Annotated in this window: 45 protein-coding genes; 16 read left to right on the forward strand and 29 right to left on the reverse strand. The window is 41.2% G+C overall.

Annotation, left to right across the window (positions count from 1 at the left end; genetic code table 11):
* Positions 1-588 precede the first annotated feature (588 nt).
* Positions 589-1,122 carry a gamma carbonic anhydrase family protein gene (locus PHAL_RS0120895; protein ID WP_016710385.1) on the forward strand — a complete coding sequence of 178 codons (534 nt, stop codon included), beginning with the start codon at positions 589-591 and terminating at the stop codon, positions 1,120-1,122.
* Here the strand turns inward: PHAL_RS0120895 and PHAL_RS0120900 are convergent.
* Together PHAL_RS0120900 and aroE are read right to left on the reverse strand one after the other, a co-directional pair.
* On the reverse strand, positions 1,119-1,373 hold the full coding sequence (locus tag PHAL_RS0120900; protein ID WP_016710386.1) for a DUF1488 family protein: 255 nt from the start codon (positions 1,371-1,373) through the stop codon (positions 1,119-1,121). The genes PHAL_RS0120895 and PHAL_RS0120900 overlap by 4 nt on opposite strands.
* Positions 1,370-2,194 (reverse strand): shikimate dehydrogenase, encoded by an 825-nt coding sequence (gene aroE, locus PHAL_RS0120905; protein WP_016710387.1) that lies wholly within the window; start codon positions 2,192-2,194, stop codon positions 1,370-1,372. The genes PHAL_RS0120900 and aroE overlap by 4 nt, the downstream gene beginning before the upstream one ends.
* 53 nt (positions 2,195-2,247) lie before the next feature.
* On the opposite strand from aroE, the gene PHAL_RS0120910 reads away from it, so the two are divergent.
* Positions 2,248-2,685 (forward strand): group II truncated hemoglobin, encoded by a 438-nt coding sequence (locus tag PHAL_RS0120910; protein WP_016710388.1) that lies wholly within the window; start codon positions 2,248-2,250, stop codon positions 2,683-2,685.
* Between the two features lie 51 nt (positions 2,686-2,736).
* On the opposite strand, the gene hemF is transcribed toward PHAL_RS0120910, so the two are convergent.
* From hemF to PHAL_RS0120940, 6 genes are all read right to left on the reverse strand, one after another.
* Positions 2,737-3,687, reverse strand: coding sequence for an oxygen-dependent coproporphyrinogen oxidase (gene hemF / locus PHAL_RS0120915; RefSeq protein WP_016710389.1), 951 nt, complete (start codon positions 3,685-3,687; stop codon positions 2,737-2,739).
* A 2-nt stretch (positions 3,688-3,689) separates the two neighbouring features.
* Positions 3,690-4,256: an L-threonylcarbamoyladenylate synthase gene (locus tag PHAL_RS0120920; protein ID WP_016710390.1), complete on the reverse strand. Its 567-nt coding sequence runs from the start codon at positions 4,254-4,256 to the stop codon at positions 3,690-3,692.
* 35 nt (positions 4,257-4,291) lie between these two features.
* Complete coding sequence (locus tag PHAL_RS0120925) at positions 4,292-4,864, reverse strand: DNA topoisomerase family protein (RefSeq protein WP_016710391.1); 573 nt, start codon at positions 4,862-4,864, stop codon at positions 4,292-4,294.
* Between the two features lie 61 nt (positions 4,865-4,925).
* Positions 4,926-5,399 carry a DUF494 family protein gene (locus PHAL_RS0120930; RefSeq protein WP_016710392.1) on the reverse strand — a complete coding sequence of 158 codons (474 nt, stop codon included), beginning with the start codon at positions 5,397-5,399 and terminating at the stop codon, positions 4,926-4,928.
* 36 nt (positions 5,400-5,435) lie between these two features.
* Positions 5,436-6,518 carry a DNA-processing protein DprA gene (gene dprA, locus PHAL_RS0120935; protein WP_016710393.1) on the reverse strand — a complete coding sequence of 361 codons (1,083 nt, stop codon included), beginning with the start codon at positions 6,516-6,518 and terminating at the stop codon, positions 5,436-5,438.
* A gap of 29 nt (positions 6,519-6,547) precedes the next feature.
* A complete protein-coding gene (locus PHAL_RS0120940) occupies positions 6,548-7,669 on the reverse strand; it encodes a LysM peptidoglycan-binding domain-containing protein (protein ID WP_016710394.1) in 1,122 nt (373 codons plus the stop codon).
* Positions 7,670-7,787: 118 nt separating this feature from the next.
* Here PHAL_RS0120940 and def point away from each other — a divergent pair, with 118 nt between their 5' ends.
* From def to PHAL_RS0120965, 5 genes are all read left to right on the forward strand, one after another.
* Positions 7,788-8,294, forward strand: coding sequence for a peptide deformylase (gene def / locus PHAL_RS0120945; protein WP_016710395.1), 507 nt, complete (start codon positions 7,788-7,790; stop codon positions 8,292-8,294).
* Positions 8,295-8,315: 21 nt separating this feature from the next.
* Entirely contained in the window at positions 8,316-9,269 is a 954-nt protein-coding gene (fmt, locus tag PHAL_RS0120950; RefSeq protein ID WP_016710396.1) for a methionyl-tRNA formyltransferase, read from the forward strand.
* On the forward strand, positions 9,262-10,551 hold the full coding sequence (gene rsmB / locus PHAL_RS0120955) for a 16S rRNA (cytosine(967)-C(5))-methyltransferase RsmB (protein ID WP_016710397.1): 1,290 nt from the start codon (positions 9,262-9,264) through the stop codon (positions 10,549-10,551). Before fmt ends, rsmB begins: the two co-directional genes overlap by 8 nt.
* A 17-nt stretch (positions 10,552-10,568) precedes the next feature.
* A complete protein-coding gene (gene trkA / locus PHAL_RS0120960) occupies positions 10,569-11,945 on the forward strand; it encodes a Trk system potassium transporter TrkA (protein WP_016710398.1) in 1,377 nt (458 codons plus the stop codon).
* A gap of 193 nt (positions 11,946-12,138) precedes the next feature.
* Positions 12,139-14,289 (forward strand): TonB-dependent siderophore receptor, encoded by a 2,151-nt coding sequence (locus PHAL_RS0120965; protein WP_016710399.1) that lies wholly within the window; start codon positions 12,139-12,141, stop codon positions 14,287-14,289.
* A gap of 77 nt (positions 14,290-14,366) precedes the next feature.
* On the opposite strand, the gene PHAL_RS0120970 is transcribed toward PHAL_RS0120965, so the two are convergent.
* From PHAL_RS0120970 to PHAL_RS0121035, 14 genes are all read right to left on the reverse strand, one after another.
* The gene (locus tag PHAL_RS0120970) at positions 14,367-14,582 is read right to left on the reverse strand and encodes an EF-hand domain-containing protein (protein WP_016710400.1); all 216 of its coding nucleotides are present in this window, start codon (positions 14,580-14,582) and stop codon (positions 14,367-14,369) included.
* A 68-nt stretch (positions 14,583-14,650) separates the two neighbouring features.
* Positions 14,651-14,863, reverse strand: coding sequence for a calmodulin (locus PHAL_RS0120975; protein ID WP_016710401.1), 213 nt, complete (start codon positions 14,861-14,863; stop codon positions 14,651-14,653).
* 152 nt (positions 14,864-15,015) lie between these two features.
* Complete coding sequence (locus PHAL_RS0120980; RefSeq protein ID WP_016710402.1) at positions 15,016-15,228, reverse strand: calmodulin; 213 nt, start codon at positions 15,226-15,228, stop codon at positions 15,016-15,018.
* A 485-nt stretch (positions 15,229-15,713) separates the two neighbouring features.
* Positions 15,714-16,193: an OsmC family protein gene (locus PHAL_RS0120985; protein WP_016710403.1), complete on the reverse strand. Its 480-nt coding sequence runs from the start codon at positions 16,191-16,193 to the stop codon at positions 15,714-15,716.
* A 14-nt stretch (positions 16,194-16,207) separates the two neighbouring features.
* Positions 16,208-16,627, reverse strand: a complete 420-nt coding sequence (locus tag PHAL_RS0120990; protein WP_029216279.1) for a GNAT family N-acetyltransferase — start codon at positions 16,625-16,627, stop codon at positions 16,208-16,210.
* Positions 16,628-16,679: 52 nt separating this feature from the next.
* Positions 16,680-17,273 carry a DUF998 domain-containing protein gene (locus tag PHAL_RS0120995; protein ID WP_016710405.1) on the reverse strand — a complete coding sequence of 198 codons (594 nt, stop codon included), beginning with the start codon at positions 17,271-17,273 and terminating at the stop codon, positions 16,680-16,682.
* Positions 17,274-17,452: 179 nt separating this feature from the next.
* Positions 17,453-17,665, reverse strand: a complete 213-nt coding sequence (locus PHAL_RS0121000) for an EF-hand domain-containing protein (RefSeq protein WP_016710406.1) — start codon at positions 17,663-17,665, stop codon at positions 17,453-17,455.
* Between the two features lie 146 nt (positions 17,666-17,811).
* Entirely contained in the window at positions 17,812-18,024 is a 213-nt protein-coding gene (locus PHAL_RS0121005; protein WP_016710407.1) for a calmodulin, read from the reverse strand.
* Between the two features lie 74 nt (positions 18,025-18,098).
* A complete protein-coding gene (locus PHAL_RS0121010) occupies positions 18,099-18,311 on the reverse strand; it encodes a calmodulin (protein ID WP_016710408.1) in 213 nt (70 codons plus the stop codon).
* Between the two features lie 442 nt (positions 18,312-18,753).
* A complete protein-coding gene (locus PHAL_RS0121015) occupies positions 18,754-19,434 on the reverse strand; it encodes a flagellar brake domain-containing protein (RefSeq protein ID WP_016710409.1) in 681 nt (226 codons plus the stop codon).
* Between the two features lie 77 nt (positions 19,435-19,511).
* The gene (locus tag PHAL_RS0121020) at positions 19,512-20,963 is read right to left on the reverse strand and encodes a TrkH family potassium uptake protein (protein WP_016710410.1); all 1,452 of its coding nucleotides are present in this window, start codon (positions 20,961-20,963) and stop codon (positions 19,512-19,514) included.
* 51 nt (positions 20,964-21,014) lie between these two features.
* Positions 21,015-21,629 (reverse strand): YigZ family protein, encoded by a 615-nt coding sequence (locus PHAL_RS0121025; RefSeq protein WP_016710411.1) that lies wholly within the window; start codon positions 21,627-21,629, stop codon positions 21,015-21,017.
* 58 nt (positions 21,630-21,687) lie between these two features.
* On the reverse strand, positions 21,688-23,010 hold the full coding sequence (gene pepQ / locus PHAL_RS0121030) for a Xaa-Pro dipeptidase (protein WP_016710412.1): 1,323 nt from the start codon (positions 23,008-23,010) through the stop codon (positions 21,688-21,690).
* Positions 23,011-23,115: 105 nt separating this feature from the next.
* A complete protein-coding gene (locus PHAL_RS0121035; protein ID WP_016710413.1) occupies positions 23,116-25,002 on the reverse strand; it encodes a transglycosylase SLT domain-containing protein in 1,887 nt (628 codons plus the stop codon).
* A gap of 193 nt (positions 25,003-25,195) precedes the next feature.
* Between PHAL_RS0121035 and fadB the strand changes: the two genes are divergently transcribed.
* The 3 genes from fadB (at position 25,196) to tusA (ending at position 28,971) form a co-directional block, all read left to right on the forward strand.
* A complete protein-coding gene (gene fadB / locus PHAL_RS0121040) occupies positions 25,196-27,355 on the forward strand; it encodes a fatty acid oxidation complex subunit alpha FadB (protein ID WP_016710414.1) in 2,160 nt (719 codons plus the stop codon).
* Between the two features lie 4 nt (positions 27,356-27,359).
* Entirely contained in the window at positions 27,360-28,529 is a 1,170-nt protein-coding gene (fadA, locus tag PHAL_RS0121045) for an acetyl-CoA C-acyltransferase FadA (RefSeq protein WP_016710415.1), read from the forward strand.
* A 202-nt stretch (positions 28,530-28,731) separates the two neighbouring features.
* The gene (gene tusA, locus PHAL_RS0121050) at positions 28,732-28,971 is read left to right on the forward strand and encodes a sulfurtransferase TusA (RefSeq protein ID WP_016710416.1); all 240 of its coding nucleotides are present in this window, start codon (positions 28,732-28,734) and stop codon (positions 28,969-28,971) included.
* Positions 28,972-29,252: 281 nt separating this feature from the next.
* Here tusA and PHAL_RS0121055 read toward each other — a convergent pair whose 3' ends face one another.
* From PHAL_RS0121055 to dnaA, 7 genes are all read right to left on the reverse strand, one after another.
* Positions 29,253-29,702: a hypothetical protein gene (locus PHAL_RS0121055; RefSeq protein WP_016710417.1), complete on the reverse strand. Its 450-nt coding sequence runs from the start codon at positions 29,700-29,702 to the stop codon at positions 29,253-29,255.
* A gap of 60 nt (positions 29,703-29,762) precedes the next feature.
* Positions 29,763-31,832: a glycine--tRNA ligase subunit beta gene (glyS, locus tag PHAL_RS0121060; RefSeq protein WP_016710418.1), complete on the reverse strand. Its 2,070-nt coding sequence runs from the start codon at positions 31,830-31,832 to the stop codon at positions 29,763-29,765.
* A 2-nt stretch (positions 31,833-31,834) separates the two neighbouring features.
* The gene (gene glyQ, locus PHAL_RS0121065; protein ID WP_016710419.1) at positions 31,835-32,734 is read right to left on the reverse strand and encodes a glycine--tRNA ligase subunit alpha; all 900 of its coding nucleotides are present in this window, start codon (positions 32,732-32,734) and stop codon (positions 31,835-31,837) included.
* A gap of 142 nt (positions 32,735-32,876) precedes the next feature.
* Complete coding sequence (gyrB, locus tag PHAL_RS0121070) at positions 32,877-35,303, reverse strand: DNA topoisomerase (ATP-hydrolyzing) subunit B (protein WP_016710420.1); 2,427 nt, start codon at positions 35,301-35,303, stop codon at positions 32,877-32,879.
* A gap of 12 nt (positions 35,304-35,315) precedes the next feature.
* Complete coding sequence (recF, locus tag PHAL_RS0121075; RefSeq protein ID WP_016710421.1) at positions 35,316-36,410, reverse strand: DNA replication/repair protein RecF; 1,095 nt, start codon at positions 36,408-36,410, stop codon at positions 35,316-35,318.
* A gap of 6 nt (positions 36,411-36,416) precedes the next feature.
* Positions 36,417-37,520, reverse strand: a complete 1,104-nt coding sequence (gene dnaN, locus PHAL_RS0121080) for a DNA polymerase III subunit beta (RefSeq protein ID WP_016710422.1) — start codon at positions 37,518-37,520, stop codon at positions 36,417-36,419.
* Positions 37,521-37,533: 13 nt separating this feature from the next.
* On the reverse strand, positions 37,534-38,928 hold the full coding sequence (gene dnaA, locus PHAL_RS0121085; protein ID WP_029216280.1) for a chromosomal replication initiator protein DnaA: 1,395 nt from the start codon (positions 38,926-38,928) through the stop codon (positions 37,534-37,536).
* 507 nt (positions 38,929-39,435) lie between these two features.
* Here dnaA and rpmH point away from each other — a divergent pair.
* The 6 genes from rpmH to PHAL_RS0121115 form a co-directional block, all read left to right on the forward strand.
* On the forward strand, positions 39,436-39,570 hold the full coding sequence (gene rpmH / locus PHAL_RS0121090) for a 50S ribosomal protein L34 (protein ID WP_004335215.1): 135 nt from the start codon (positions 39,436-39,438) through the stop codon (positions 39,568-39,570).
* Between the two features lie 7 nt (positions 39,571-39,577).
* Entirely contained in the window at positions 39,578-40,003 is a 426-nt protein-coding gene (gene rnpA / locus PHAL_RS0121095) for a ribonuclease P protein component (RefSeq protein ID WP_016710423.1), read from the forward strand.
* Positions 40,004-40,128: 125 nt separating this feature from the next.
* A complete protein-coding gene (gene yidD / locus PHAL_RS0121100; protein ID WP_016710424.1) occupies positions 40,129-40,404 on the forward strand; it encodes a membrane protein insertion efficiency factor YidD in 276 nt (91 codons plus the stop codon).
* Between the two features lie 8 nt (positions 40,405-40,412).
* Positions 40,413-42,047 (forward strand): membrane protein insertase YidC, encoded by a 1,635-nt coding sequence (gene yidC / locus PHAL_RS0121105; protein ID WP_016710425.1) that lies wholly within the window; start codon positions 40,413-40,415, stop codon positions 42,045-42,047.
* 137 nt (positions 42,048-42,184) lie between these two features.
* Positions 42,185-43,549, forward strand: coding sequence for a tRNA uridine-5-carboxymethylaminomethyl(34) synthesis GTPase MnmE (gene mnmE / locus PHAL_RS0121110; RefSeq protein WP_016710426.1), 1,365 nt, complete (start codon positions 42,185-42,187; stop codon positions 43,547-43,549).
* A 361-nt stretch (positions 43,550-43,910) separates the two neighbouring features.
* Positions 43,911-47,983: beta strand repeat-containing protein (locus PHAL_RS0121115; protein WP_016710427.1), on the forward strand; the 4,073-nt coding region annotated here is incomplete at its 3' end.

Consider the following 47,983-nt stretch of genomic DNA (forward strand, 5'->3'; position numbering starts at 1 on the left):
TAAAGAGAGCCGACACGCTCAATGAATTCTGAATTTATTTAATATCTTTCGATATTGAATTGACTGTGCTGAATAATTACCGAAGTAACTATTCTGTTGGTCACTCAGTTCAATTGAGACTCTAAATTTGTTTGCGTCATCTAGCGAACTAGAATCTGCTGTTAGAACTCAATCTGTACGAGTGCCCACACAGATGATTGCTTTATATTGTTAAAGAACGTTGCGATTAAAGCGCTTTGCTTTATCTCGCTAGGGCTGCGCATGTTACGCTTTCCTATTTTTTTGTCAACACTTAATTTTAAACTTTCTAAAAAATCTAAACTCAAGTTTTACTCGACTTACTGATTAGCTGCTGCCTCGCTAAGCGTTGCCTGCTCTGCCGTCTCAGTGGGGTCGCATTATAGGGAGAACAGATTTTAACGCAAGCGTTTTTTAAAGAAAACTTCAAATAAAGTGCTGTTCGTCTGTTTTACGAGCTAAACACACCAAAAACGATACTTTTCTAAGCAACCTAACTACCCACTGGCCATTTTATAGGCTCTGCTGATACACTCTACTTTACTTACTTCAATATTTTTAGGTACTCAAATGACTATCCGTTCTTATAAAGGAGTTACTCCAAATTTTGATCAATCTGTGTATATAGATGAATCTGCTGTTTTGGTTGGTGATATTACTTTAGGCGCAAACAGTAGTGTTTGGCCTCTAGTCGCAGCGCGTGGAGATGTTAACTATATACGTATTGGTGAGCGTACCAATATACAAGATGGCAGCGTATTACATTTAACACGTTCTAGTAAAAGTAATCCTGATGGCTACCCACTAATTATTGGTGATGATGTAACCGTAGGGCATAAGGTAATGCTGCACGGGTGCCGTTTAGGAAACCGTATATTAGTAGGCATGGGTGCCATTGTAATGGATAACGCTATTGTCGAGGATAATGTGATTATTGGCGGTGGCTCATTAGTGCCACCAAATAAACGTTTAGAGTCAGGCTACCTTTATGTTGGTAGCCCTGTAAAGCAAGCTCGTCTGTTAACTGAGCAAGAACTGAGTTTTTTAAAGATCTCTGCGAATAACTATGTAGAGCTAAAAGACGAGTACTTAGAAGAAGGCTAATTGAGTGCTTTAATTTCAATTTGCCCTGCTGAGTTATACTCTTCATCTTCGATTAGTTGCTCAGCAAGCTCTTCATAATCAAAACGCAGTGATTCAAAATACAGTTTTGCGGCTGCATTATCCGAAATGGCTAGGCTGTGCGTATCAATAATACATTCAACCATCAATCCGCTAACCTGCGCGAAAAAAGTTAATAGCTGAGTTTGCTCATTAAACTCAATTCTATCTATAAATTGGATGGCTTGATTCATTTGAGCTCCCCTGCTTTTAACGCTCTTACGACAGGTAATATCTCTGGCATTTTATTGCGCCATACATAGAATGCTTGTGCAGCTTGGCCAACCAACATCCCACTACCATCAAGTACGTTAATATCAGCTTTATGATCCTGAGCCCACTGCATAAACAAGGTGCTTTTTAGTGAATAAAACATATCATAAACGCAGTCACAGCCGCTTAGGTGTTTTTTGTTTAGTGCAGGTAACTCACCCAACATGCTGCTAGATGTAGAGTTTACAATTAGCGAGTAATCACCAACTGGCAAATCATCAAAACCGTAGCCTGTTACTTTTCCATATTGTGCAAATAATTCAGCAAGCGCTTTAGCTTTTGCCGCAGTACGGTTTACGATAACAATTTCACTAGGCTGCTGAGCTAATAGCGGTAGCACGACACCTCGAGCAGCACCACCAGCACCAATTAATAAAATACGTTTACCTTTAAGCTCAACGTTATTTGCCAATAAGTCATTAACAAAGCCAACACCATCGGTGTTATCACCTAGTAAACGACCATCATCTAGTAGCTTTATTGTGTTTACAGCACCAACAATGGTCGCTAACTCTGTTCGCTCGTCAACCAATTCATAAGCTTGCTCTTTAAATGGCATCGTCACATTTGCTCCAAGGCCTCCCTGCACAAAAAAGTCTGAGACTGATTTTTTAAAACCGTCAATCGGTGCTAATATTGCGCGGTAGTCGATTTGTTCACCTAAAGAGGCTGCAAATTGCGTATGTATTGCGGGTGATTTTGAGTGTTCGATTGGGTTTCCAAAAACCGCATATTTGTCCATGTTCAAGCAACCTCTTTGTACAGTAAACACTGTTAATTAACGATGATAAAATTATGATTAGACGACTTTTCTCAAAATCGAAACCAGCTGAACCACAACAAGCGCCAACGCCAGAAAATACCCCCTATCAAATAATGGGTGGTGAACAAGGTGCGCGTGCCCTAGCCAATAGATTCTACGATATTATGGCAAGCGATGAATACGCCAAACCGTTATATGATATGCATCCTCAACCATTAGATCGTATACGCCAAGTATTTTTTGAATTTTTATCCGGTTGGTTAGGTGGCCCAGACTTATTTGTTGAGAAATATGGCCACCCAATGTTGCGTAAACGCCATATGCCATTTCCGATCGATCAAGATTTACGCGATCAATGGATGTACTGTATGAATAAAGCGCTTGATATTGAAATTGATAACCCATTACTGCGCGAAGGGCTACGAAAATCACTTGAACAGCTTGCTAGCCATATGATTAACCAACATTAAACAGCAAAGTTCAGGTTAAGCAAAAAGGCGCATTCTCAGCGCCTTTGCAATTTATAACTGCCACTCTCTGGCGATTAAGTTACTTGGCTCTGCACTTAGCCAATCTTGGGGGCGTAAGTAATATTGGTATAATTGTGCTTCAGCGCTATCAGCAGCAGGAACATAATTATATTCCCAACGAGCAAGTGGTGGCATCGACATTAAAATTGATTCTGTGCGCCCTCCTGTTTGTAAGCCAAACAAGGTACCACGGTCCCACACTAGATTAAACTCAACATAACGGCCACGACGATACAATTGAAAGTCCCGCTGTTGCTGTGTAATTGGGGTGTCTTTACGGCATTCAATAATTGGTAAATATGCATCTAAAAAACCATTACCTACTGCTTGCATAAAGGCAAAACTCTTTTCAAACCCTTGCTCATTTAAATCATCAAAGAACAAGCCACCTACTCCACGGGTTTCATCACGATGTTTAATATAAAAATACTCGTCGCACCATTTTTTATATTTCGGGTATACGTCATCACCAAACGGCGCACAAAGATCATGAGCAACTTGGTGCCAGTGTTTAACATCGTCAAACACGGGATAAAATGGTGTTAAGTCAAAACCGCCACCAAACCACCAAATTGGCTGTTCACCTTCTTTTTCAGCAATAAAGAAGCGTACATTGGCGTGACTTGTTGGAATGTGCGGATTTTTTGGATGAATAACCAAAGATACGCCACAAGCATGAAAACTACGCCCTGCGAGCTCTGGCCTATGCGCTGTCGCTGATGCTGGCATTGATGCACCAAACACGTGAGAATAATTAACACCGCCTTGCTCGATAACATTGCCATCACGAATCACGCGAGTGCGACCACCGCCCCCTTCAGCACGTTGCCAGCTATCTTCGACAAATTGGGCTTGCCCGTCAGCCTGCTCTAAACCTTGGCAAATTGTATCTTGCAAAGCCATTAGGTAGCTTTTTACTTGTTCGAGTAAATTACTGTGCATGTTTATCCTCTAAATACTTTGCCAGTCATAGCATCTTTTATAGTGCTTGGTTGGGTGTTACCGCCAAGCGCTTCGTCAACATAAAACGCCACTTGTTGGTCAAATTCTGTTTTCGCCATTGCAATGCTGGTCACGGTATCTTGGCCTGATAGATTCGCACTGGTAGAAACTAGCGGCTTGCCAAACTGTTGGCATAACTGCTTGACTGTTGGATGGTTTGTAACACGAACAGCAATGGTATCAAACTGGCCGGTTAGCCATTTGGGTGTGTTTTTAGCTGCAGGCATCACCCAAGTTATCGCACCCGGCCACTGCGAAAAAATATCAGCACGCTTATCCATAGGAATTTTTGCATCATCAACGTACTTTAATAATTGCCCGTAGTTATCTGCAATTAAAATGAGGCCTTTTTCTACTGGACGCTGTTTTATTGCCAATAAGCGTTCTACCGCTTGTTGGTTATCTGGATCGCAACCTAAACCATAAACGGCTTCGGTTGGATAAACAATAACGCCACCTTGCTCTAGTGCAGCAACGGCAGTTAAAGGAACTGAAGTTGAATCAGTCACAAAAAATCTCCAATACTAAAAATATAAGCGGGTAATTATTGCTCGACAGTGAATTTATGCGAACAACTTTTCTGTGGGCATTGTAACACAACACTGTTAGTCATTTGCTTTTGCATCATCACTGGCCACTGACATGCAGGGCAAGTGTGGGCAACAGGTTTAAAATTCAATGTATATTTGCAACTTGGATAGCTGTTGCATGAATAAAAGGTTTTACCAAATTTATTGCTACGTGCGACCAACTGGCCTTTTTCACATTTCGGGCAAGTTGGCAAGGCCTCTTGATTAGGCTCGGGTTCATCATGAGCAATATAATGACAATTGGGATAATCCGTGCAGCCGATAAACATGCCATAGCGGCCATTTTTAACAACTAATGGATTGCCGCATACTGGGCATGGGCTGTCCTCAAGCACTTTAATTTGGTGATTATCATGCTGAGCGAGCGAGCGAATAAAATCACACTTAGGGTAACTAGCACAACCAAGAAAAGGGCCCGACTTACTATTGCGAATTACAAGTTCTGACCCACATTTAGGGCACACTTCGTATTCTTTTTCTAAGGCATGTTGGTTTGCAGAGAAAAGAGATTGATCAATTTTACTCATGTGTTTCCTAAGCAGCTGGCTAATTTTCGCCTAATATACCCAAACTAATTAAAGATACAAGTTAATGTAATACTTCTGCTGGCTCATCAAAAATGAGCTCTTCCATTTGTGCATAAGCTTGCTCTGAACCTGGCACATTGAACAACACCATAAGTACAACCCATTTAAGATCATCGAGAGAGATGAAAGGCTTGTCTAACGCAAATAAACGATCCATCACCATTTCACGGGTGGCGCTATTGATCACCCCAACTTGCTCAACAAACATTAGAAAGCCGCGACATTCAGTACTGAGCATCTGGCATTCGCTGTCGGTAAAAATACGTACGGCATGATGTGGGTGAGCATTTAGATAAGGGAATTCATCACTGTGCTGTAAATCAGCAAGCTGTTCTAGCCAATCAAGTGCTTTGTATATTTCGGGCTTATTAAAACCGGCCCGCAGCAACTCATCGGTGAGTTCGTTGTGCTCAACAAAGACTTCTGCTTCACTGTGAATATAGTTTTCAAACAAATACATGAGGATATCGAACATGTTACTTCCTCCAAGCTTGCACTCTAAAACTAAAGCTTATCGAATTCTAATATAGCCATCTAATACACGTTCTACTTTATCTGCTAACTCAAGATCAAGCAAACGAGCTTGTACTTTATCTATTGACCATTGGCTACGTTGGGCTATTAAGTCTACCGCTGTCACTTCATAACCAACACTGCTTAGCACTCGACAGGCAGCTTCATCATCTTTCAACTCCTCTATATTATATAGACTGCTTTCACAAAAAAAGCTTACTTCATCAAGAATATCACTGACATTTTCAACTAACTTTGCTCCTTGCTTAATTAAAAAGTGACTGGCTTCAGAGAGTGGGTTTTTAATTGAACCCGGCACCGCAAACACTTCTTTATTTTGTTCCAGCGCATAACGCACCGTAATCAACGAACCACTTTTAATTTGCGCCTCAACAATTAACACCCCAAGTGATAAACCAGATATTATACGGTTACGCCGAGGGAAGTTATTGGCATTAGCAGCCGTACCGGGTAAAAACTCACTGACTAACAACCCATGCTCACAAACTTGCTCCGTCAGTAGTTTATGCCGTTTCGGATAATGAACATCCACACCAGTACCTAACACAGCTATCGTATTGCCGCTCCCTGCCAGCGCACCTTTATGAGCTGCACCATCAATGCCAAGCGCCATCCCAGAAGTAACCGTGAGTCCAGCTAATGTCAGTTGATGGGCAAATTCAGCTGCAATTTCCAGCCCGGTGGGCGTCGCATTACGACTTCCAACAATCGCGATCTGCGGGCTACTCAATAACGCTAAGTTACCACGACAAAACAATAATAAAGGCGCGCTGGCGATTTCTTTTAATAAAGGAGGATAGAGAGGATCAAAGTAATTAATTGCGGTTATCTGTGCTTGCTTAATTAATGTGTGGTAATGCTCTACTTGGCGCCAATCAGTTGCTAATAAACTGCTGGCAACCTGAGGGCTTAGGCCGCATTCTGTGAGCTGCTTGTGTGTCAGCTTGAATAGACTTTCAAGCGGCTGCGTTTGCGATAATGCGAGTAGGGTTTTGACCCCCAAACCTTTGCATAAATAAAAGGCAAGCCAATCTGTTAACTTGCCTGATGAATCTTTCATGCTCTCTCCTTAGAGCACACAAACCTGCATTAATTTATTACTGCAAAATCACCGACTCGGATTGGGTGCTGGTTTTTTACGATTAAAGCGTAGCTAACATTGTTATAAACTTTAAATACCATTAGCTCACCGACTTTTTCTTTTGGCATATGCCACACTTTAGTGTCTTCATCCGGTTCAGCGCCAAAAAATTCGTTGGTTTTAGTCACTAATTTCTCAAGACTATTCGAATCTTCTTTATAGCGAGGACCATTTCGACCATCAAAAACCGTTGGTGATTGACGCTCAATATCTAAAATGTGACCTTCTTTAATTGCCTGCTCTGACCCTAAGTTTAGCACTACAATGTCCATTGTGCTGAATTCTCGCAAACCACTAACTGATGATATGATTGTTCCGTCTACTGGTTGCTCAGGACGGTGAATATTAAAATAGGCTGGTAATAACTGACCATCCATTGCCGGCATTAAAAAATCAGCCGGTTTTATTTCTTGCTTTACCTGTTCAAGTTTAACTGAAGCAGGTACACCGTTAGCAACATCCCCCTTTCTAAATACCCGACCTACAGCCACCAATTGCGTATTATTGGCGAGTACTTCATTGGTGTTGGGATCAATAAACTCTTGGCCTTTACGGTAAATAGCGTACGATTCGTAAAGCTCTAGATCACCTTTAACGTAAACAATGTGCCCTTCGGTGTTCATTTTAGTATTCACATTCGCGCCAAGAATATACGGTTTTTCTGCAATTTCTTTTGCATCAATTGCTTGCTCGTAGGTTAGGTAAGGTCGTAATAATTCCAGTGGGAGCGTAGGAACCGCATTTTTACCTTTTGGCGTAATACGCCCATGTGGAGAAAGCTTTTTATAGCCCGAATTTACCACCAAACGCGGATTACCATGCTCATCATAGATCAAAGACAAAGCATCGCCTGGATAAATCAGGTGTGGATTATTAATTTGCGGGTTCATTTGCCAAAGCTCAGGCCATTGCCACGGCTGCTCCAAATAAATGCCTGAAATATCCCATAACGTATCGCCTTTTTTTACAACGTATTGTTTAGGCGCATCTTTTTTTATTGTTAATACATCAGCTAATGATGGAAAAGTAGCACTAAATGCCAACATTGCCGCAAATAATGGGTATTTCATTGAGCTTCCTTGTAGTGTTTTTTCATTATTATCGACCAAAACCTGTTAAAGGTGAACGCGAATGGCTAAAATAAGAGCATACAATACCCTAAATTAAGCACAAGTGAAAAAGGTTACTATGGCTAGGTTAGAAGTTTTAAGATTTCCAGATGAGCGTTTACGTACTATAGCAAAAGAAGTCACTGCAGTTGACGATCAAGTTCGCGAAATTGTTAAAGACATGCTGGAGACTATGTATGATGAAAACGGCATTGGGTTAGCTGCCACACAAGTCGATATTCATCAACGTATAGTGGTCATTGATGTCTCTGAAGAGCGTAATGAGCCGTTAGTGCTGATCAATCCAACTATCATTAAACAAGATGGTAAAACTGTGAGTGAAGAAGGTTGTTTATCAGTACCGCACTCTTATGCAAAAGTTGACCGCGCAGAAACCGTTACAGTGACCGCGCTAAACGAGCAAGGCGAAGAATTCAGCTTAGATGCCGATGAGCTGCTAGCGATTTGTATTCAACATGAATTAGATCACTTAAAAGGCAAATTATTTATCGATTATTTATCGCCGCTAAAGCGCCAACGTATTCGTAAAAAGCTTGAAAAAGAAGCTAAATTTGCAGCACAGTAATAAGCACCTTAGGAAAACTCAGTGACACAACCATTACGCATTATTTTTGCCGGTACGCCCGATTTTGCTGCGCGCCATTTACAAGCTCTAATTGATTCTGAACATCAAATAGTGGGCGTTTACAGCCAACCAGATCGCCCCGCTGGCCGCGGTAAAAAACTAAAAGCCAGTGAGGTCAAAGAACTGGCTTTACAGCACGACTTACCTGTTTTTCAACCTGCGTCATTAAAAAGCGACGACGCTCTCAGTGAATTAAGCAGCTTAAATGCCGACATTATGATTGTAGTCGCTTATGGTCTATTACTACCAAAAGCAATTTTAGAAGCGCCGCGTCTTGGTTGCTTAAATGTGCATGGCTCAATTTTACCGCGCTGGCGTGGAGCTGCGCCAATTCAACGCGCAATTTGGGCGGGTGATGAAGAAACAGGCGTTACAATAATGCAAATGGATGAAGGCTTAGATACTGGCGACATGCTACATATCAGCCGCTGCCCTATTGAAGCAACTGAAACAAGTGCAAGTTTGTACAGCAAACTTGCCGAACTAGGCCCAAAGTCACTAATCGACACCATCACTAAATTGGTCAATGGCGAAATTACCCCGCAAGTACAAGATGATGAACAGGCTAATTACGCTAAAAAGCTATCTAAAGAAGAAGCAAATATCGACTGGGCTATGGATGCGCTACAAATAGAGCGTAATATTCGCGCATTCACTCCTTGGCCAGTATGTTTTACCCAAATGGGCGGCAACACGGTTAAAATCTACCAAGCAAATGTGGTTGAACAACAAGGTACTCCCGGCACTGTATTACAAAGTGATAAACACGGTATTGTGGTTGCCTGCGGGACTCACGCGCTAAATATCACCCAACTACAACCACAAGGCAAAAAGCCAATGGCCATTACAGACTTTTTAAACGGTCGAGCAGACTGGGTAACCCCTGGCACACTAATAGGCGAACATAATGAGTAATGTCAGGGCGCTGGCCGCCGAAATCTTATATAACGTGGTTGATAAGGGCGCGTCACTCAATCAAGAATTACCATTTGCAAGCCAAGGTTTACCGCCTAAAGATAAAGCCCTTTTGCAACAAATTTGCTATGGTGTGTTACGTTATTTACCAAGCTTAGATAATTACTGCCAACACTTAGTTGAGCAACCTCTCAAAGGGAAGCGCCGTATTTTTCAGTTTTTGTTGTATGTGGGCATTTACCAACTTCAACATATGCGCGTCCCACCGCACGCAGCTATTAGTGAAACCGTTAATGCCTTAGCACAGCTGCGAGCATTAGGATTAAAAGGATTGATCAACGCAATCTTACGTAGCTTTCAGCGTCAACAAGCAGAGCTAGAAGAACAAGCCAAGCAAATTCCTGTGTGTTTATACAATCACCCTAATTGGTTTATCAAACAAGTCACTGAGGCTTATCCTGATGATTGGCAGGCACTGCTAGAGGCCAATCAGCAACAAGCTCCAATGTGGTTGCGCGTTAACCAAGCGCAATATAGCACTGCTGAATATAGCGAAATGCTCACAGCTAATGATATTGCACACATGCTCAATCCTGACTTTCCTGACGGTATTAAACTTGATAAACCACGTGATGTATTCTCATTGCCTGAATTCGACACCGGTGCTTGCTCAGTACAAGATGCTGCAGCACAACTTGCAGCACGCTTTTTAGATCCAAAAGCAGACGAACATATTCTAGATGCCTGTGCAGCGCCTGGTGGTAAAACGTGTCATATATTAGAGTTAGCTGATGCCGATGTCCTCGCTCTCGATAGCGATGCCACTCGACTTGAACGTGTTAAGCAAAACTTGGTACGTATAGGTTTAGGTGCCGACTTACAATGTGCCGATGCGTCACAACCTCATAAATGGTGGGATGAACGTCATTTTGACCGTATCTTGCTGGATGTGCCCTGCTCTGCAACGGGCGTCATTCGTCGCCATCCAGATATAAAGTGGCTACGTCGCGCGTCTGATATTAATGATCTGGCAACATTACAAGGCGATATTTTAAATAGTATTTGGCCTTTATTAAAACCAGGCGGCACATTAGTGTATGCAACCTGCTCTGTATTACCACAGGAAAACCAGCAGCAAGTCGCTAAGTTTTTAGCAAATAATAGCGATGCCGAACATATTCCGCTGCATGATAACGATACCCCAAACAACCCAGGGCTGCAGTTACTGCCTGGTGAGAGTGACGGATTTTATTATGCCAAGCTTGTAAAAACACACTCATAAGAAGCGTTTAGTAAACCATGAAAATAATCATACTCGGTGCAGGACAAGTAGGCGGTACACTCGCAGAAAACCTGGTAGGTGAACAAAACGAAATCACGGTTGTAGATATTGATGGTAACCGGTTACGTGAGTTACAAGATAAATACGATCTACAGGGTGTTACTGGTCACAGTGCGCACCCTGATGTATTACGCCGCGCTGGTGCGGAAGACGCCGATATGATCATTGCAGTGACCAGTTCAGATGAAGTAAACATGGTCGCTTGCCAAGTCGCGTATAGTATTTTTAATACACCGACTAAAATTGCGCGAATTCGCTCGGAGCAATACTTAAAGTATCGCGAAAAGCTCTTTCAAAACGACGACTTACCAGTTGATCACTATATTGCGCCTGAGCAATTGGTGACCAAGTATATTCGACGTTTAATTGATTATCCGGGAGCATTACAAGTATTAGAGTTCGGCGATGGCATGCTTTCGCTTGTGGCCGTAAAAGCCTACTACGGGGGCTTGTTGGTAGGTTATGCACTGTCAGCATTAAAAGAGCATATACCCAATGTTGAAACCCGTGTTGCTGCGATTTACCGCCAAGGTAAAGCCATCAAGCCATTGGGCACAACGGTCATCGAAGCAGATGATGAAGTGTTCTTCCTTGCGGCGACGAAACATATTCGTGCTGTAATGAACGAACTACAAAAGCTAGAGCGTTCATACAAAAAGATTATGATTGCAGGTGGTGGTAACATCGGTGCGGGGCTTGCACACTCTTTGGAAAAAAATCACAGTGTAAAGTTGCTTGAGCGTAATAAAGAGCGTGCCGAGCAACTTTCAGAAATGCTTGATAATACGGTGGTATTTTGTGGTGATGCCTCTGATCAAGAGTTGTTATCTGAAGAGCATATCGAGCAGGTTGATGTGTTCATCGCGGTAACCAATGATGATGAAGCTAATATCATGTCAGCCATGCTCGCTAAACGTATGGGCGCGCAAAAAACCATGGTGTTAATACAGCGTGGCGCTTACGTTGATTTAGTACAGGGTGGCGAAATTGATATTGCCATTTCACCACAACAAGCCACAATTTCAGCCTTACTTACCCATGTTCGTCGCGGTGATATTGTTAATGTGTATTCATTACGTAAAGGCGCAGCAGAAGCCATTGAAGCGGTGGCTCATGGCGATGAACACACCTCAAAAGTAGTAGGTCGCGCAATTGCTGATATTAAGTTGCCAGCAGGTACTACGATTGGCGCGATTGTTCGTAACGATGATGTGTTAATTGCGCATGATGACACGGTGATCCACTCTGGCGATCACGTTATTATGTTTTTGATCGATAAAAAACATATCAATGTCGTTGAAAAACTATTCCAAGTTAGCGCTATTTTCCTCTAAAACTTACCTTTCGAAACAAAGCGACTGTATCGAAAGGTGAATTTTCACAACAAACCAACGTAAATAGAAATCAATCTCAAAAGCATTTACTTTAGTACCTAAATCCATTACCCTCCTCGCTGTTTGATAATCAAGCACCAACTTCTGTGAAAAGTTAATTTCACCTTCTTTAACATTAAATGGATTTCCTAAGATGATGTACCCAGCTTTAAACACGTCTCTTCGCGTTACATACTGCAGCGTTATTAGTATTCTTTTGTGTGGACTAGCCACTAACGCAAATGCTGAAGCTAAAAAAGATATTGAAAAGCTCACCATTGTTGGCGAGCAAGATAATGGTTATAAAGTTAGTTCAATGAACTCAGCTACCGGTCTCGATCTCAGTCACTTGCAAACACCGCAATCAGCGATTGCAATCACCAGTGAATTTATGGCTGATCAACAACTCACTAGCGCTATAGAAGCTATCACCAGTGTAACAGGCATCAACGCCAGAGAAGCCGACAATGGAAAGTTTTCAATTTCAGCTCGTGGTATTAGTGTCACAAGTATTTTATATGATGGTATCGCAACAACTTACGATACCCGTTTCAATTACGGCGATAACCTAACAGATACAGCGATATATGAACGTATTGAAGTTGTTCGCGGCGCAACAGGGTTAATGCTTGGTGCGGGTAACCCATCTGCTGCAATTAATTTAATACGCAAACGCCCTACAGTCCATAATCAAGTAAAACTCAGTGCATCCGTGGGATCTTGGCAAAACTATCGTGGCGTAGTTGACATCTCTGGTAGCTTAAATGACAGCGAAAGTGTCCGTGGACGAGCTGTTGCAGCCTACCAAGATCAGCAATCGTACCAAGATCGATTCTCGCAAAGTCGTAGTACTTTATATGGCATTGTTGAAGCAGATGTCACCGATAATACCTTGCTGACCTTTGCCCTAGATACGCAAACAACTACTCCAAAAGGCACTATGTCCGGCGGTTTACCTATTTTTTATAGCGATGGCAGCCGTACCAACTATGCCAGAGAAACATCGACCGCCCCAAGCTGGTCATCATCTAAAACAAAAGCATTAAATAGCTTTATCAAAGTTGAGCATTATTTCAATAGTAATTGGCAGTTAAGCGCAAGCTATATCTATGGAAATAACGACTTAGAGTATGATGTGTTTTGGGCAACCGGACACCCAGATCCACAAACTAATATAGGTATGGTTCCAGGCTCGTTAAATTATATTGATGCAAACCGCATTCAACGTACCTATGAAATAGAGTTATCGGGTCGATTTAATTGGTTTGGGCAAAACCATCAAATACTTGTTGGCTATAATGACCAAGAGCAAGATTTCTCAACGCCGTACTTTCCTGCTCAAGAAAATGCCACTATTATCGGCGACTTTAGCGCACCAGATTACGACTACCCAAAGCCAACCTGGCAAGCGGCGCCTGCTTATGGCTCATACGGCACCACACAACAGAGTGCGCTTTATTTTGCCACTCAACTTAACTTAACCAATGATTTATCGGTAATTTTAGGTAGCCGCTTAAACCAATGGCAAACGTCGCAAGATAACTTTGGTAGCGTTCATGATTATAAGTTAGATAATGAACTAACTAATTACCTAGGCACTACCTACGCTATAAATCAAAATTGGGCGCTATATGCAAATTACACAGATATATTTACACCGCAAAGCCGAGTTGACGAAAATGGTAATTACTTAGCGCCAATTCAAGGTAAAAATTACGAAGTGGGAATTAAGGCTTCATTATTAAATGAGCGTTTAGATATCTCATTGTCTGGTTTTGAAATTCATCAAGACAATTGGGGGGAATATACGGGTGAAACCATTCCAGATACTTTACAAGCAATTTATCAACCTATTGATGGCACAGTCACAGATGGCTTTGAGTTCGAGCTCAATGGGGCAATTAGTGATGTATGGAATGCATACTTTGGATATACCCGCAGTGAAGGTGAAAACCCCGATGGTACACCTTTAAATACCACCAACCCAAAAGATCAGTTTAAATTATTCACTAGTTATCAACTAAGTGATAGCTTACAAGGAGTGAAAATTGGCGGAGGTTATCGCTGGCAAAGTCGCAGCTATGATGAGGTAAGCAACCCTGTACTGGGCACAGTTGAAGTTGAACAACAAGCCTATGGAGTGGCCAGTTTAATGGCTAGCTACCAAATCAATCAGCAAATGGCCGTGAGCTTAAATGTTGATAACTTATTTGATAAAACGTACTACAACCAAATCGGTTTTTACAACCAATATCGTTACGGCAGTCCGCGGAAATTCTCTTTGCAGTTTGACTACAGTTTGTAACCAGACGCGTTCAAAATTAAATAAAAAAAGCAGCTTAATGAAGCTGCTTTTTTGTGTAGGAGTATATTTCTATCTGTTTATTGTACTTTGGCAAACTCTTCTTTTGATAATTCACCGTTGCTATCAGTGTCTAAATCAGAAAAGATTTCAACTAGCTGTGCATTAACCGACGCTTCTTTTTGGCTTATCACACCATCACCATCGGTATCAAAAGTATCAAAGCTAACTGCCGCAAACGCAGTAGATGAAGCCGCTAGGGCAATAATTGCAAGTGTTGTATTAATATGTTTCATAGTGTTATTCCTAATAATTTAAAGTGAGAGAAATCCTTTTCAGAGATCCCTGTTTGTGGAAACTGAAATTACGCTTTTGAAAATTCTTCTTTCGATAACTCACCGTCTTGGTCAGTATCTAATTCAGCAAATTGGCTCATCAGCTTGGCATCAACAGCCGCTTCGCTTTGACTAATTGTGCCGCTACCATCAACATCTAAAGTATCAAAGTCAGTGCCAGCAAAAGCTGCGGAAGAAGATGCTAATGCAATAAGTGCTAATGTTTTATTTAATGTATTCATAATCTGTTCCTTCAATGTACTATCAAAAAAATTACTCATGTTTTCGCTACTCACACTGTCCTTGTTATTCTTTTTAATAGGCTCCTTGCCTATTTAGGTGTCTTGGGCACTCAGAACTGAGCAGCATTTTATGCAAGCTAGGTTCAGCACCATTAAGCTTTTGAAAATTCTTCTTTTGATAACTCACCGTTTTGGTCAGTATCAAGTTCAGTAAATTTAGCCGAAAGAGCTGCATCAACAGATGCTTCTTGCTGACTAATTGCGCCATTGCCATCAACGTCTAACGTATCGAAATCTGTACCAGCAAAAGCTGCAGAAGAAGACGCTAATGCGATAAGTGCTAATGTTTTATTTAATGTGTTCATAATAAATATTCCTTCAAAGTTTATGGTTGTGAACGTAAGCGGTAATCAGCTTTTCGTTCAGTACAACTAGACTATTACAACTTCGGTGCCAACAATTTTTAGTTCTTTAATATCATTAGCTTGCAGGTTAAAAGTGAGGATTTTAAAGATCTAACGATTGATTTTTGTGGCTAATTTGCAACAGGGAATTTGAAAGGAAAAATAAGTCATTTAAAATCATAGGTTTAAATTTATTTAAAATGACGCAATTTTAGATTACCTAAGTAGTTATATACGATATTAGAGCGCAAGCAGCCATACAGTAGCTAAACCATAATAATTTTTTAAATTTAATTTAAAAATAGACACTCACAACACTTTGATTTTAAATGATTTAAAAATAAATTTTAAAGAAAAACAAAATAAAAATATCATTTTTTGAGTAAAAGTAGGTTTTGTTGCCATTGTGCGAAAGTTCAATGGCGAAGTAATTCAATTCACTATAATTAAGTCTCACCAAGATAGTCAATTTCAGTCACTATGTTTGTTTTTACTGAATTGGCGATAAAGCACAATTCATGAGCTTGATGATGAAATGACTCTAACTGCGCCAAGCTTAATTTATGCCCTGCTGCTGGTTTAACTGCGGGCTTTAATGTCACTTGGGTCATTGCCATTCGTCCTTGGTTGTCTTTTTCCATCACACCGACGGCATTATCAATATAACTATCAATTTTAATTTGATGCTTGGCCACAATCGATAGAAAAAACAACATGTGACAGCTCGACAAAGATGCAATAAATGCTTCTTCTGGATCGATATTTTCGACCACCGAATAAGGCAGCGGCACGATATGTGGAGAAGACGATGCCGCCACACTTAACCCGCCATCAAATTCCCAGCGGTGAGCACGGCTATACTTATTATCTACAAACTCTTCATCTGCTTGGCGCGACCAAGCAACACTTGCTACATACTCAGACATTGAAATTTCCCACCCTAATTAAATTTACACATCCCACAGCCGAGCTCTTCATTTGGCCGACTCAAGTAACCGTAACGAGCATAAAAAGCCTCTTTACCTTTAACTGAGAGCAGCCCAATTGTCGCACCGTTTTTAGCCGCTTCGGACAAGTACTGCTCTATATTACCCATTATTAACGTACCAATACCTTGCCTTTGAAAATTGGGGTCAACAGCAACATCCTGAATATAAAAAAATAAGCCACTATCCCCGATCACACGACCCATACCAACAAGTAAGCCTTCCAGCCTGATCACGACATGAAATAGCGAGCTGTTTAAGCTCGCCTTTGCCAGCTCTGGGGCGACTTTCCCCCAGCCAACTTTTTCTCTTAATAAACAATACTCTTCCAAAGTTGGGCTACTCAACTCCACTGTATACCTTACACTTTGCATTACCTCTGCCTCTTTGCAGCTCTAAAAACAACTGCCGTTGTTAAACCTAATATTAAATCACTAACGAAAATGCGCTTAACCACAGCAATTGCACACCATAAGCAAGCCGTTGATACAATCCGGCATCACCCTGCTGCTTAAATGCTCTTGCCAACAAAATTACAAAATAACCCGTAAAGGCCACGGCCAGTATTGAAAAAAACCTAAAGCCGATACTGACATAATCACTCATGGCGACAAAAATAGCGGCAAAAAACAAAGATAACAACATAATAAGCCCTGCCCAAGAGTGTATTTGGCAACTCAAGGTTGGCGTTTTTGTTTGAGGATCCGCATCCATCGGGAAGTACCCTGCAAGCCAAGTCGCTACACCATGACTGATGGTTAACCAACCAACTAATGTAATGAGTGTGGGAGTATCTTTCAGCTGCAACACATGCCAGCCAAATAAACAGAATAATAAACCAAGTGGGTAATTATTAATGATAGGAGAAAGTTTTTCGGTAGGACTGCCAGCGGCACCGAGCTCACTGCAAAACTGTTTTTTATGGCTATAACCAGGGTAATATTTACCAGCAATATACACCCCAACAATAATCCAAGTACTAGCAATTAAAGCGGAATATAAGCCAAAAAAACTTAACATAATCAACGTCCATGCTTAAATTAGGAACTTGATAATAAGCTGATTTAGTTAAGCTGTAAACTAGATACCGTGTTATGAGAAAAAGACCAAGTATAAAAAAAGCAGCCCGGGGTATTGGCTGCTTTTGAACGTAATAAATGAAAAATCCTTTTCAAGAATCCTTGTCCGCGAAGGGTTAATTACGCGTTTTCGAACTCTTCTTTAGATAACTCACCGTTACCATCAGTATCAAGCTCTGTAAACATACTCATCAGCTTGGCATCAACTGACGCTTCGCTTTGGCTGATTGCGCCATTGCCATCAACATCTAACGTGTCAAAGTCTGTTGCTGCGAATGCTGCTGATGAAGATGCTAGAGCAATAAGTGCTAGTGTTTTATTTAATGTGTTCATAATTAATATTCCTTCAATGTACTATCAAAAAATTTGTTCAATACCGATTTAAAATGCAGTGAAAGTCTTCCTTGTTATCCTTTATCATGGGGTCCTTTCCCACTTAGGTTGTCTTTGGCAACTCAGGATAATCTCAGCATTTGTTTTTAAGCTTTAGAAAACTCTTCTTTTGATAACTCACCGTTTTGGTCAGTATCAAGCTCTGCAAATTGGCTCATAAGGTCTGCATCAACTGACGCTTCGCTTTGGCTGATTGCGCCATTACCATCAACATCTAACGTGTCAAAGTCTGTTGCTGCGAATGCTGCTGATGAAGATGCTAAAGCAATAAGTGCTAGTGTTTTATTTAATGTGTTCATAATAATATTCCTTAAAAATCAATTAAGAATGGAAGTCCTTTTCAGAGATCCCTGCTTTAAAACTGCGACCTAACTTACGCTTTAGAAAACTCTTCTTTTGAAAGTTCGCCATTGCCATCAGTATCAAGTTCTGCAAATTGGCTCATAAGTTCTGCATCAACTGACGCTTCGCTTTGGCTGATTGCGCCATTGCCATCAACATCTAACGTGTCAAAGTCTGTTGCCGCGAATGCTGCTGATGATGATGCTAGAGCAATAAGTGCTAATGTTTTATTTAATGTGTTCATAATAATATTCCTTCAATGTTTATGGTTTCGAACGTTGCTGATAAATCATCATTTCGTTCAGTACAACTAGACTATTACAACTTCAGTGCCAAAGTTTAAAAACACATAAAAATCAATGAATTAAAATTAAAAATAGGTTTTTACAGAAAATTACCGCTGTTTTTTGTTGCCATTTAGCAACATGCAAGAAGAGATTTTTGCCTTTTATTTTAAAATCAATGAGTTAAAAAAGATGAAAATGACGCAGATTAAGTGAGATTCACTTTATAGCAGGTAAGTAAAGTAATAGGCTGTAGAATTAACGCACTAAAAAGTAATAGACAAAATAAATTTAAAAGATTAAAACATTGATATTTAACAATAATAAAAATAAATTTGCGGTTATTTGATTGCACTCTTTGATATTCGCTATTTTGTTGCAAAATAGCGAATACCTTCAGAATTAGACTAGCGGCTCGAGTACCGAAAGATCAATAAAGTGCTCTTTCATAAAGGTTTTCATTTCATCCTCACTGGCACTTAATTGAATTCCGAACTGTGCCCCCATAGCCCGACTTTTAATACTGCATATTTGCCCACTAAACTCAGTGGTGCCCTTGTTGCTTTTATCAAGCACAATATTGCACTGGGTATTTTTTAATTCACTAAGATCATCTTGACCTTTAACATCAAATAAAACCCCCGTGACGGAAATATCTTTAATTACCCCGTGCAACTCGCGTTCGTCACACAGTTTTATTTTTGCTGGTAATAATGTAGGAATACGAGTTTGCGAACGTAAACTAAACAATTGTACTTGGCTTGGAAAGTTGAGATAAATAAGCCGTGCGGGGTGTGAGGATACCGACATGATTTGCTCTCGAAATGCGATGACTTGCCCACCACCACTTTCAAGTACAGCTCGGACTATGACCACCACACCATCTTTTAAATACTCTCCTGCGTTATTTAAACGCTTTACAGGTGGGTAGTTTAAAATTACAAAGCGATCATGCAATAGCCCAACAAACTCAGTTTTAAGGCGTTTGCTGGTTGTTGGCGTTAATATTTCTACATCAACAATACTACCAGCACTAATATGGGCTAGGTTTTCTAAATTTAATTGCCGTCTTGTTTTTGGCATATCCTTTCCAACTGCAAAAGTAATTTAAGATAAATAATAACCGATATAAAATTTAAAGCGATAAGCTTAAGTACTGATCAGCCACGCCAGAATGTTGGTGTAAATAACACTAACAAAGTAAATATCTCTAACCGGCCAAATACCATAGCAATAGTTAATAACCATTTAGCCCCATCACTTATTGCACCATAGTGTGCTGCAACATCACCAAGGCCTGGACCTAAGTTATTTAAACAAGCTGCGGTGGCTGAGAATGCCGTAATGTTGTCCATTCCGGTGCCCATTAATGCCAGCATGATGATCACAAATACCAACGCATAGGCGGAGAAAAACCCCCAAACGGCCTCAACAACTTTATCTGGTAAGGCCTTACGCCCCAGTTTTATTGAATAGATAGCACGAGGATGGACAAGACGGTTAAGCTCACGCACCCCTTGAAGATAAAGTAAAAACACTCGCACTACTTTCATACCACCACCGGTAGAGCCTGCGCAACCACCTATAAAGCTAGAAAATATCAGCAGGATTGGTAAGAACAACGGCCAAGCTGAAAAAGTATCTGTTGCAAAGCCTGCTGTTGTGCTGATAGACACAGCTTGAAATAGTGCTTGGTCCAGTGTTTCGTCACCATCGGCATAGATGTTATTCGATGATAAAACAGTAAAGCACACGACAACCAATGCTAATTGAATAAACAAGAACACCTTAAATTCAGGGTCACGTAAATATACGCGCAGATTGCGACTTGATACTGCTGCATAGTGCAAAGAAAAGTTAACCGCCGCAATAATCAAAAAAACCACACAAATAAAGTTAATTAACGGGCTGTCAAAATGCCCTATTGATGCATCATAGGTAGAGAACCCACCAATCGCGACTGTCGAAAATGAATGGCAAATTGCGTCAAACCAGTCCATTCCTGCCGCCCAATATGCCAGTGTACATGCAATGGTTAACGACACGTAGATATACCAAAGGTGTTTAGCTGTGTCGGCTATGCGTGGGGTCATTTTAGAATCTTTAACTGGGCCCGGTATTTCGGCGCGATATAACTGCATACCACCAACACCAAGCATAGGCAAAATAGCAACGGCTAGCACGATTATCCCCATACCGCCAAACCATTGCAGTTGCTGACGATAAAACAAGACTGATTTGGGAAGGTACTCAATCCCTGTAAGCACTGTCGCACCGGTTGTGGTTAAACCAGAAAAAGCCTCAAATACAGCATCGGCTAAGGATAAATTAGGTTCTTGTAAAAAAATTAGTGGTAAGGAGGCGAATGCACCAAGTACTAACCAAAATAACACTACGATTAAAAAGCCTTCCCGCGCTTTTAAATCACCATGTTCTTGTCGATTAGGATAATAAGCAGCTAAGCCAATAATAACGCTGAAAATAAACGCCAATACAAAAGGCACACCGCCACCATCTTTATAAACTAGCGAGACAACTGCCGGTGGCACCATAGTAATACTAAATAAGACAACTAGTTGGCCAAGAATTTTAATGATGGTACGAAATTGCATGTAGCTATCGCTTTTATTATTAGTTAATCGTTCTGATGTATGGTTATTGTCTTACTGTTTAATACTTAACTCAACTGCGCCATGGCTCAAATCATAAATATCTTTAATAGCTTGCGCAGCTTGACGACTATCAATGGTGATCATCCATTCAATATTAGCAGTAAATTGCTTTTCTATATTAAGAACTTGGAATTGTGTTTTTAATAATTGTTCAATTGCTCCTTGAATACTGTAATCACTATAACCAATCAACTCAACACTCGGTACTTTTACCGTTGTTGTTAACTGTGTCAGTGCATTATTCAATGAGCCACCGTATGCTCTTACTAGACCTCCAGTGCCCAGTTTTATACCACCAAAATAACGCGTTACAACGGCGGTTACTTCCCCAAGCCCAGAACCAATTAATACGTTAAGCATAGGTTTGCCTGCCGTACCATTAGGCTCACCATCATCAGAAAAGCCATAAACATGGCTACCGCCAGGATTACCAGCAACATGTGCCCAACAATTATGACGAGCATCACTGTATTTATTTTCAATTTCACGAATAAACGCTTTGGCTGACGCTAAATCAGGCGTGTGCGCAATATGCACAATAAACGTGCTTTTTTTTATCTCTTCTTGATAAAAAACTGGGGCTGCGGGGTAGTTATATTCAGACATTTTATATACTTATACAAAAATGGGGCCGGCAGGCCCCAATTCTAACTCTGACTTATGATCAATCTAATGCCAGATCACGCGTCATATTTTCAAGGCTATCTTCGTGAACGATGATGTTATCTTCGATTCGAATACCGCCAAATGGTTTGAACGCTTCGACTTTTTCCCAATTAATGAACTGCTTGTTGTCGGTTTGCGCTAAGTCACCCAATAATGAATCGATAAAGTATAATCCTGGCTCAATCGTAAACACTTGGTTTTTCTCAATTAAACGAGTGCAACGCAAGAAAGGGTGTCCTTCTGGTGGCGCTTGATGAGTGCCTTTCTCGTCAGCCATAAAGCCACCCATATCATGCACTTGCAGCCCTAAATGGTGGCCAAGTCCATGCGGGAAGAAAGTAGAAGTAATACCGCGTTCCACAATTTCTGCCGCTGGTAACTTAACAATATTAAAATCACTCAGAACTTGTGCAACACGCTGATGGCAATCTAAATGTAACTCGCCGTAAAGCAATCCTGGTTTTAACGCTTTACCTAAAGCAATTTGATGTTGCGTCATAGCTGCAATTAATTCAGCAAACTCGCCAGACTTTTTAAAATCATAAGTACGCGTAATATCAGCAGCGTAGCCATTAAAATTAGCACCAGCGTCAATTAAAAATGAATGATGCGTTTGTGGTACTTTCGGCTCAAAGTGGGTGTAATGTAAAATCGCGCAATTTTCATTAAGTGCGACAATATTGCCATACGGCATTTCATTTTCACTTTGGCGTGTTGCGATTAAATAGGCTTGCTGAATATCAAACTCAGATCCCCCATTAAAGAATGTATCGCGAGCGGCTTTATGACCATCTACGGCAATACGGTTAGCTTGTCGCAAACATTCAAGCTCGTATTGCGTTTTATACGCACGGTGGTAATTAAAGTAATTAAGAACCGGCTCTGGATTCATAACACTAAAGCCCAGTGCTTGAGCAACTTCTAAATACTCACCAATATAGGCGAATTTCTCTTTATCGTAAGGTAATAACTTTTCTACCTGATCAGGCTTGAGCAACAATTCAATATCAAAATAGTCAGCCCAAAACTCGCGAGGCTCATCAGGTACTTTGTGCCAAAAATCAACCGGACGATAAAATATAAGTTTTGGTTTATCACTACCATTCACTACAACCCAACAATGCGGGTTATCTATTACAGGTAACCAAGCTTTAAAATGCGGGTTAACTTTGAACGGATAATACATGTCGTCTAAAAACTGGCGCTTAGCTTGCCCTGAGTGGATCACTAAACCCTCTAAACCTTCACGATCAATAATAGTGCGAGTACGCTGTTGCAGTGTTGCAATATGTTCGGCGTATGAAACGGCTAATTTATCCATAGTATACCCATCTGTTAAAATTTAACTTATACGAGAGTCTATCATAGACTCATATATACCTAAACGCAGATACGTTAAAGCACCTGCCAGTGCTGATGTATATTCCTAACCACCCATTTTCATATCCAATATTGGCGCCAAAATATTCCCCTCACGACCCATTCGAGTATGGTAAACCTGCCGATAAGCATAGACATTTTTTACGTACTCACGCGTTTCACGATACGGTATTAATTCTATCCATAATTCAGCGGGCATAGCCTCATCAGGTAACCATTTTTTAATTCTATGATAACCTGCATTATAGGAAGCCGTTGCTAGGATCTCATTCCCCTGATTCTTCTTTTTCAAGTATTCTAAATACTCAGTACCTAAGCGAATATTTGTTTGCGGTTGATTCAGCCGCTTACTCGAGACCGTGCCTTTATTTACATACTTTGCTGTACTTGGCAGTAATTGCATTAGACCACGAGCATTCGCGTGAGAGCGCGCATCAGGTGCAAAAGAGCTTTCACGGCGCGAAATAGCAATACTCCAAGTTACATCAATATGATTGCGCTTGCTGTAACGCTCAAACAAATCTTGAAAAGCGAACGGAAAGCGTAACTCTACATAGTCCCATGCTTTAATTTGCGCCAAGGTATAAATAGTGCTGTCGTACCAATCTAATTCTGCAGCGAGCTTAGATGCTGCAAGTTTTTCTTCTTCGCTTGAGGTGCGAGTTAAATAGTTCCATTCTCTGCGCGCGGAAGTAAAACGTTCAAGTTCATACATAGCTTTTGCTCGCTTAAAACCGGGTGCCTGTGCAACTTCGTCAACTAACTTATCACTGACAAGTAATGGCTGGTTATTAAGCTCGACAGGTAATCCCAATCGCGCAGCGGCCAAAAAGCCATAATAGTCACGCTCTTTTGCTACTGTTTGCCAAATCACTTTAGCGCGTTCACTATCACCACGTTGCTCTAAACTGTATGCCAACCAATATTGTTGGCCAAGACTCAAGTTCTCTTTGCCGGTAAAAAACGCCACAATGCCAGACCAATCTTGGGTTTTCAGCATATTACCCAATTGCCACTGCATCAATTTACGGTCTTGGCGATCTTTGGGGACTTTATTGAGCCAAAAGCGCGCCTCTGCATGACCGCTCGATGCCAAGGCCAACGCAAATGTATAATACACATCGGCTTTTTGCTCATCAGAATAAGCAAACATCTTATCTAGCTTTTCCCAGGCTTTGAGCGCTAACGTTTTATCTCGCCAAATTAACCGCTTAATGCCGTAATGGGCAATTTCGCCTTCTTTCACTGTTTTATTTTTATAACGGTACATACCCGCAGCAGCGCTCGGATCACTGCGTACTTTGCGATAAAAATCAGCTAAGTATTGCTCATTCTTGGGCAATAGTGTTTTTAAATACGGTAGTAAACTTTGTGATCCCCCTTGTGCCGATAAGGTAATACGTTGCCAAATCAACTCTTGACTCATATGGCCTTTTTTACGCCAAATACTAAATAAAGGGTCACATTCTTCTGGTTGCGACTTACCTACAGTCCAGAGCTCTGTCACTTGATTCATAATCGCTTTTTCAGGGGCGCCTAAATCAAGCTGGTATTGTAAAAACGTACAGGTCAATTCACTGTTGGAGGTTTCACGGTAATTATTAATAAAAGCCGCTTTACGTTTTTTCTTTTGCAGGTTCTGCAACCATGCTTTACGCACAGGCCACTCTAATGGTGTATTTTGATAAATAGTTAAATAGCGTTCAATCTCTGATTGATGCTCAATATCTGGATGGCGTTGCCAGTAAACTTTTTCAACATAAGGCTTTAGTGGGTGATCCAGTTTTTCAACAGCGTCCTTAAACTCTTGATAACTTCCATATCTAGCTGTTTTCTCCGCATCTAAAAATGCGTCATGCTCTGTATTAGCGTCGGCAGAAAATAAAGGAAATAATAATGCAGCTGCCGCAAAGCTTAAAAATTGTTTTTTCATGATGACCTTAATATTCAAAGGTAAATAAAAGACAAACACTTCTCCTACACCTTAGCACCAAACAAGCTATATTTTAACCAGTAGAAAGCTTGGTGAGTAAATTTTTCGTTGCAATTTTAATTTAAAGCAAGCACACTGATTGAAATGCAAACTCATCGTACCAGTCTTAGTTCACTAACTAGGGAGAATAATAATGTTATATAAAAGCGATTCCTTTGAAGTTGCTTTCATCAAGGATAATATCGCCGAGTTCAAGTTTTGTGTTGCCGGCTCTGTCAACACTTTGTCTCAGCAAACCTTGAAAGATTGCGCCTCTGCATTAAAAGAATTAGCAGCAAATACTGATATCAAAGGCATGATTTTTACCAGTGATAAAGAGCACTTTATTATTGGCGCCGATATTTTCGAATTTTTACCAACGTTTACTAAACCAGAAACTGAATTAGTAACCTGGATCAAAGATGCCACAGATGTATTTGACGCATTAGAAGATTTACCATTCCCAACTTTAAGCGCAATAAATGGCTTAGCACTTGGTGGCGGATGTGAGTGGGTACTTGCTACCGATTATCGCGTTGCAAGCTCTACAGCTAAAATTGGCCTTCCAGAAGTAAAACTAGGCATTATGCCTGGTTTTGGTGGCACAGTTCGCTTACCACGCATCGTTGGTGCCGATAATGCCATGCTTTGGATCACCTCTGGTGCAGAAAACCGCGCTGCTGATGCTCTTAAAGTAGGTGCTGTTGATGCGGTAGTTAGTGCTGACAAACTTTTAGACTCAGGTATTTCAACACTTGAATTAGCAATTGCTGGCAAGCTAGATTGGCAAGCCAAACGTAATGTTAAGCTGCAGCCACTTAAATTAAACCGCGTTGAGCAAGGTATGAGCTTTGCAATGGCTGAAGGTATGGTAATGGGTAAAACCAAAGGCCACTATCCTGCTCCGATCATGGCGGTTCGCACTATTAAAGCAGCAGCTAACTGTGGACGCGCGGAAGCAATGGCAATCGAAAATGCTAATTTTGCTAAACTTGCTCGTACTCCAGAAGCTGCCGCACAAACAGGTATCTTCCTTGCTGATCAATACATCAAGGGTAAAGCACGTAAGTCTGCTAAAACCAGTGATTTAGAAATAAAACAAGCCGCTGTTCTTGGCGCAGGTATTATGGGCGGCGGTATCGCTTACCAATCTGCCTATAAAGGCACACCAATCATAATGAAAGACATCCAACAAGATGCACTTGATTTAGGTATGGGTGAAGCATCTAAGCTATTAGGCCAAAAAGTACAGCGCGGTCATATGGCAATGGAGAAAATGGTTGCCACGTTAGGAAAAATTAAACCAACCCTTAATGATAGCGACTTACAAAGTGCAGATATCATTGTAGAAGCCGTGGTTGAAAACCCTAAAGTGAAGCAAGCAGTTTTAGCCGGTCTTGAAAAAGATATGCCAGCGGGCACTATTTTAACTTCTAACACGTCAACGATTCGTATTGACGAGCTAGCAACAGCCCTTGAAAAACCTGAAAACTTCTGTGGTATGCACTTCTTTAACCCAGTGCCTAAAATGCCACTAGTTGAAATTATCCGTGGCGAGAAAACTTCAGAGCAAACAATTAATGCCGTAGTTGATTACGCCTTAAAACTAGGTAAGTCGCCAATTGTTGTAAACGACTGCCCAGGCTTCTTTGTAAACCGCGTTTTATTCCCTTACTTTGCAGGCTTTAGTAAATTAGTTGTTGAAGGCGCTGATTTTGCCAAAGTAGATAAAGTCATGGAAAACGTATTTGGCTGGCCAATGGGCCCTGCCTACTTACTTGATGTTGTAGGTATTGATACGGCTTACCATTGTACTGGCGTTATGGCTGATGGTTTCCCTGAGCGTATGTCTCGTCAAGAAAAAGACCCTGTGACTGTATTCGCCAACGAAAAACGCTTTGGTCAGAAGAACAAAGCAGGTTTCTATCAATATGCACCAGACAGACGTGGCCGCTTGAAAAAAGCCCAAGATCCACAAGCTGTTGAACTACTTAGTTCTATCACTGATGCGCCAAAAGAGTTCGATAAACAAGAAATTATCGACCGCTGTATGGTACCAATGATCAACGAAGTACTGCTTTGTTTACAAGAGAACATTATTGCCTCACCACAAGAAGCTGATATGGCGCTTATTTACGGTATTGGTTTCCCTCCATTTAGAGGCGGTGCGTTCCGTTACTTAGATCAAACTGGACTAGCTAATTTTGTTGCAACAGCAGACAAATATGCTCACCTAGGTGCGATTTACCAAGTATCTGAGCAAACTCGTAAATGGGCTGAAGAAGGCCGTGTTTTCTATAAGGTGGAAGGATAAGACCATGAATACTCCTGTAATTGTAGATTGTATCCGCACGCCAATGGGCCGCTCTAAAGGCGGTGTATTTAAAAATAAGCGTGCTGAAGATTTAAGTGCCCACTTAATGAAGGGCCTCCTTGATCGTAACCCAGCCGTTGATCCAGCATCGATTGACGATATTTATTGGGGTTGCGTGCAACAAACGTTAGAGCAAGGTTTTAACGTTGCTCGTAATGCCGCACTGCTTGCAGGCATTCCGCATACCGTGCCTGCGGTAACAGTAAATCGCTTATGTGGTTCATCAATGCAAGCCTTGCATGATGCTGCTCGCGCAATTATGACCGGCGCTGGCGATACTTACCTTATTGGCGGTGTTGAGCACATGGGTCACGTACCTATGACGCACGGTAACGACTTTCACCCAGGCCTTGCTACTTCAATTGCACAAGCATCCGGTTCTATGGGGTTAACTGCAGAATACCTTGCAACAATTCATGGTATTAGCCGTGAGCAGCAAGACCAATTTGCCTATCGTTCGCACCAACGCGCCCATGCAGCCACGGTTGAAGGCCGCTTCCGCCGCGAAATCCTCGCAATGGAAGGTCATGACGCAGACGGCTCACTGATTTTAGTTGAAGATGACGAAGTCATTCGCCCAGAAACAACCGTAGAAGGCTTGTCACAGCTTCGCCCTGTGTTTAACCCAGCATCCGGGTCTGTAACTGCGGGTACTTCTTCTGCACTTTCTGATGGCGCTTCGGCGATGTTAGTAATGAGCGAAGAAAAAGCCAAAGCAATAGGCTTACCAATTCGTGCCCGCGTTAAGGCAATGGCGGTAGCTGGTTGCGATCCATCAATCATGGGTTACGGCCCAGTACCTGCAAGTAAAAAAGCCTTGGCACAAGCAGGTATCACCATTGATGACATCGACGTAGCTGAGCTTAATGAAGCGTTTGCAGCACAATCACTACCGGTATTAAAAGACTTAGGTCTTGCTGATGTGGTTGATGAAAAAGTGAACCTGAACGGCGGCGCAATCGCCCTTGGTCACCCACTGGGTTGTTCAGGCTCGCGTATCAGCACGTCACTTATTCACTTAATGGAAGACAAAAACGCAAAATATGGTTTAGCGACTATGTGTATTGGTTTAGGCCAAGGCATCGCAACCGTATTTGAGCGTGTTCAAGACTGATTAACTTTAGAAACGTAACCAACTCTTGGTGATAAAAAGCCACGTTGATTTATAAATCAACGTGGCTTTTTTATATGTTTTTGCAAATATATTTTTATGGCTGGAGTAGCATTGGTGATGTGACTTTATTTATTGCGGTTAGGCCGTTAAACTAGCAGCCTTAAATTAATCGCTTAGCGCCATTTTAATAAAGGTCACCGCCATGAGTTTTGATAACCCCGATCACCAATTAGACGCCATCGGCCTACGCTGCCCAGAGCCTGTCATGATGATCCGCGGCGCAGTACGTAAAATGGCAGAAGGCGAAACCTTACTCATCATCGCCGACGACCCATCCACCACCCGCGACATCCCCAGCTTCTGCCGCTTTATGGATCACACATTAATAGCCAAAGAAGTAGATGCAGCGCCGTATCGGTATTTGGTGAAAAAAGGGTTGTAATAGCTATCAGCTATCAGCTATCAGCTATCAGCTATCAGATATCAGATATCAGATATCAGAAAATTTATTAGTTAAGCTTATTAAACTCAAGTAGTAATCGAAGGTCACTAGGTTTATTCCAAATAAAGTCATATATGCTTGTAATAATTGAGGGCCGCTAATATCACCACGACCATCGTAATCACTTCTTCATTCCATTGCTTAATACTCATTCTAACGTCCTTGTCACAAATCTATAAGTTCTCTCGGGCAACTGAAAGCTGACGGCTTATCGCTTACAGCTATTTTTTAGTTATCGTCACTTTCGGTTTATCGTAATTCTGATAATCGATGCTGACGATGTAGCTGCCTTTGATCGCTGGGGTGAAGCTGAAGTAATTATAGATGGTATTACAGTCGGCGATGGCGGCTTGGCCAAGTACTAATGACTGCCCTGCAGGGTCGACTTCACTGAAGCCACAGTTATAGCCTTCACTAAAATCGGCATCGGCAATTTTAAATTCGTATACTTTACCTGGCGTTGAGAACTTTACATTGGCTTGGTAAATTGCTGGTGCAACTTGCTCAAACTGATATTGTGGCTCTGCATCCCATAAGGTGAAATCGCCGCGTAAGTACATGGTTTTATCAAGCTCTTTGCTAGGCAATACATCGTCAATACTTGGGAGTTGAATTTGACTCGAACATGCAGTTAATAAGCTAACTACCGCAAGCGTTAAAATACGTTTCATAGGTTAACCTCTAATACAAAAAAGCCAGCATAGTTGCTGGCTTTTTAAGCTAAGCTGAACTTACTTCTGTAATACAGAAATATCAGCAATATCTAAAAATAAGCCACTTAATTGACTGAGCAACGCCAAGCGGTTTTGCTTAACAGCTTCATTGTCAGCCATTACCATTACATTATCAAAGAAGTTATCGACACTTTCGCGGATACCCGCTAATTGTGCAAGCGCTTCTTGATAATCGCCGGCGGCATACAGTGGTGCAAGTTCGGTGGCAAATTTAGCAACTTGCGACGCTAATACTTTTTCAGCATCATCGCTCAATAAGCTCTGCTCTACAGTACCTTGGCTGGTAATGTCATTCTTAGCAAGAATATTACTTACACGCTTATTAGCTGCTGCAAGTGCTTCTGCGGCGTCTAATGTACGGAAGTGGCTCACTGCTTTAACACGACGGTCAAAATCTACAGGCTTGGTTGGGCGTCGCGCAAGTACAGCTTGAATTACGTCAACCTCAATGCCTTCATCTTGATACCAAGCACGGAAGCGACCTAACATAAACTCAAATACATCTGTTGATACATTTAAGTTAGTAAGCTTATCGCCAAACAGGCTTTGTGACTTAGCAACCAGATCGAGGATATCTAATGGTAGCTCTTTCTCTACCATGATACGTAACGCACCAATTGCAGCACGACGAAGTGCAAACGGATCTTTATCACCTTTTGGTGCTTGGCCAATGCCAAAAATACCCACCAAGGTGTCAAACTTATCGGCGATTGCAACCGCACAGCTGATCAAGTTTGTTGGTAAGCTGTCGCCTGCAAAGCGTGGCATGTATTGTTCATTTTGCGCAATGGCTACGTCTTCTGCTTCACCATCATGGCGCGCGTAGTGCATGCCCATCACACCCTGAACATCGGTAAATTCCATGACCATTTCGGTCATCAAGTCTGTTTTGCTAAGTAAGCCCGCTCGCTCGGCAAGCGCTTTATCGGCACCTAGTTGCTCAGCAATGTAACCCGCAAGTGCAGCAATACGCTCAGACTTATCTTTTAGCGTACCAAGCTGCTGCTGGAACAATACGCTATCAAGCGATTCTAAACGGCTTTCTAAGGTTTTCTTTTTATCAGTTTCAAAGAAGAACTGCGCATCGGCTAAACGTGGACGTACAACTTTTTCGTTACCCGCGATAACTACACTTGGGTTTTTGCTTTCGATATTTGAAACAAACAAAAACTTGTTAAGTAGCTTGCCGTCTTGGTCAAGTAACGGGAAGTATTTTTGGTCATCTTTCATGGTGTAGATCAGCGCTTCAGCTGGTACATCTAAAAAGGCTTCTTCAAATGTCGCCGTCAGTGTCACTGGCCACTCCACTAAAGACGTTACTTCTTCAAGTAAATCTTCATCCATTGCAACCACTGCATCAACAGCTTTGGCTGCGGCTTCAATTTGGCTGCGAATTTGTGCTTTACGAGTCGAGTAATCTGCAATAACGTAGGCCGATTTAAGCACTGAAAATACATCATCAGCATGGTTAATAGTCACTTTTTCTGGGTGATGAAAACGATGACCTTGCAGTTGATTACTAATAGTTTTACCTAGCACCTCGCCTTCGATTAGCTTATCGCCAAACAAAATTGTTGCGGTATGAACTGGGCGAATAAATTGTGTTTTATTCGCGCCCCAACGCATTGGTTTAGGAATAGGTAATTTAGCAAGAGCTTTATTGACGACATCATTCAGTAGCGCTGTTGTTTCTTGCCCTGCTACTTTTGCAATATGTAATAGCCATGCACCTTTATCTGTTTCCAGGGTTTGCGCTTCACTCACCTCGATACCGCAACCACGCGCCCAGCCCATTGCCGCTTTTGTCGGGTTACCTTCGCTATCAAATGCAGCTTTTGTTGCAGGACCACGTTTTTCAACTTCTTTATCTTGTTGCTTTGCTGCAAGTGCTGTGACTTGCAAACCTAAGCGACGTGGTGATGCATACCATTTCACACCTTGGTGAGCCAACTCTAAGCTTTCAAGTTCTGAACTAAGGTTTTCTGCAAATGCTTCTGCAAGTTTTCGTAGCGCTTTTGGTGGCAACTCTTCGGTGCCAATTTCTACTAATAAATTTTGTGCTGACATGTTTAATCCTTACAAAGCGGGAAGCCAAGCGCTTCGCGAGCATCATAATAACTTTGTGCACATGCTTTTGATAATGCACGAACACGTAATATATAACGTTGGCGTTCTGTCACTGAGATTGCGTGACGAGCATCCAATAAGTTAAATGCATGCGATGCTTTCATTACTTGCTCGTAGGCAGGTAACGGTAAGCCAGCTTCAATTAGCTTTTGGCTCTCAGCTTCACATTTATCAAACTGTGCAAAAAGGTCTTCAACATTTGCGTGTTCAAAGTTATAAGTCGATTGCTCTACTTCGTTTTGGTGGAAAACATCACCATACGTTACGCGACCCATTGGGCCGTCTGCCCAGACAAGATCGTAAATACTGTCTACGCCTTGAATGTACATAGCTAGGCGCTCTAGTCCATAAGTAATTTCACCAGTTACCGGTGAACACTCTAAACCACCCACTTGCTGGAAATAAGTAAACTGAGTTACTTCCATGCCATTTAGCCAGATCTCCCAACCAAGTCCCCATGCACCTAACGTAGGCGACTCCCAGTTATCTTCTACGAAGCGAACCTCATCCGTAAGGGTATCAATCCCCACTGCCGCTAAAGAGCCTAAATATAGCTCCTGGATGTTATCTGGCGATGGTTTCAATACAACCTGGAACTGATAGTAGTGCTGCAGTCTATTTGGGTTTTCACCATAGCGACCATCGGTAGGACGTCGGCATGGTTGCACGTACGCGCTTGACATCGGCTCTGGGCCAATCGACTTCAAAAATGTTTGTGGATGGAATGTACCCGCGCCAACTTCCATATCAAGTGGCTGAATAATGACACAGCCTTGCTGTGCCCAGTAATCCTGTAAAGCCAGGATCAAACCTTGAAAGGTTTTAACGTCATATTTTTGCATATTTGGCTTTTAGTATCTGCTGTGATGTAGCGTGAAAATTACCCTCAGTATACCTTGTGCGTAGTCATGTTTTAAGCAGTTTGTGCAATTGCAGCCAATAAAAAAGGAGCCATTTGGCTCCTTTTATATAACGCTGTAATTATTATACGTCTAAATTAACAACACGCAGTGCGTTAGTTTCGATAAAGTCACGACGTGGCTCTACTTGGTCACCCATTAAGGTTGCGAATAACTGGTCTGCACCAACTGCATCTTCAATAGTAACCTGCAGCATACGACGAGCTGATGGGTCCATGGTTGTTTCCCACAATTGATCAGGGTTCATCTCACCCAGTCCTTTATAGCGTTGGATATAGAGGCCACGCTTAGATTCAGCGATTAACCATTCCAATGCGTCCACAAAGTTATCAACAGCTAAGGTCTTTTCACCACGTTGGATATAAGCACCTTCGCTTAAGATATTCGCAATATTAGTGCCTGTGACTGCAATACGCTTGTAATCACGAGACGAGATAAAGTCATGGCTTAATACATGCGCTTTGTCCACACCATGCTGGCGTATATTCACTACTGGGTAATATAAGTTACGCTCAGTATCATGCTCTGTTGCAGCAGCAAATATTGTGGCATCTTCATCACGTTTAACTAAATCATCAACAAGATCTTTAGTCCAAGCAATTACTTTTTCTTCATCAGCTAAGTCAGCTTCTGTTAGCTCACTTTGATAAATTAAACGCTCCATCACCGTGTTCGGGTACTTGCGTTTTAAGCGCTCAATAACTTTAACTGTATTTTGATAATCATGAACAATACTTTCAAGCGCTTCACCTTCTAAGGCTGATGCGTCAGCACTAGTGTAAAGAGCTGCGCCATTTAGCGCTAAAGACGTAAGGTAATCTACTAATGCAGGATCATCTTTAATATAACGCTCTTGCTTGCCTTTTTTCACTTTATAAAGCGGAGGCTGAGCAATATAAATATAACCACGCTCGACAATTTCTGGCATTTGACGATAGAAGAAGGTCAATAATAGCGTACGAATATGCGAACCATCGACGTCAGCATCGGTCATGATTATGATGCGATGATAACGTAATTTTTCAGGGTTATACTCATCACGGCCGATACCACAGCCTAATGCTGTAATTAAAGTCGCGACTTCTTGTGAAGAAAGCATTTTATCAAAACGTGCTTTTTCAACGTTTAGAATTTTACCTTTAAGCGGCAAAATCGCCTGATTTTTACGATTACGACCCTGCTTGGCAGAACCGCCAGCTGAGTCACCCTCCACTATGTATAGTTCAGATAGTGCTGGATCTTTTTCTTGGCAGTCAGCAAGTTTACCTGGTAGACCTGCTAAATCCATCGCACCTTTACGACGTGTCATTTCACGTGCTTTACGAGCAGCTTCACGGGCACGTGCAGCATCGATAATTTTGCCGACAACGATTTTCGCATCTAATGGGTTTTCTAATAAAAACTCAGTGAATTTCTCAGCCATTGCTTGTTCTACAGCAGACTTAACTTCACTAGATACTAGCTTATCTTTAGTTTGTGATGAGAACTTAGGATCTGGCACTTTAACACTTACAACCGCAGTTAAGCCTTCGCGAGCATCATCGCCTGTGGCATTACTGGTTGTTTTAGCTTTTTTGTTAAAGCCTTCTTTTTCCATATAAGTGTTTAATGTACGTGTTAGCGCAGATCTAAAACCGGCTAAGTGAGTACCACCATCACGTTGTGGAATATTATTAGTAAAACAGTAAATGTTTTCTTGGAAGGCATCATTCCACTGCATGGATACTTCAACACTAATCCCATCTTCTTCACGCTCGTGGGTAAAGTGGAATACACCTTTATGGACAGGTGTTTTATTTCGGTTTAAGTATTCAACGAAAGCACGAATACCCCCTTCATATTTGAAGTGGTCGCTTTTATTCTCTTCACGCTCATCATTTAAAATGATACTCACTCCTGAATTTAGGAATGATAGTTCACGTAAACGCTTAGCTAAAATATCGTAATGGAAATCAAGATTTGTAAATGTTTCGCCACTTGGCCAAAAGCGTATTTCGGTACCTGTAGTTTCAGAGTCACCAATTACTGCAAGTGGTGCATCTGGCACACCCATAGTGTAAAACTGTTCATGTAACTTGCCTTCACGACGAATAGTTAGCTTTAACTTTTCTGAAAGCGCGTTTACAACTGAAACACCAACACCGTGTAAGCCACCAGATACTTTGTAAGAGTTATCATCAAATTTACCACCGGCATGCAGTACCGTCATGATTACTTCTGCAGCTGAGACGCCTTCTTCTTCATGAATTGAAGTAGGAATCCCACGGCCGTTATCTCTTACAGAAACTGAACCATCTAAATGAATAGTGACATAGATATCATCACAGTGGCCTGCTAAGGCTTCATCAATAGAGTTATCAACGACCTCAAACACCATGTGGTGCAAGCCTGTGCCATCATCGGTGTCCCCTATATACATTCCAGGACGCTTTCTTACTGCGTCTAATCCTTTTAGTACTTTAATACTCGACGAATCGTAATTCTCAGACATGGTTAATCCCACTTATCTTGTTATTAGGTTGCCATGTTTCACGTGGAACATTTGTAGTTCTCGTTGCATGGGTTCCACCACAGCAGAAATACTTTCAGATTCGATCGCAGAGATAAATATTTGAGAGTTGCAGTGCGACAAAAGCTGCCCTACTTTCTCTTTAGTATCTTCCCCTAGCTCTGAAGGTAAATCATCTATTAGCAATATTGATTGCTTTTCTGTCTCTGACTCAATCAAACTATTTTGCGTTACTTTTAACGCATAAAGCAATAGTTTCAATTGGCCGCGTGAAAAGGTATTTTCCACACTGTTGCCAGCGACACTAAAACTGAAATCTGCCTTATGCGGGCCTTTACTAGTAAAACCTTGGCGACTATCGCGCTCAAAACTTTGCTCAAGAGCCTCAGTTAGAGATTCACTCTCTTTCCAACCCGCATGAAAACTTATTTCTAAATCGCGTATAAGCGTTAATTCTGCACACATTTTATCAAAAAACTGCCGCTTAAACCTACTTATATACGCAATTCGTAAATTATTTATTTGTTCTGCCAGTCTAACAAATTCTTTATCCCAAAACTTAATTTGGTCAAAATAATTCTTAGGCTTACTTTTTAATAATGCGTTACGCTGCTTTAAAACTTTATTAAAAGATTGCCACAGGTAAAAAAAGTCTTGTTCCACGTGGAACAACCCTAAATCTAAAAACTTGCGCCGTTCTTTAGGGCCACCAAAAAATAATGAATAACTTTCAGGGGTGATAACTTGCACTGGCATTAACTGAGCAAGCTCAGACACTCGGCGGCTAGAATTACCCTGTATTTTTAATTCAGTCTCGCCGTTTATTGTTTTACTGATACCGATGGGTATCGATAAATTATAAAGAGACTTGCGTCCGTGAATGGTAAATTTTTCTTTATGATGTTGAATGATGCTTTTGTGCTTTAATGTACGAAAAGACTTGCCATGAGAAAGATAATAAATCGCCTCTAAAAGGCTGGTTTTGCCACTGCCATTTTCACCATAAATTACATTAATACCATTCACCGGCTCTACAGTGATCGCCTCAATATTACGAAAATTATTGAGGCTCAAATGACTTAAACTCATAATGCCTTATAAGCGCATTGGCATAACAACGTACATAGCTTCTTCATCGCCAGCACCTTCTATTAACGCACTACTATTTGAATCAGCAAGTGTAAATAAAACGTCTTCTGTTTTTAATGTATTTAACACATCTAAAACATACGATACGTTAAAACCAATTTCTAAATCATCACCTTGGTAATTAACTTCAACCACTTCTTCAGCTTGTTCTTGCTCTGGGTTATTAGCAGTAATTTTTAACAAACCATTCGATAAGTTTAAGCGTACACCTCTAAACTTTTCATTTGATAAAATAGATACCCGCTGAAATGCACTACGTAACCACTCACGATTAGCGGTGATCACTTTATCACCACCACGCGGCAACACACGGCGATAGTCAGGGAAACGGCCATCAACCAATTTACTGGTGAAAGTGAATTCTGTATCAATAATTCGAATATGATTTGCGCCAAATTGTATTGTCACCAACTCATCGTCAGCAACCATCAAACGCATTATTTCTTGCACACCTTTGCGAGGAATAATCAGCTGGCGCTGGGCACTTAATGACTGTGGTAATTGTTTTTGCGCAATAGCTAAACGGTGACCATCAGTAGCCACTGTTTTAATGTCTGCATTATCAATTTCAAATGACATACCATTTAAGTAATAGCGTACGTCTTGATTTGCCATTGAGAAATGAGTGCTTTCTAATAACTTACGTAGTTCTAAACGTGTCAGCTGAAATTCGACTTCGCCATCCCATTGTTCAAGGTTAGGGAAATCTTCAGCAGCAAGTGTAGTTAATGAAAAGCGACTCTTACCGCTGGTCAATAATAATTGATGATCTTGGCTGCTCAATGTTAAATCTGAACCGTCTGGTAGACTTTTACAAATATCGAGTAATTTTTTAGCGGGCAAAGTCAATTTAGCATCGGCGGTATCATCGCCAACAAAAACCTTTGCGACAAGTTCAATTTCAAGGTCTGTGCCTGTCATTGAAAGCTCACCGTTTTCAACCTCTAACAAAACGTTAGATAAAATTGGCAAGGTGTGTTTGCGCTCAATTGCACCCGACACTTGCATCAAAGGTTTTAAAAATTGTTCTCTTGATATAGTTATTTGCATAATAAAGTCAGCCCTAAGATGACAATGTTCTTATTAGGTTTTGATAATCTTCTTTCACTTCATGACTTTCATCACGTAGTGATTTAATTTTTCTGCACGCATGTAATACTGTGGTGTGGTCACGGCCACCGAAGGCGTCCCCAATCTCTGGTAAGCTATGGTTGGTAAGCTCTTTAGATAATGCCATGGCAACTTGACGTGGCCTTGCGATAGAGCGGCTACGACGCTTTGATAGTAAGTCAGAAACACGAATACGATAATACTCTGCTACTGTACGCTGAATATTATCTATAGTGACCAACTTATCTTGCAATGCAAGTAAGTCACGTAGTGCTTCTTTTACAAAATCGATAGAGATTGGTCTGCCAGTAAAGTTTGCATTAGCGATTACACGATTAAGTGCGCCTTCTAATTCACGCACATTTGAACGTAATTTCTTTGCGATAAAAAAAGCCACTTCATGAGGTAAATTAATTTTACTCTGCTGGGCTTTTTTCATCAAAATAGCTACGCGCGTTTCGAGCTCTGGCGGCTCAATAGCAATGGTTAAACCCCAACCAAACCGTGATTTAAGGCGATCTTCAACCCCTTCAATTTCTTTTGGGTAACGATCTGAGGTTAAAATAATCTGCTGGTTACCTTCAAGTAACGCGTTGAAAGTATGAAAGAACTCTTCTTGAGAACGCTCTTTATTAGCAAAAAATTGAATATCATCGATCATTAGCGCATCAACACTGCGGTAATAACGTTTAAATTCTTCAATGGCATTGTTTTGCAGCGCTTTTACCATATCCTGTACAAAGCGCTCTGAATGCATGTAAACAATTTTGGCATCTGGCTTGTTTGCCATAATGCCATTACCAACGGCATGCAGTAAGTGCGTTTTACCTAAACCAGTACCACCGTAAATAAATACGGGATTAAAGGCTGCACCTGGATTGTCAGCAACTTGTGTAGCCGCAGCTTTTGCTAGCTGGTTAGACTTACCTTCAACAAAACTATCAAAGGTATAGTTTTCTTTGATGTTTGACTTATAACCAGACTTAGGCGCAGGCTCAACGGCAACTTTAGCTTCTTTAGATTGCTGTTTATTAGCAGCAGACTGATTTGTTGGTGTTGATACACTAGCTCCTGATGGTGCAGCTACTTGTGTATTTAAGATGGGCTTACTACCAACATCAAATCTTAACTCTGGTGCTTCATCTTTACATATTTCAACAAGTAACTCATTTATGCGGTTTAAGTACTTTTCTCTGACCCAATCGAGTACAAAACGATTAGGTGCGTAAATCGTCAGGGTATCTTCGGTACTTTCTGCTTGTAGTGGTCTTACCCACATACTGAATTGCTGCGAAGGCAATTCATCTTGCAATACATATAAACAACTTTGCCAAACCGACAGATACACAGTTAAACTCCCAAAGATTTAGTATTTATTCCCGTTCATCTTAAATGATGGAAAATCATACATTTATTACTATTATTTAGGCAATTTATTAACCCAAGACCGAGTATTATGAATGCACTTTATCCACAAGTACAAGATTGATTTTTTTGAAAAATATGATCTCGCCAGAAAAAACAACCAAAACACTGATTTTTAACAATAATTATTTTTAACCAGAAAGCATGATCATAGCAAAAAAGGGCTTGGATCGCGATCAAAATATGTGATCTATTTTAGTTACCCCAAGCTTTTATGCACTTTCTATACAGTGCCTGTGGAAAACTTCTTAAATATAAGGATCCTAGCAGATCCCACAACACCATCTATTAGTCCTTCTCTATTATAAATGCGATTATGGTTGACTTTAAGGTGCTTCATCGATAATATCTCGCGCTCGCAATGGCACCTGTGCCAGGATCGCGACCTGCATAGGATGTTTTAACCTTTAACCGATCGGATGGAATTGTTATGAAAAGAACTTTTCAACCTAGCGTTTTAAAACGCAAACGTGCTCACGGTTTCCGTGCTCGCATGGCAACTGTAAATGGCCGTAAAGTATTAGCTCGTCGCCGCGCTAAAGGCCGTAAAGTTCTTTCTGCTTAATATATAAGTGGAAGACTTTAACTTTGGCAGGGAGTTACGTCTGTTAACTCCCTCGCATTACTCTCGTATCTTTAATGAACCCGCTCGGGCCGCAACTCCTTTCTTTACCTTATTAGCAAAACCGAATGACCAAGCAAAACCTCGCTTAGGACTGACTGTCGCTAAAAAACGAGTTAAAAAAGCTTGCCAACGAAATCGTATTAAACGTCTTGCTCGCGAAAGTTTTCGTTTAAATCAACACACCATTGATAATATAGATATTGTACTAATGGTTAAAAGCGGCATTGATGAACAATCAAATGAAGAGCTAACCAAACAACTCACTAAATTGTGGCGTAAAATTAACGAGCGCTGTAAACCTGGTGCGCCTAAACCACCACCTTTTAAAAAACGCCCTAACAAATCGGCGAAATCCAATAAACAAAGCCAATAGCAATAGAATTATAGGGTTAATTAAGGTATCTTTAGCTCACCTTTTAATCATGCATTTAAAATTCCGCTTTGGGTGTTTAAATTCATGGTATCAACCCACTAAATCTACACAGAGGATAGAACATCATGAGGTTACTTAAACCACTTGTTGCTTTTCCAAAGTTATGTTTAGTGTTATTAATTCGCGGTTATCAAAAGTGGATTAGCCCACTGTTAGGCCCGCATTGTCGTTTTAATCCTACTTGCTCAAGTTATGCTATTCAGGCAATTAATTTGCACGGATCAGTAAAAGGCAGTTGGTTAGCGCTCAAACGCATATTAAAATGTCACCCTTTACATTCAGGCGGAGACGACCCCGTACCTGAAAAAACAACCCATATTAACCACCAACACGAGAAATAAGAGCTGTTATGGAATCGCAACGCACGTTTTTATTCATCGGTTTGATGCTTGTATCGTTTTTATTGTTCCAAGAGTGGAACAACGACTACAACGCACCAAAAGCCGATCCTAGTGCCAACACACAAACACTACAAACTAACTCACCTGATTCTGATGATTATATACCGTCATCAACAGATGGTGATTTACCAACTGCAGCAACCAGTGCAAAGCGTTCAGTGATTGACATCACGACAGACGTATTCACTGTAAAAATTGATACCCGCGGTGGTGATATTGTTGAAGCCGACTTACTCCAATACGAAGATAAAAAAGGTAGTGAAATACCTTATATGTTACTGGGTGAGTTTGATGGTAATCAATACTTCTCACAAAGTGGTTTAATCGGCTTAAACGGACCAGATGCATCAGCAGAGGGTCGCCCAGTTTATAGCACTGCACAAAAAAGCTTTACCTTAAACGGTGATGAACTTCGTGTTCCTTTAACCTTCACTGATAGCAAGGGTGTTACTTTTACCAAAACCTATGTATTCAAAAAAGGCCAATACGATGTGGCTTTAGAGTACACAGTAAACAACACCACAGCCGAGCCAATCCAAGTACAGCTTTACACTCAAGTAAAACGCACAGTGCAAGAAAAAGGCGGCTTAGTTGATCAAACATACTTAGGTGCGGCTTACGGCTCTAGCGAAGAAAAGTACGATAAGTACAGCTTTTCTGACATGGCTGATAAAAACCTAAATATTAATACACAAGGTGGTTATATAGCTTTTATTCAACACTACTTTGTAAGTGCTTGGGTACCTTCTCAAGATCAGCAAAATACACTTTACAGTTTAATTGCTAAAGGCAACGCTGCAATTATTGGTGCAAAGGGTGAGCCGGTAAATATTCAAGCTAACCAACAAGCTACTATTGGTGCTACTTACTACATGGGCCCGAAAGAGTCTGATAAACTAGCTGCACTTCACCCTAACCTAGATTTAACCGTTGATTACGGTTGGTTATGGTTCATCTCACAGCCTTTATTTGTGCTGTTAAAGTGGTTACACGGCATCTTAGGTAACTGGGGTTTGGCGATCATTGCTATCACCATAATCATTAAAACATTAATGTACCCACTAACGAAAGCGCAATACACGTCAATGGCGAAGATGCGTGCCCTACAACCAAAAATGGCTGCACTAAAAGAAAAGTATGGCGATGACCGTCAAAAATTCGGTCAGGCAACGATGGAAATGTACCGCAAAGAAAAAGTTAACCCAATGGGTGGTTGTTTCCCTATTTTGCTACAAATGCCTATTTTCTTAGCCTTGTTCTATGTATTCTTAGAATCAACTGAGCTACGCCATGCTGAGTTTGTCTTATGGTTAACAGACTTATCTGCGCAAGACCCATACTATGTATTACCAATTTTATTTGGTGCGAGTATGTTTATAACGCAAAAACTCCAACCAATGACGGTCACCGATCCAATGCAACAAAAGATGATGACTTACATGCCAGTTATCTTCTCTGTGTTCTTCTTATGGTTCCCGTCTGGCCTAGTACTTTACTGGTTAGTGTCTAACCTAATTTCAATCGCACAAATGTTAATCATTTACCGTGGTATGGAAAAACAAGGAATAAAAGTGAGGGGCTAGTAGCTCTTTTACTTAGAAAAAGGCGACTTAGGTCGCCTTTTTTATTGGCTGTTTTTAGCCACAGCTATTCGCTACAAATAGCTGCATAGGTTACAATACGCACATACCATTATTCATTAAATTGGCAAATTATTAGCATGATCAATCAAGATACAATTGCAGCACAAGCAACCGCGCCAGGGCGTGGTGGTGTTGGTATTATTCGCGTTTCAGGTAACTTAGCAAAAAGTGTTGCAGAGCAAATAATTGGTCGTTGCCCTAAAGTACGCTACGCCGATTACGTGCCATTTAATAGTCTTGCTGGCGAACAACTTGATCAAGGTATTGCTATTTTCTTTGCAGGCCCTAACTCATTTACTGGTGAAGACGTACTAGAACTACAAGGTCACGGCGGCCCTGTTGTACTTGATATGCTATTGAAAGAAATAAGCCAAATAGATGGCGTACGACTTGCCAAGCCAGGTGAGTTTTCAGAGCGCGCCTTTATGAACGATAAAATGGATTTAACCCAAGCAGAAGCGATTGCCGATTTAATTAACGCAACAAGTGAACAAGCAGCTAAAAGCGCCTTACAATCACTTCAAGGTGAATTTTCAAAGCATATTGAGATGCTCGTAGAAAAAGTAATTCACCTGCGTATGTATGTTGAAGCAGCTATTGATTTTCCCGATGAAGAAATCGATTTTCTATCAGACGGTAAAGTTGCTGGTGATTTAGACGCAATAATAGAGCAGCTTTACAATGTCACCAATCAAGCCAAACAAGGCAGCATCATGCGCGAAGGTATGCGCGTTGTTATTGCTGGTCGCCCAAATGCAGGTAAATCGAGTTTACTTAACGCGCTCGCCGGCAGAGAAGCTGCCATTGTAACCGAAATTGCCGGCACAACGCGTGATGTACTACGAGAGCATATTCATATTGATGGTATGCCGCTGCACATTATTGATACTGCGGGTTTACGTGAAAGCCCAGACCGAGTTGAACAGATCGGCATTGAACGTGCGTGGGATGAGATAAAGCAAGCTGATCGGGTGCTATTTATGCTCGACGGTACAGATACTACAGACACGGACCCGCATGCTATTTGGCCGGAGTTTATGGCTAAACTTCCTGAAGGAATGGGGGTTACTGTGATCAGAAATAAGGCCGATTTATCTGGTGACGAAGTAGGTATGAGCGAAAACCAGCAATACCCGGTGATAAGTTTAAGCGCTAAAAATGCTGATGGTATAGAGTTAGTTCGTACTCACTTAAAGGCTTGTATTGGTTTTCAAGGGGCTACTGAAGGCGGCTTTATGGCACGTCGTCGCCACTTAGATGCTCTCGATAGTGCAGCCCATCATTTACACACAGGTAAAGACCAATTAGAAATGCATATTGCAGGTGAAATTCTTGCCGAAGAACTGCGCTTAACGCAGCACTACCTCAATGAAATTACCGGCGAATTTACCTCTGACGACTTACTAGGTAAGATCTTTAGTTCGTTCTGTATCGGTAAATAACACTTTTTATCAAAGGCGCAGCTCATCTGCGCCTGCTCCAACTCACCCAATTCAACCTTCTCAAACTGGCTTTAATGTATCGCTATGGGTACAATAAAGCACCTTAAAAGCTGATAATAATTCACACTTTACCATTTCTATCTCTCTTGACCTATCCACTAAACTGGTGAATAGTAAGCTATAGAGATATATCAGTATTTTCCATGAATTTTTAGCAAAATAAACTAAACTCATTGTTTTAACTATGATGCGGTCACTTTAGTTAAAACACATAAGAAAAATGACTGACTTATAAATAAAATTAAATACTGCTGCGACACATTATTAAATTGCGACTCTTTACAGGATTAAGGTTTCACCAATGGATATAGCAAAACAAGATATAGCTGCCATCGTTCAAATTTCTGGCCAAACATGGGTAATTACCAACTCTGGACAATGGATTCTAGCGCAAGAGGTAACAAGCTCCCTTGCTGATATTGAAGTCATCACCTTAACCGCAGAGCAAATAGATTTAAACGCAGAGCAACCCCAAGTACTTGTAAATGGTCAATGGTTAACTCTCCCCTCACAAGTCATTACTTCTATAACAACAATAAACGAAAACAACCAACCGCCAACCGAACAACAACCTACAAATCAACAAAGTGCAAACGAAGGCCAACAAGGTAATAACTTCTTTTATCAATTTATTCAGCGAAGTGCGGATTCTATTGTCCCTGAGTCGGGCTTTGATACAACTGGCGCGATTAATACCGATGATGAGAACAGCCCCTTAACTGGCGGTAATGATGGAGATAATGGCGGTGAGATTCTGTTACCTGAATTATCAATTACCATTGCAGATGGTGGTGATGAATGGGTCAATCAATTTGAAACTCCTAACACAGATTTATTTGGTAAAGCCCTGTATGCTAATGATGGCCAAAGCTTAACAGTGACACTCACCGATATTAATGGAAAAACGGTCACTTTAACGACTACTGCACAAAACCAAGCATGGCAAATTAACGATATTGATTTAAGTATGTTTGCTGAAGGGCAAATTATTGCAGATATCCAGCTTACCACCCCCTTCAATAATGCCAATATTAATGCTCAAGATACGAGTGTTAAAGATACCCTTGCTGAGATCAGCTTATCTGTCCAAAAAGTAGAGAAAACTGCGGATAATATATTAGTTGTGTCTTTTTCCGGTGATGTAACCAATATTCAAGATGGCCAACCTGTTACTGTGCAGCTATTTTTCCCAGACGGCACCCTCATTACCAGCGCAGAAACAACCGTTATTGATGGGCAATGGAGTTTGGAAAACATCAGCACAGCCCCGCTTCTTGATGGCAATTATTTAGTAACTGTTACCAGTAACGATTTAGCGGGCAACCCAGCTACGGCTGAGCGCTTTGTGTTTAAAGATACTTTGGCAGAGATCACTGTTAATGTACTAGAAAATTGCAGCACAGAAGGTGAGACCTACGATGTTGTTGGCACAGTCAACGATGTAGAGGATGGTAATATAGTCACTCTCGTTTTAACCGATAGCAATGGCACAAGTAAGACCTTTCAAACCACAGTGCAAAACGGCGCTTATGCATTAATTGATGCCGATATGAGTGGCTTAGCTGATGGTTCTATCACTGTTACAGCAACAGTGAGTGACTTCTCAGATAACCAAGCAAGCGCCAACACTGACTTTATTTATGACTCTCTAGCTCTATTAACAATTAATATTAATGATACCGATGATAGCGTTATAAACGCCGCTGAAGATAACAATGTGTCAATATCTGGCACGGCGGTAGGCATAGAAAATGGCCAAACTGTGTTTATTACCTTAACTGATGTTAATGGTAATACCTTAGAGCTTAGCGCGACAGTAAGTAATGAAGCATGGCTGCTCAACAATGTTGATATTTCAAGTTTAGATAACGGCACAATAACGGCGACCGCAAATAGCACAGATTTAAATTGTAACCCAGCTACTGCAATTGACACAGCCGAGCATGATAAACTCGCTGAAATCACTGTAAATACCACAACTACACTCGCAAGCAACGGCTTACTGTATAATTTTAACGGCACTGTTATCGATATTGAAGATGGTAATGCGGTAACGCTCACAATCACTGATAGAAACGGCCAAAACCAGGTTTTAACTGCCGTTATAATCAATGGCAGCTATAGTGTACAAGGCGTTGAACTGACGCTTGCCGATGGCCCACTTTCGATCACTGTAAACAGCCAAGATGACGCTGGAAACCCTGCCACTGCAAAGCAGCAAGTTGACTTTGATAACAGCGCAAGTATTACAGTTAATATTGATACCGGCGGTGACGCTATCGTAAACTTAGCTGAGTCATCTAACCGAACATTATTTGGTGATGTTACTGATGTTGAAGATGGCCAAATGGTCACAGTTACAGTAACCGACGACAATGGCATTAGCCTTACTTTTACTACACAAGTAAACAATGGCAGTTGGCAAGTCGATAACGCTGATTTAGCAGCTCTTGCCGATGGCACATTAATCATTACTAGCAGCGTTACTGATTTAAGTTATAACACAGCACAAGCAAGTACCACCACCACAAAAGACACACAAGCAAGTGTTACCATACACATTGATTCTGGTAGTGATGAGTTGCTTAATAAAGAAGAAGTTCTCGCTACAAGTATTGCAGGAACAGCGACCGCTATTGAAGATGGTCAATTTGTTCTAGTAACTGTTACTGATAGCCAAAACAAGCAATTAAGCTTTAGAGCAGAGATAATCAATGGCAGTTGGTCACTAACTGATTTAGATCTCAGCAGTTTAGCTGAAGGGCCTATCAATGCCGTTGCAACTGTAAGTGACTTAGCAGGAAATTCAGCAACCGCAACCGATATAGCGTTCAAAGATACGCAATCAAACATCACTGTTGAAGTTGCTGAGCAATGCCATGATGGTGTTGAAATAATCGATTTACTTGGTACTGTTGAGAATGTTGAAGATGGCGCACCAGTAGTGCTGATCATCACCGATAGTGAAGGTAATACCCTGCGTTTTGATACCACCAGTAATAACGGAGCTTGGGCATATACAGGTGCCGATTTAACTGGATTAATCGATGGCGACTTAAACATTCGTGCCTACACCACAGATCTCAGTGGCAATATTGTTTCAACCGATATCAGTTATGTAAAAGACACTATCGCGCAAATCACCATAGACGTAGATACAGGCACTGATGAAGTAATTAATAGTACAGAAACCCCAGCAACGAGCATTTCTGGTACTGTTACTAATGTTGAGGATGGCCAAACAGTAACCGTTTCTGTAAAAGATATTAACGGTAAAATCGTTACCTTTAGCGCCACAGTTTTGGCTGGAGAGTGGCTAGTTGCCGATGCCGATTTAAGTATTTTAGCGCAAGGTCAACTTATCTTCTCGGCAACCGTTAAAGATTTAAGCTGTAATACTGCAACAGCAACCGCAGATCATATTAAAGATACACTCGCCGAAGTAACGATTGTTGTTGAATCAAATGGTGATAACTTAATCAACAGCAATGAAGTCAATGCCGTTACGCTTTATGGTGAGGCGACTCACATAGAAGATGGTCAATTAGTCACTATTACCGTTACGGATTCAGCGGGTATCAGCCAACAATTCACCACAACCGTGATGAATCAACAGTGGCAATTGGCGGATCTTGATTTTACCAGCTTTGCCGAAGGTAAATTAGACTTTACCGTAACGGCTAACGACCTAGCAGGTAACTCAGCCAGCAATACAACTGATGTCTTTAAAGATACCTTATCCACCATTTCGATGCAGATCCAAACTAATGGTGATGACATTCTCAATGAGTTAGAAGTCAACCCAGCTATATTTGGTGGGGTTGCAAATGATATTGAAACTGGTCAAGCCGTTGAAATCACGGTAACCGATAGCCAAGGCACGATACTGACCTTTAATACCGTGGTGCGTAATGGCTATTTTATTATTGAAGACGGTGACTTATCAACATTGGCTGATGGTGAACTCACCTTCACAGCCACTACCACAGACATCAATGGCAACCCTGCAACGGCAACAACGGTAGTAACAAAAAATACAGCGCCAGTTGACATCACTATAGATATAGATACGGGTTCAGATAATGTCATTAATGACGCTGAGTCAGCAACTGTAGATATTACTGGTACCACAGTGAATGTTGAAGACGGTGCAATCGTTACTGTTGTGTTAACAGATAGCAATGGAGATAGCTTAACCTTTACTACTCAAGTATTTAATAACCAATGGCGACTCGATAATATTGATTCCCGGTTTTTAATTGATGGCAACATTAATGGCACAGCGACTGTCACTAACAGCGTCGGTAACTCAGGCTCAGCACAAGAGATTGTTGGCAAAGATGTGGTGGCGAACATCACAGTACAACTTAACGA

Source organism: Pseudoalteromonas haloplanktis ATCC 14393, assembly GCF_000238355.1.
GTDB lineage: Bacteria > Pseudomonadota > Gammaproteobacteria > Enterobacterales > Alteromonadaceae > Pseudoalteromonas > Pseudoalteromonas haloplanktis.

Bases quoted from the DNA above. Each gene is read 5' to 3' on its own strand.
- dprA (WP_016710393.1), bottom strand. From the start codon at position 6,518: ATGAAAGATTCATCAGGCAAGTTAACAGATTGGCTTGCCTTTTATTTA.
- fadA (WP_016710415.1), top strand. From the start codon at position 27,360: ATGAATACTCCTGTAATTGTAGATTGTATCCGCACGCCAATGGGCCGC.
- yidC (WP_016710425.1), top strand. From the start codon at position 40,413: ATGGAATCGCAACGCACGTTTTTATTCATCGGTTTGATGCTTGTATCG.
- dnaN (WP_016710422.1), bottom strand. From the start codon at position 37,520: ATGCAAATAACTATATCAAGAGAACAATTTTTAAAACCTTTGATGCAA.
- rsmB (WP_016710397.1), top strand. From the start codon at position 9,262: ATGAGTAATGTCAGGGCGCTGGCCGCCGAAATCTTATATAACGTGGTT.
- PHAL_RS0120985 (WP_016710403.1), bottom strand. From the start codon at position 16,193: ATGTCTGAGTATGTAGCAAGTGTTGCTTGGTCGCGCCAAGCAGATGAA.
- yidD (WP_016710424.1), top strand. From the start codon at position 40,129: ATGAGGTTACTTAAACCACTTGTTGCTTTTCCAAAGTTATGTTTAGTG.
- recF (WP_016710421.1), bottom strand. From the start codon at position 36,410: ATGAGTTTAAGTCATTTGAGCCTCAATAATTTTCGTAATATTGAGGCG.
- PHAL_RS0120940 (WP_016710394.1), bottom strand. From the start codon at position 7,669: ATGAAATACCCATTATTTGCGGCAATGTTGGCATTTAGTGCTACTTTT.
- PHAL_RS0121025 (WP_016710411.1), bottom strand. From the start codon at position 21,629: ATGTCTGAATATAACTACCCCGCAGCCCCAGTTTTTTATCAAGAAGAG.
- gyrB (WP_016710420.1), bottom strand. From the start codon at position 35,303: ATGTCTGAGAATTACGATTCGTCGAGTATTAAAGTACTAAAAGGATTA.
- aroE (WP_016710387.1), bottom strand. From the start codon at position 2,194: ATGGACAAATATGCGGTTTTTGGAAACCCAATCGAACACTCAAAATCA.
- PHAL_RS0121020 (WP_016710410.1), bottom strand. From the start codon at position 20,963: ATGCAATTTCGTACCATCATTAAAATTCTTGGCCAACTAGTTGTCTTA.
- rpmH (WP_004335215.1), top strand. From the start codon at position 39,436: ATGAAAAGAACTTTTCAACCTAGCGTTTTAAAACGCAAACGTGCTCAC.
- PHAL_RS0121010 (WP_016710408.1), bottom strand. From the start codon at position 18,311: ATGAACACATTAAATAAAACATTAGCACTTATTGCTCTAGCATCATCA.
- glyQ (WP_016710419.1), bottom strand. From the start codon at position 32,734: ATGCAAAAATATGACGTTAAAACCTTTCAAGGTTTGATCCTGGCTTTA.
- PHAL_RS0120900 (WP_016710386.1), bottom strand. From the start codon at position 1,373: ATGAATCAAGCCATCCAATTTATAGATAGAATTGAGTTTAATGAGCAA.
- trkA (WP_016710398.1), top strand. From the start codon at position 10,569: ATGAAAATAATCATACTCGGTGCAGGACAAGTAGGCGGTACACTCGCA.
- PHAL_RS0121035 (WP_016710413.1), bottom strand. From the start codon at position 25,002: ATGAAAAAACAATTTTTAAGCTTTGCGGCAGCTGCATTATTATTTCCT.
- PHAL_RS0120930 (WP_016710392.1), bottom strand. From the start codon at position 5,399: ATGTTCGATATCCTCATGTATTTGTTTGAAAACTATATTCACAGTGAA.
- PHAL_RS0120995 (WP_016710405.1), bottom strand. From the start codon at position 17,273: ATGTTAAGTTTTTTTGGCTTATATTCCGCTTTAATTGCTAGTACTTGG.
- PHAL_RS0120895 (WP_016710385.1), top strand. From the start codon at position 589: ATGACTATCCGTTCTTATAAAGGAGTTACTCCAAATTTTGATCAATCT.
- hemF (WP_016710389.1), bottom strand. From the start codon at position 3,687: ATGCACAGTAATTTACTCGAACAAGTAAAAAGCTACCTAATGGCTTTG.
- mnmE (WP_016710426.1), top strand. From the start codon at position 42,185: ATGATCAATCAAGATACAATTGCAGCACAAGCAACCGCGCCAGGGCGT.
- PHAL_RS0120975 (WP_016710401.1), bottom strand. From the start codon at position 14,863: ATGAATACATTAAATAAAACATTAGCACTTATTGCATTAGCATCTTCT.
- tusA (WP_016710416.1), top strand. From the start codon at position 28,732: ATGAGTTTTGATAACCCCGATCACCAATTAGACGCCATCGGCCTACGC.
- PHAL_RS0120980 (WP_016710402.1), bottom strand. From the start codon at position 15,228: ATGAACACATTAAATAAAACATTAGCACTTATCGCATTAGCGTCTTCT.
- pepQ (WP_016710412.1), bottom strand. From the start codon at position 23,010: ATGGATAAATTAGCCGTTTCATACGCCGAACATATTGCAACACTGCAA.
- PHAL_RS0120910 (WP_016710388.1), top strand. From the start codon at position 2,248: ATGATTAGACGACTTTTCTCAAAATCGAAACCAGCTGAACCACAACAA.
- PHAL_RS0120990 (WP_029216279.1), bottom strand. From the start codon at position 16,627: ATGCAAAGTGTAAGGTATACAGTGGAGTTGAGTAGCCCAACTTTGGAA.
- fadB (WP_016710414.1), top strand. From the start codon at position 25,196: ATGTTATATAAAAGCGATTCCTTTGAAGTTGCTTTCATCAAGGATAAT.
- PHAL_RS0121005 (WP_016710407.1), bottom strand. From the start codon at position 18,024: ATGAACACATTAAATAAAACACTAGCACTTATTGCTTTAGCATCTTCA.
- def (WP_016710395.1), top strand. From the start codon at position 7,788: ATGGCTAGGTTAGAAGTTTTAAGATTTCCAGATGAGCGTTTACGTACT.
- PHAL_RS0120970 (WP_016710400.1), bottom strand. From the start codon at position 14,582: ATGAAACATATTAATACAACACTTGCAATTATTGCCCTAGCGGCTTCA.
- PHAL_RS0120965 (WP_016710399.1), top strand. From the start codon at position 12,139: ATGATGTACCCAGCTTTAAACACGTCTCTTCGCGTTACATACTGCAGC.
- PHAL_RS0121015 (WP_016710409.1), bottom strand. From the start codon at position 19,434: ATGCCAAAAACAAGACGGCAATTAAATTTAGAAAACCTAGCCCATATT.
- glyS (WP_016710418.1), bottom strand. From the start codon at position 31,832: ATGTCAGCACAAAATTTATTAGTAGAAATTGGCACCGAAGAGTTGCCA.
- PHAL_RS0121000 (WP_016710406.1), bottom strand. From the start codon at position 17,665: ATGAACACATTAAATAAAACACTAGCACTTATTGCTCTAGCATCTTCA.
- PHAL_RS0121055 (WP_016710417.1), bottom strand. From the start codon at position 29,702: ATGAAACGTATTTTAACGCTTGCGGTAGTTAGCTTATTAACTGCATGT.
- PHAL_RS0120925 (WP_016710391.1), bottom strand. From the start codon at position 4,864: ATGAGTAAAATTGATCAATCTCTTTTCTCTGCAAACCAACATGCCTTA.